The following is a 46,322-nucleotide window of genomic DNA, read 5'->3' on the forward strand; positions in this document are numbered from 1 at the left end:
TGTCTATACGTCAATTGTATACATGGCGATCGTGGTCTGGATATTCAGCCGGGCCAAAAGCCAGAAAAAGAGCTCACACTCTTTTTCTGGCTTTTTTATCTTTTATGATGAATTATTCAAGAAAGGAAGGATTTCATATGGCCGTATTTTTTACACTGCTGTGCGGCGTTTCCTGTTACGGGCTGCTGCTCTGGGACCGCCTAAATACAAGTGATCAAAAGAAAAACGAATAATTAATATCCCTGATCCTGCCTGCTATAATACGTTAAAGGAGGAGAGGCACTCGTGCTGCTGAGCATATATGATTACAAAATAGAAAAAACCCTCAAAAAGCTTAATCACCTGGCAGGGGCGCCTGTAGATAAACGCTTAAAAAGTAATCTGCCGTTCACTCTTTATATTACTTCTGCCCAAAAAGAATGGTTGGAACCATATATGACTTTTCTGCATAATGAAAAGTTGGTTTACGTCTCTCTAATGAGAGAAGACCATCCACTAGAGGGTCGTTCACAAGACGAACTGGTCCCTGTACGGCTTGTTCCGCTTCCGGGCCTATGGGCCTCCAATGAACAAAAGAAAGCTTAAGCTAAATTATACCCGCCGTTGCCGTTAATGAAGCCAGCAGAAGAGCTCCTCTGCTGGCTTCTCATTAATCGCTGTGCAGATAGTGGTAGAGAGCCGCATCAACTTCTTCCTTCAAATGAAGTCTCATCCGTACAACCGGAATTAATTTTCCGTTTTTGTCCTGCATGCTCGTGTTTTCTACCGTGTGCTTTAGCGGCTCTGCTTCGCCCAAGTAATAAAACTCCCGGCCTTCGTCATCATCTTTTTTTACAAAGATATAAATCCGGCTCTGCTCTCCGTCTGCATGGATGATTTCCTGTACTTCCTTCGAGGCAGTGGTCCGGTTGCTCCGCGTATACCACTGCAGCTCTCTGCGGTTAATAAACTCGTCTTCGTAATTAATGTTTGCTTCCACATCTTCCGGTTTATGATAAGTAATAAAAATAGGAGTCGTGCCGTATTTTGTTTTATAGCCGTATATCGTCGAACTTTCGTCATTTTCCCAATTCAATAGCCGGCACACGTCCTTGCGGGAATATTTCTGGTACAGCGTGAACGGCGGCTTTTCGTATTGTTCGTTTTTCAGCTCCGCACAGACAAGCACGTCCTCCACAAGTGTCCTAAACCAGAAGGAACCGGCGAGTGCTTTCTGCATCGCACGAGTCCACGTAAAGCCTCCACTTCCCTCTTTGATCAAAGGAATTCTGCCATACTTTTTTTGATACGGAGCAGTAAAAAAATCTGTCGTTAACATCCTCTTCACTGATACGGCTGCTGCATCTATGTTTTCTTCTCCTGATGCACGTATAATACGTGCCATCTCTTTTGCAGCAATGGCATCGTTCTCAAGCAGGTGCCACAGCACCCCCGCCTCATGCCGGCGTTTTCCATTAATAAATTCGGCAGAAATGAGGTACAATAGCTGATCCTCAAGTAGAGACAGCTGAGGAGCCTGTTCCTTTAATTTGCAAAGGAACCGATAATAATTTCCGTATTTAGAGGTGATCATTTCGGGATCTACGGCATTCTGCTGTAAAAAATCCTTTAAAAGCGGTCTCCGTCCGATACGCTGCTTTACATTCATATAAGATTCCTTCAGTTTTCGCATTTCCTGCAGATTCGTCTGATCGATAGCAGCAAACACCTTCTTCTTAGCCACCTCTTCAAAATTAATGGAGGAAACGCCCTGAACAAAGCTATTGGTCTGCATCCGCCGGCGGGTATGGTCTTTATTGAGCGAGCGGTCGCCGGAAAGCGCCACTGGAATCAGGTAGTTATTTTTATAATTACCAATAAAATCAATGACGGTCACAAAATCCTTGGACGGATCTTTACGCAGGCCCCGGCCGAGCTGCTGGGTAAAAATAATGCTCGATTGCGTCTGCCGGAGCATGACGACCTGATTCACCCCCGGTATATCAATGCCTTCATTGAATATATCCACTGTAATAATGTATTCAATCACGCCATTTTCAAGACGGTTCACCTGCCTCCACCGCTCGTCCTGCGAATCGGCTCCCGTCAGCACCACGGTATTTCTTCCTTTTTGATTCATTAGAGTCGACAGCTCCTCTGCCTCCCGGTTACGGCTGCAAAAAATCAGCCCGCGCACTGTCTCCCCGGAATGACCATAATAATGGATTTTTTCGAGCAGGTGCTCTACCCGTTCCTCCGATATAAGCCGGCTCAAATCTGTCGTCTGATCAATTACTTCTCCATCTTTCTCATAATCGGTTACCCCGAAATAATGAAAAGGGCATAGCATTTCTTCTTCAAGTGCTTCCTGCAGCCGTATTTCATACGCCACCTGATAGTCAAACAGAGCGAAAATATTCACATCGTCGCTTCGTTCCGGGGTCGCTGTCATACCAAGTAAAAACGATGGCTGAAAATAATCGATCACTTTTTGATATGACGGGGCCCCTGCTTTATGTACTTCATCAATTAAAATATAATCAAATGCTTCAGGGGCGAAGCGCTGCAAATGAATGTCTTTTGCGATCGTTTGTATGGTCGCAAATACATAGCGGGCCCTGGTATCCTGGCCGGACCCGGTGTACAGGCCGAAATTTTCCGTGTGGCCGCCAAGAATCCGGGCAAAGTCATCCTTTGCTTTCCGGAGAATCTGCTCCCGGTGTACAATAAAAAGCATCTTTCGGGGCTGATACTTTCTTACATCAAACGCGGCCAAATACGTTTTTCCTGTGCCTGTTGCCGAGATGATTAGTCCCTTTCGCTGCCCGGCCGTTCTCAAAGCGTCCAGTTCCTTTAAAGCCGCTTCCTGCATTTTATTGGGCTTGATTTCCAGTGCTTCCTTCATTGCATTCCGGTCAATCCATCCGGGTGAAAGCTCGGCGATCTTTTCATGTGCCTGCGGACGATACAGCTGCTGATATTTTTCTATCCATTCCTTCGTTAACGGTATTGCCTGAGACCAGGTATCTTCAAACTGCTGCCCGAAGTGATGAATCACTTCTCCGTTTTCATGATAATGAAGCTTAATGTTCCATTCGTAGTTTACCTTCAGCGCATGCACCGTCAGGTTCGAGCTCCCAACCATCAGTGAATAGTGGTCTTTATGTTTAAACACGTACCCTTTGGAATGGAAGCCTTCAATTTCCGCCAGCCGTACTTCCACATTTGTAATTTTCAGCAGTTCCTGAAATACCTTCGGTTGATTAAACTGTAGGAAGGTGGATGTAAGTATTCTCCCATACACGCCGCGTTTTTTTAGTTCGAGCAGATGCGTTTTCAGCGTAGCCAACCCGCTTTCTGTAATAAAAGCTACCGAAAAGAAAAATGACTCGCACCGGTACAATTCATGAAGCAGGGTGGTGAGCACCTCTTCATGCTTCTTTTTGTCATTTATCAACAGCTTAGGCGCATAAGGGCTGCGATCGTAGCTTTTCTGGTCAATAAAGCCTCGGTATAACGATTCCTGTAGTTGACGCACTGTATCCATTATCAAGCTCCTGCCTATGTTTGTAATAAAAAACTATTGGGTGATCTTATAAATGGCGGGAATATCCGCCGGGGCCCAGTCCAACTCTTGCAAATCATCTTTTTGTACCCATTTGATCCGGCGATGTTCTGTCAATGTTGGCTCTTCTCCTGTAAGCCTGCAGTAAAACGTCGTAAGATGCACAATGCCAAAATCATATTCATATGTCGTTTCTTCGATCCTGTCTTCAATGGTGATTCCGCATTTCATTTCTTCTCTGATTTCTCTTTGCAGCGCCTTCTCCGGCGTTTCTCCTGCTTCTATTTTCCCGCCCGGAAATTCCCATTTTAATGGAAGAGTTTTCGTCTGGCCCCGCTGGGCGCAAAGAATCCAATCTTTGTCGTAAATGACTGCTCCGACTACATGAATATCTTTTTTCATTCCAATGCCGCCTCTCTAAAGAAGGATGAATGCTGAGTTCTTTTTACCAGCTTACTACACTTTCCATTTTTCAGGCAAAGTCCTCCCCAATAAAAAACCTTCGGCCCGGGGGCCGAAGGAAAGGCTTAATCATTATACTCTTTTTCAAATACTTTTGTGCTTCGCACGGTATCAATCGGCCGCACAGAAGCTTCAATCTGTTCACGCTGCGGCTCAAGCATGGGCGGAAGCGCAAGATTTTCTCCAAGCGTTTCATACGGCTCGTCTCCCATAAATCCCGGGCCGTCCGTCGCAAATTCAAACAAAATCTGCGGCGCCACCTGGGAATACAGCGATTCAAAATAGTGGCGGTTCACATAGCCCGAGGTGCGGAAGCGAAAGTCCGCCATCCGCTGAATCCAGGCTTCGAGTTCCTCGCGGTCCCTTACCCGGAAAGCGGAGTGGTGAACGGTCCCGTATCCCTGTCTCGCCGGCGGAAGAACTGCATTGTATTCGGCAATCACCTGGGCGCCGTTGCCTCCTTCTCCGACCTCAAACAAATGAAACGATCCGTCATGCCCGATTTCTTCAAACATGAGCACGCGCTCCATCATTTCTTTAAAGTAGTCAATGTTATCAATACGGACATAAATGGGACCTAGCCCGGTAATCGCGTATTCATCCGGGACAGGACCGTTTTTCCACGGCTTGCCTGCCGGCACTCCTTCATTGTTTTCGTCGGAAACGAGTTCATACTGTTGATCATCAAAATCGACGAACGGGAGGCGTTTTTTACCGAACCGTTCATAAATGCCCTGATGCTTAACATCTTTCCGGGCAAACCTCTTTGCCCAGTAGTCCAGCGCTTCATCACTTGGCACCCGGAAAGACGTACGTGCGATTTCGTTTGTACCGTGTGTGCCTTTAGGAATGCCCGGAAAATCGAAAAATGTCATGTCTGTGCCGGCGTTTCCCTCATCATCGGCAAAAAACAAATGATACGTCTGAATATCGTCCTGATTGACGGTCTTTTTGATTAGTCTCATGCCCAGAACATACGTGAAAAACTCGTAGTTTTTTTCTGCGCTGCTCGTAATAGCTGTTACATGGTGCAGGCCTCGGATCCCTTCCACGCTGCGTTCCTCCTTTTTCCGTTAATTTTATTTATCTACGAAGATGACTGCATGGAAAAGGAGCGTTCTACGCCCCTTCCAGCTACTGCTGCTCCATGCCCTTTTTCACCCATGAAGCTACCGTAACTGTACGCTTCGCCTGGTGCTTTACAGCTTCTTCAACGTCTTCCTGCATGTTTCCTTCCTGATCAACTGTTACACTCGTGCCATAAGGGTTGCCTCCGGAAGCGAATGTGACTGGATCTGTGTAGCCGGGGGAAGCAATAATAGCTCCCCAGTGCATCATTGTCGTATACAGGTTCTTCACTGTAGCTTCCTGTCCCCCGTGCGGATTTTGAGCGGAAGACATGCCGCTTACTACTTTATTGATCAGCTGGCCGTTCATCCACAGGCCGCCGGTAGTATCAATGAACTGCTTCATCTGCGCCGGCAGGTTGCCAAAACGCGTCGGCATGCTGAAAATGAAAGCGTCTGCCCATTCCAGATCAGCCGGTGTCGCTTCTGGAATATGGGATGTATCTTCGAGATGCTGCTTCCAGACCGGGTTTGCATGTACTGCTTCGTCAGGAGCAAGCTCCGGCACACGGACGAGCTTCGCTTCTGCCCCGGCTGCTTCCGCACCTTCCACGGCCCATTGTCCCATTGTATAATTCGTGCCTGTTGCACTGTAATAAATGACTGCTACTTTTACGTTTTCCATTGCTTCATCTCTCCTTATATTTTGTTTCAAAAAATCAAATAACCCCAATTTCGTACACCACCATTTCTTTTAACACCAGTGTATTTTTGATGTAAGGCTGTGCGCCCCTTTCACGCACGAAAGACATTTACAGTACTGTATGCTTATACCATTCAGCCGCCTGGGCCACTTCTTCCCTGGTTAGCTGGTGGCCCCCGTCTTCCCAGTGGAGGGTGACAGCTGCGCCGGCTGCTTCAAGCATTTCCGCGAGCTCTTCTGTTTCTTCCGGACGGCAGATAGGGTCATTCTTTCCCGCTCCGATGAATACAGGCAGCCCTGTTAAATCCGGCAGCTGAATGCCCCGGCGCGGCACCATCGGGTGAAACAGCGCTGCTCCTTTTACCGGCTGTTCATAATGGAAAAGAAGATTTGCAGCAATATTGGCCCCGTTGGAATATCCAATTGCTATGACGTTTTCCCGGTCAAAGGAATGCTCAGCAGATGCAGTATCTATGAATTCATACAGGCCGCCGGTCTGTTTCATCAAATCTTCTTCATCGAACACACCTTCAGCCAGCCGTTTAAAGAATCTCGGCATGCCGTTTTCTGTAATATTTCCCCGCACTCCTAGTATTGAGGCGGAGTTATCGATCATACCCGCTACTGGCAGCAAATCATTCTCTGTGCCTCCTGTACCGTGGAGCAGCATGAATGTTGGTTTGTTTTGGTCGTTCCCCTGTTGAAAAATGTGTTTCACTGTAATCCTCCTTCAATGGCAGTAATATGATAAACATTAACTTTGTTTATTCACTTTCAATTATTTCGATACCATATATCTTTAATTCAAGATAATAATATAAAAAAATTTATTTTTCGAGAGAAAGGCCTAATTTTTTCAACATAGCTATAAATGTTTCTTTTTCTTTTTCATCAAGTATACTGAACATTTCCTGAATAGCCGCCTGATGCTGGGGAAAAATCTCGTCCATCAAGGCAGACCCTTCTTCTGTGATACACACATTAATAATCCTCCGGTCTTGCGGACAACGGCTTCGAAGGAGATACTTTTTCTTTTCGAGTTTGTCAATAACGTATGTCATGCTTCCGCTCGAGAGCAGAATTTTTTCCCCGATGCGCTGAATAGCCTGTTCTCCTTTGTGATACAAAAGCTCAAGTACAGCAAATTCGGTAGGATTCAATCCGTGCGCACGGATATCCTCCCGTATTTTTTCTTCCACTGCGTGATTAGCTCTTGATAATACGACTAACGATTTTAAAGCAAGGTCCTGGCCACTATTTGTATTACTCATCATCATCATACCCTTAATTAAAATATCTTTAATTAAAGGCAATATTACACTTAGCTTTTTAATATGTCAAGATCCAGTAAATTAATTTAAAAAACGACTATCTTTCCAAAGAGAAGAACATGTACAGTTACTTTAGTCATAACAGTTTTTTCTTTCTTTTCTTTTCCTTCATGAGTATCACTTTTTCTTTTCTTTTCCGCGGAGGCAGGATCCAACGGTAGCTTTCCTTCCATTCATTTCCCTCTTCTACAGCAAAATTCTTATGAAGGCTGAAATACAATAAATAAAGCAGACTCAATACGTGGATGCCTCTCATCCAGCCGGCAAGCAGTGGCTGCGGAGTAAAGGCCTCTAAAAGAATATCTGCAGCAGCAATGATGGCTAAAATTACTTTAAACGAAAATACCAGTGATAATATCATAGGCACTTGCTCCTTCCCGAAAAGCTATTATACCAAAAAAGCAGCTGCAATCCTCTTTTTTCCAAAAATATAACCGGCCGATGATTTCGGCCGGTTATTCGTTTTCGCCTTTTTCGAGTGTCCCGTCCAGGTGAAAAACAACTCCGCGCTGCTCTATCGTTGTCTGACCCATCTCAAATAGTACTGTTCCTGCCTGCGGGGTGAGACGGTCCTTCGTTTCGTAATTCACGTGCACGGCCCGCTCATCATTTTTTTCCACGAAATTGATCGTATACTGAATGTTATGGCCTTCGCTGCTTTTAGTAGTATGCGTGCCTTTTTCTGGTTTAAACGTAATTTCGGTCATTGAAGAACCTCCCTTTTCTTACGGTCTGGTTCTCTTTACCCGCCCAGCGTTCACGTTCAACCATCTAATATTTATTATTACGAAGCAATTTTCAATACCCGGCCGACACTAATCACACTCGTATTGGAAATATTATTATCCGCAGCAATTTTTTGAACCGTAGTGTCATATCTTCTAGCGATGCTATATAGCGTATCCCCCGCTTTCACGGTGTACGTAGTGGAGGAAGCAGGCGGAGCGGTCGTACCTTTACCTGGAATTTTCAGGACCTGGCCGACCCGGATCACGTTCGAGCTCGTCGGGATGCCGTTCGCTTTTTTCAGCTCGGTCACGCTTACGTTGTTACGGTTCGCGATGCTGTACAGCGTGTCCCCTGATTTCACGGTATACGTGCCGGATTCAGCCGGTGGCGGAGTAGTGGTCCCTTTACCTGGAATTTTCAGAACCTGGCCGACCCGGATCACATTCGAGCTCGTCGGGATGCCGTTCGCTTTTTTCAGCTCGGTTACGCTTACGTTGTTACGGTTCGCGATGCTGTACAGCGTATCCCCTGATTTCACGGTATATGAAGCCCCGTCCGACGGTGCACCCTGAAGCTGCAGTAATTCTGAGACTGTTACAAATTTATAGCCTTGTGCTTTCAGCTTCGTAATCATCTCCGGCAGCGCAGCTGGCGTACCAGGGGCGCCTGCTCCGGTATGCATCAATACGATGGATCCTGGTTCAATATTATTCACTACTTTATTCAGCACCTGGGTTTTCGAAAGGCCCCTCCAGTCAATTGTATCGATATTCCAGTGAAGAGTATGCGTATAGCCGGCATCTCCTACTGCTTTAAGCACGGTGGAATTGGTAGCGCCAAACGGAGCCCGAAAAATTGGCTTGGTTGATTTACCGGTAGTGCTTTTCACCAGGGCTTCGGTGTCTGCTAATTCTTTTTTCATTTTAGTAGTGGAAATGGTGGTGAAATCAGGATGGGAGTATGAATGATTGCCGAGCTGGTGTCCGGCAGCAGCGATATTCCGTATGGACTGCGGATGATCTTTCGTTCCGCCCCCCGTTAAGAAAAAGGTCGCTTTCACGTTATGAGTCGACAGTGTCTGAAGAATTCTCGAAATGTTTGCCCCGTCCGCGCCGTCATCAAAAGTCAGTGCTACTACCTTGCTAGAAGTGTTGCCTTTCACTACATACTTTGAACTGGCGGCATCCGCCTGCAACGGGAACGAAAAACAGGTAACAAGCAAAAACACTAGAAGGACAGCGGCTTTTAACCACTTCATACCCATCCTGCTCACCCCATTTATTTAGTTATGCCGGTCGCCCGGCATATGTACGAGTGAACAATCATTCATTATTTCCTTTATTATACTTCTAATTTAGTAATAAGTACCGTGCTTAAAGCACTATATTTTATACATATAAAGTACATTTTTTTAGAAATATCTCTTAAATTTAGAAATAAAAACAAAAAAAGCCTGATAAAACAGGCTTTTTTCTTAACAGTTACTATTTACAGAGTGGAATATCCTTCCGGATTATGTTTAATCCAACGCCAGGAATCTTCGCACATATCCTTGACTCCTTTATCAGCGGTCCAGCCCAGCTCGTCACGTGCCTTAGCTGGATCTGCATAACAAACAGCAATATCTCCCGGACGGCGGTTCTTTATTTCATACGGAACTTCTTTTCCGGAGGCTTTTTCGAATGCTTCTACTAATTCCAGTACGCTGTAGCCCTCTCCGGTGCCAAGATTAAATTCTCCGATTCCAGGCCCCTCCATTGATTTATGCAGAGCACTCAAATGGCCCTTTGCAAGATCTACCACGTGAATATAGTCGCGCACTCCCGTGCCGTCCTTTGTAGGGTAATCATCGCCGAACACGTTCAGCTGCGGAAGCTTTCCGACCGCTACCTGTGTTATATACGGCATCAAATTATTCGGGATGCCGCTTGGAGATTCCCCGATTCGGCCGCTCGGATGGGCACCGATCGGATTAAAGTACCGGAGGATGGAAATACTCCATTCGTGATCGGACACATAAAGATCCCGGAGAATATCTTCAATCATTAGTTTCGAATTTCCATACGGATTCGTTGCCTGCAACTCAAAGTCTTCTGTAATTGGATTTGTTTTTGGCGTACCATATACTGTAGCCGAGGACGAAAAAATCATTTTCTTTACATTAAATTTTTTCATTGTTTCAAGAAGAATAATACTTCCGGTAATATTGTTATGGTAGTATTTGAGCGGAACTTCCACTGATTCTCCAACCGCCTTTAATCCTGCGAGGTGAATAACCGCTTCGATGTCGAATCTTTCAAATATGCTCTCCATTTCTTTGCGGTCAAGCAGATCCACATCGAAGTATTCGAGGCTTTTTCCAGTAATTTCTTCCACCCGCCTCAGAGAGACGGAACGGCTGTTGGAAAAATTATCAATAACTATTACTTCATGGCCTTCTTCCAACAGCTCTACGCAAATATGGCTTCCTATATACCCCGCGCCTCCGGTTACTAGTATCATCACTGATCTCCCCCAAAATTTGGTTATTTATTATTTCCAAACTACATCATTTTCTTTTGAATAACAACACTCTTCTACGATAGAATCTTTGCTGTCCTGCTTTCTTTGCCCTACTCCCAGATGTTATATCCATGCGTAGAATGAAAATGGCAGAAGCCATGAGATTCTGCATACTTCCGGCTTTCTTTTTCTTCCCTTCCCGAGACGGTCAGCACTTCAATTTTATATTTTTTCCGCAGCTTTTTTAATTTGGCAATTTTCTGTTGCGCCCATTCATCCCCAGCAACTGCAGAATAATCAAATCCTTCCCACATAATGCCATCTACAAACGGGTACGTAGTCGTGCTGAGTGTATCGAAACCCCAATTTTGGATGACGGCCAGCTGCGAATGTTTTTCTTTAATACCCCGCATAAATGCAGCTATCGCCACCCGCTGTTCCCGCAGTGTTTTCGGGTGGTTTTCATGCTCGTCATCGATATTTCCCACCGTGTCTAAAAACACGCCATCACACCCTTTGGCGTGAATCTGTTTCGTTACTTCGTTCAAAAGCACCTCACGGTAGTGAGAGGCATTCATGTCCATTAAATAGGAATCCCACTGTTTGTAATATACGAGGGTCCCGCGGCGCCGGAAAAAATCTTTTTCGTCCAGCTGTACATATAAAGCTTCATTCCACCGGTCAGCTTCCATCGCATTAATATAGCCGTAAACTCTTGTGCCTGCCCGCTGAATGTAATTTACCTGCTGCCTTGTATAGTATACCGGCTCGATGATCACCACATCATAATTTTTCATCTTTTTGAGTATGGTTTTGTTTGGAGAATCATAAAAAATCTTGTAATTTTTTATTTCACCCATTGAAGGAGCGCCATGAGAAGCGGGTTTTAGCTTCATTAGAAAAGACTCATAAAAAAATAGAGAAAAATTTGTAACAAAAATCATTTTTTGTGAGATAATACCCATAATGCTCCCCCTTATAGATAGTAATCACGCGTTAAAGCACAGAGATAGGACTGGTCCTTTTTAAGTGCAGGGATTTATGAACCATGCCATTAAACCCTGAAGACCGCATTTTCAATTCTTTTGTAAGTATAAAGTTTTACTGATCTTACCCTGAAAGTGCGGCCCTGGCAATACGGTACATAAACCTAATATAACTTTTTGAAGAGGTGATGGGATGATTTACACGCAGAAAAATGTGTGGAGAAAAGTTGCGGAGCTGCTCGTTGTCGTTCTTGTACTGGGAGTCATCGATCAGGCATTTCAGTTGGGAATGCTTGATTGGACGCTTAATCCATTTTTGTTTGTTATATTGTTTTTTTCTCTGCGATACGGCATTAATATTGCCATTCTGAGCTTTTTTACGACCCTTGTGTATCATGTTATTGCCACCTTCACAGCAGGCGATGATTTATTTCTGCTGTTTTATGATACCGGTGACTATCTTTATTTATTGTTTTCCCTGCTTTTGGCTGTTATATGCGGCCTTTACAGCTCGTCCTACCGGGAGCGTTACGAAAGCCTTACGTACACCCAGGATGAATTAAAAGATGATAATAAAGAACTGACCAAAACCATTAGAGAACTCGAGGAGTCCCAGCGTGTCATGCAAGAGAAGGTACTGGATTCCGAGCATACTCTTGCCCAGATTTACCAGGTCGGCCTCAAGCTCGATCAGCCGACGCCGGAGCTTGTGCGAAACGAAGCCATTGCGATTATCTCCGATTTATTTAAAGCTGATGATATTGCGATTTATCACGTCGACTCGTCTAAAAGATCTCTCCGTCTGAGAGTCCGCCAGGGAAGCTCGCAGGTGCTCCCACAAACCATATTTCTAAGCGAAGAATCTTCTTTTTACCAACGTTTATTTACAGAAAAAGCAATCACGCTTCGCAACGTCAAAGATGAGCAAAACGCTCCGGTAATTGCCGGCCCTATTGTTTATAATAAAGAAATTCAGGAAGTGCTGATTATCGATCAGCTTGATTTCGCCCGCCTCACTACCCATGAAATTCAAATCATGTCCTTTGTGCTCGACTGGATTTCCAATCGTATTGAAAAAGCACGTGAGTGGCAGGCGAAGGATGAAGAGAAACAAATGCTTTCAGGTACAAACGTCTATTATAAAGAAGCCTTCGACGCCCATGTGGCTCAGCAGGACGTGCGCCAGGAAGAATACGGTGTGCCTTACAGCACGGTAGCCATTCAGTTTGACCGCTTTGAAGGAATGTCTGTCGCCGAAGCTGAGGTTATTTTACGGACTTATCTGCGCGAAATAGATATTATTGGCTTTGAGTCCAACCAAAGCGTTCTCTATTTCCTTCTCCCGGGCACCGATGCTGAAAACGCCCAAGTAGTAGAAAAGCGGATCAAGAAAGCCCTAAAGGAAAAAGGAGGTACTCATGCTGGGTAATCTCACACAGCCGACGATACTAGTGATCCTTTTTTACATCGTTCACGCCGTCGTTTTATTTGCAGCAGCAAAAGTTGCAAAAAAAAGACTTCAGTCCGAGCAGCACGGAGCTATCATTTGGATAGTGCTGATCAGCTGTTTTCTTCCACTGCTTGGGGAAGCGCTGGGCCTCCTCGCCTGGTGGGCTTCCAAGCGGGTGGATTCAAATAAAATCGTCTCTGACTATACAGACTACGTAAAGTTTCAGCCGATTAACCTGGAACACCTGCGACACGAAGCAAAAGACAACAAAAATCTCACTCCTCTGATGGAAGCATTCACAAATGATAATCAGCCGGATCGTAAAAGCTTAATGCTGAAGCTTATCAACTCCAACATCTCAGACAAAGGAAAGTATTTAAACCTCGGTCTTAACAATGATGATTCGGAAACTGTACACTATGCGGCGACGACGATGAATCTGCTTGTGGACCGCTACGAAAAAAGTCTTGATACAGCGAGGGCAGAGCATGAACACTTCTACAGTGAAGAGACTCTCAGTAGATTAATAGGTATTTACCGCGGCTACCTGGACAGCCGTTTACTGGATGACCATTCGCAGGAGCACCTCCGCTATGTATTTCTTCAATTTTTGGAACAGTCGGCCAAGGATTTCCCAGGCCATATGGAGGTTTTTAACCAGCTTGGATATATTTACCTGCAGCACGGCTCTGCGACCCAGGCGGTTAATACGTATATGTATATGCTCCAGGCATTTCCTCACAAAGCTGACGGCTATTTAAATTTAATTGAGTATTATTATAACCAAAAAGATTGGTCCGGGATTGAGCAGGTGCTCACCCTGATGCATGAAAATGTGGATGCAGATAAAATACCGGAAAACCGCCAGTATATTGTCAGGCAGATGGGGGGTGTCGTTTCGTGAGAAAACAGATGATGAAATCAACGGTCGGGCTCTTTGTGGTGATTTTAAGCGTCCTTCTTATTCTTCAATTCATCAGGCTCGAGCGTTTTCAGCTATGGCTCCCACATCTGGCCTCAAATACAGCGGAGGAAACAGAAACGATGAATGCAAGCAATGAGGAAACGGCGGGAGAAGAAATGAATGTCTACGTGCACAAAAACGACAGCGACCTCTCTGAAAATACATTAAATAACTTTGAGTACTCCCTCGATTATGCCAAAGTGCCTTATACCGAAATTTCTCAGGATGAAATTGCAGACCTTGAGCCCTCTCCTTATAATGTGCTTGTGCTTGCCGGCGAACACGCCGAGGAATGGCCTTTTGAAGAGATAGAATCATTTGTCGAAGAAGGGGGCCGTCTCTTTATCGGAGCCCGTTTTATCGATACACGCTACAACGAAATGCTCGGTATCGATGATGTGAATGATTTCAGCAACCGGCAGGGCCTGACGTTTGAGCAGGAACTTTTTCCAGGCTATACGGACCTTGGCAATGATTCAGCACTTTTTTCGCACAGCATCGCCAACATGACGCTGCGTGAAGGAGCCGAGCCTTATTTATCCACTGAAGGCGACCCGTTGATGTGGACCAATGAATACGGGGAGGGCAAAGCTCTTTTTTGGAATACGACTGCTATGGAAATGAAAAATGCACGCGGCATGCTTCTCCAATCACTTTCTATTCTTCCGCCTGCTTTTGCAAGCAGCCAGGCTGATATTAAAATGGCCCACATTGACGATTTCCCTGCGCCAGCACCGTCGGCGGAAGATGAACAAATTGCCAGTCAATACAACATGTCTGTGGAAGACTTTTATGCCGATGTCTGGTGGGAGGACATGAAACAAATCGGCATGGATCATGACCTTATGTACACCGGGTTAATAATTGGCACATACCAGGATACGATGGATCTCACAGCGGAAGAACTTATTGAAAGTGACCGATTCCCCCTGCTTTTCTTCGGCAGAAACGTCTACCGGCACGACGGGGAGATCGGCCTGCACGGTTACAATCACCAGCCGCTTGTAACCGAAGACGATCCTATGGATCCCGAACTTTTATACACCCCGTGGGAAGATAAAGAAAAAATGAAGGAGTCACTGACACGGGTAGAAGAAGTATTTCAGCATTACTATCCTGAAGAAGAGTTCAAAACGTATGTCCCTCCTTCCAACGTTTTAAACAGAACGGGAATTGAAGCAATCCATGAAGCTCTGCCAAGCATCAATACGATCGCTTCCCTCTATACCGGCGAAGGGGAAGGAAGCTTTATCCAGGAGTTTGAAGAAGACGAAAAATATCCGTCACTTTACCATTTCCCCCGTATTTCCAGTGGATATTGGGAAAGCGCGGATTCACAGTTTATTCAGGCAGACGCTATTGCCAACTTCGGCGTGTTTTCCCACTTTATTCACCCGGATGATGTGCTTGACCCGGACCGGGCCTATGGGGACGGCTGGGAGGATATGAAAGCTCAGTTTGAGGACATGGCGGTTTTTGTCGAAAACACTTATCCATACCTCGACAGCATGACCCAGGCGCAGGCGACTGAACGAATAAAAAGCTACCAGGCCTCAAACATTGAAGTCACGTACAATGAAGACAGAATTATGATTCAGGGGGAAAACCTGCTTGAGCCATCCACCATGATGCTTCGTGTTGATAAAGGTACTTCTATCGAAACGGGAAGCTTTGATTTCGGTTCAATCGAAGCCTATGGGGACACCGGCACACTGTACCGTCTCACTCTTGAAGAGCCGCAGGCTGAAATTCCATTAAAGGATGATGCTTCATGAAAATAGGCATGGTTGTAGAAGGCAGCTATCCGTACGTAAGCGGCGGGGTGGCCAGCTGGGTGCAGATGCTCGTAAAACAGATGCCCGAGCATGAATTCGTCATCATCGCCATTACCCCAGAGCCGATTTCCCCGGAGGACTATCGTTATGAACTGCCCGGCAATATTTCGCAGGTGCTTAATCTTCCGCTGAACATGCAGCAGCCGAGACGGCAGCGTAATTTCTCTCTGACTCCGGTGGACGAAGAAGCCATCACTGAGTGGATGATGTTTGAATCCGTCCGTTCGGATGCCCTTCTTGCTCTAGGCCAGAAGCTTGGAGGCACGGAAAACTTTTTCTCCAGCGGCCTGTTCTGGGAAATTGTGCAGCAGAGTTATGATAAAGAAAAACAGTCCGGCTCATTTATTGACTATTTCTGGATGTGGCGCGGCATGTTTGCGCCCGTTATCGAACTGCTGCAATTCTCATTTCCAGACCTTGATATTGTTCATTCGGCTTCAACAGGCTACGCCGGGATGGTGGCTGCTGCTATTAAACAGCAGCAGGGTATTCCGTATCTGCTGACCGAGCACGGGATCTATTCCAGGGAGCGGGAGGAAGAGATTCTGCAGGCTGACTGGATACCGGACTACTATAAGCAGCGCTGGATTACGTTTTTCCATCATCTTTCGCGTCAAGCGTACAAAGAAGCTGATGATGTAATCACACTTTTCGCCCGTAACGGGGAACTGCAGGAGGAGATCGGAGCCGATCCGGCTAAAATTGAAATCATTCCAAACGGAATCGACTACTCCCGTTTATCACTTGTCGAAAAGGATAAACACCATCGTTCGTACGTTCATATCGGGGCTATTGTACGCGTCGTTCCCATTAAAGACATTAAGACGATGATCCATGCCGGCAACATTTTAAAAAGCCGGTCCGTCCCCTTTAAACTCACTATTATGGGACCGCTTGATGAAGATCTCGAATATGCCGGCGAGTGCCGGCGTCTTGTCGATCAGCTTGGTCTGCAGGACCACGTTTTTCTTGTCGGAAAAGTTAATATTACTGATTACCTGCCTACCTTTGATGTGTGCTTGCTGACAAGTATTTCCGAAGGCCAGCCCCTCGCCGTTCTCGAAGGTATGGCAGCAGGGCTTCCATTTATTGCAACAAATGTCGGCTCCTGCTCGGAGCTGATTCACGGACGGGAAGGGGACCCATACGGGCCTGCCGGCTTTGTCGTTCCTCCGGTTAATCCGGATCAGGTCGCCCAGCGCTGCGAGTGGATCTACCAGCACCCGGAGGAAGCGGAAAAGTTTGGCCGCAACGGCCAAAACCGGGTCGAAGCATATTACCAGATTCACCAGTTTATTCAGGAATACACAGAACGTTATCATCAAAGGGGGGTCGAATATGGCCGGCATAGGGTTTAAACTTCAGCAGTTATTCCAGGAAGACTATTTTTCCTCCAGGATGAAAGCCTATGCTTTCGCCGGCCTGGTAACGGCCGGGCCCTGGATTGTTGTTATCGCCACGATTGCAATGATCCAATGGTTTTCCATGGTGTTTCTTCCTGTTACGCTGCAGGAAAGGGAGCTGTTCAACTTATCTATTTCCTATTCGTTTATATTTTCCCAGGTGCTTTTTGGTATCCAGCAGTTGGTAGTCACGCGGTATGTGGCAGATTTATTCTATGAAAAAAAAAAGACGAATAAAGTGTTTCCAACATTTCTTGGCATGACGAAAGTAACTCTTTTTCTGACGGTAACCGCCTGGCTTATCTTTATATGGATAAGCTCTCTCCCATTTCTGTATGAGCTTTTGCTCCTTGTGTTATTTGTAACCATTAACTTGATCTGGGTCCTGTTTTTATTCTTAAGTGCCGCAAAGTTTTACCAGGCCGTTGCCTACAGTTTTTTATCCGGCGCAGTGATTGCCGTCGGCATGGTATTTCTTCTCGGCCGCTCTGCGGAAGCTTTTATGTTTATTCCTCATGCTACGAGCTTTATGCTTTTGCTTGGCTTTACGAGCGGCATGATTGTCACATTGTTCGGGCTGCTGTTTTCGATGCTGATTACGTTTCCGCTTCATACATCGGACAGCCAGTTTCAATACATCGGCTATTTCGACAAATATCCGACCCTCTTCTGGACCGGATTTTTGTATAACGTCGGTATCTGGGTGTGTAACTGGATTATCTGGTTTGGCGAGGGAAGATCAATTCTACTTGATACGTTTGTCTATAATCGGGTATACGACACAGCGATTTTTTGGTCCTATCTGACGATTATTCCTACGCTGATTATCTTTGTGGTGTCGGTAGAGACTCGTTTCTACGAACGCTACCGTTCATTTTACGGCTATATCAATCAAGGCGGTACGCTTCAACAGATCAAATCGTCAAAAGAATCTATGCAATACGTCTTAAAGCAGGAGCTTGAGCGGCTCGTGCGCAGCCAGGGCCTGATTTCCATAGTGATCATCTTATCGATTGGCTACGCTGCCACTTTTGTCCCCGTCGAAAACGACATTATCTCAATCTTCCGTTTTACAACGGTCGGAGCGTTTTCAAACGCGATGGTTCTTGTCCTCACGCTTATCCTTCTTTACTTTGAAGACCGGCGCGGCGCGATGATTACTTCCATCCTGTTTTTCTCTTTAAACGCTGTACTCACCTTCCTGTTGCTTCCTTTCGGCTTTAACGGCTATGGACTCAGCTTTGCCCTCGGATCGAGCGGTGCCCTGCTGTTTGCTCTGCTCCGCCTTACGTACTTTATCGAAAAAGTCGATTACTTCGCTTTTTGCAACCCGAACAACCTTGAGCGCCCAAATCCGCCGACGCTGTTCACAAAACTCAGCCAGTGGATGAACAAACGAACTATTCTTTAAGAGCATACGAAAGAGCCGGACGGGGAGCAGCATCCGTCCGGCTCTTTTTATTCTATGACCTCACGTGCTGGAGAATCCTGGGACAGTTCAAAATTGTAATTAGAGGCATTTTTATATTCGGGGTTCACGTAGCGGGAATTAGTTCCACTGTCGACCAGGGACTGGAATTCATTGAGCGTAGATACTTGTTCATTTTCCCATACCCAAATACTTTCTTTTCCCTTTTCCCGATGATACACATTTTGCCGGAATTCATTGCCTGTGTTGTTTTCAAAGTAATTGGCGATAAACACACGTGAACTGCTTGCCGTTAAAATATTATTTTCAATGCGGTTGTTTTCCGTATCATTTTGAAGCAGCAGCTGCCCGCCGTCTAAATCTTTTGTATCATTACGATACATAATATTTTCTGCGATCGTGCTGTCTTTCGTACCACCGCGTTTTTCGTCATACCCGCCGATTGATATGCCGGTAAAATTATTCTCATAAACTGTATTCCCGGTAATCCGGATATCGTCCGCATGCTCCCCGTCCTGCTCTGAAGTAGCTTCAATACCCAGGTCATTCCGGTAAACTGTATTGTTTTTTATATCAATATCGCTGCCGCCATCCACATAGATGCCTCCCGCGCCGTAAACGTCTCCCTCTCCGTAAGCAGGGTTGCCGTATGAAGAGTTATCATAAACCGTATTATTTTCCACTGTGCCATTCCGGGTATAGTCAAGGGCCGGGTCGTCCCCCACATCTTCATATCCAATCATGTCAATCCCAATATTATCGTTATGGCGCACTGTATTTGAAGCAATCGTAAAATTTTCTACATTACCATTCAGTACTACTGCTTCACTTGAACCAAGGACCAGATCTTCCACCATATTATTACTGATTTCGATATCCGTTACTGCTTCACGGCCGTATACAGCAATCCCATGAGCATTCCCGCTGTCTGCGTTCGTTTCTATGCCGCGGACATGATTGTTATCAAGCGTGATGCCTTCAGCGCTGTCATGAACGAAAATACCTACAGGGGTCTCATTGTTAAGCTCTGTGGATAAATCCTGTATAGTAAATCCTCGAATCGTGATAAAATCCTGGTTTTCAACCTTAATCATTGCCGTAATGCCCGCAGACTCCTCCAGGGAGCTGCCACTTAAAATCACTTCTTCGTCTTCATATGCTTCAAATGTTATCGGCTTCGAGGAGCTTCCGCTTTCCGCTACTTCTAATGGTTCTTCGTACGTGCCGCCCCGGACATATACTGTCATCCCGGGTTCTGTCTGTTCAGAAGCTGCATCCAGCGTCCGCAGGGGGTCTGACCTGCTGCCATCGTTGCTGTCGTTTCCATCAGTCGATACATAAAGGCATGCATTACCTGTTGCCTGTGTGCATTCCGAAAATAGTAGTAACCCTGCTGTGAGGCCCCCCACTAAGAGAAGCGTCAGGGCAATCCAAAGTTTTTTCATCTTATCTGCTCACTTTTTGTTAAAAATACCCTAACTAGTCGTCCTCAGGGGTGGTGCTACTATTTATTATACGCCAAAACATGAGATAAGTCCTAGTGTCTGTTTGAAATTTTATTTTTTAGCTTTCTGTCCTATTCGTTCTTCGGCTGTACCGGTCGCTTTCGTTACTGGTTCTGTACCAATAGCTTTTCCGAGACCGAACGGCGGCATGTTTACATAAATTGATTCGTATGCCCCGCTGGGCACAAGGTAGGTCTCGTGATAAATTCCAACTGCGGTGTTTCCTCTCGTTCTTTTATTAAACGTACGCCACGCCTTTAAATGCTTTGGTGCCTTCGCATATGCAAGCAGTTCTTCTTTGGAATTCCAGTACTGAATCATCATTGTCGCCGGAAATTGAACATAGCTTTGCATTCCCATACACCCCAGCTCTTTGTGCATGGATAATTCTTTTATCATCGGGGGCATCGCAAGCAGCACTGGAAGCCATTTATGCAACGCCCTCCAGTTATTAATTCTCATTCCTATCACAAACACAGTAATATCCCGGTCTCCTGCTGTTGTATACCTGCCATCCCCAATTTTACTTTTCATCCCCATATCTCCTTTCGTCGTAGTTTCCCCAGGAACCACTGCCTCCCACGTTTTTTTCTTAATCATACTACCCTTCTCTCCCGCCAGCTTGCTTTTAATAAAAAAACTCTCCAACTTTTTTAGCTGAAGAGTTTTTGTTAAATTTCCACCGTTTAATTTATTTTCCCAGTATATACGGACTGGGGGCGGATAATCCGGTTGTCACTTCTTTGCTCCAAAATATGGGCGCTCCAGCCGACGCTCCGGGAAAGAGCAAAAGTTGGGGTAAACAGCTCTTTAGGAAAATCAACCGCTTTTAACACAGCCGCTGCATAGAATTCTACATTTGTGTACAGCTTCCTCTCTGGTTTATACTCCTTCAGCAGCTGCACCGCTTTTTGCTCTACGTAATGCGCAGTATCAAGCCAGTCATTATCATTTGCGGTGCTTTCACATATTTTCTTTAATGCCTCTGCTCTTGGATCAATCGTTTTATACACCCTGTGGCCGAACCCCATCACCTTTTCACCGGCTTCTATTCTTTTCCGCAGCCATGCTTCGGCGTTTTCTTTGCAGCCTACAGCTTCAAGCATATCCATAACTCCGCCCGGCGCCCCGCCGTGAAGCGGGCCTTTCAGGGCGCCCATCGCTCCGGCAGCAGCTGAAAAGAAGTCCGATTCAGTAGAAGCAATCACCCGTGAGGTGAAGGTGGAAGCGTTCATTCCGTGTTCCATTGTTAAAATTAAATATGCCTCGAGTGCCCGTGTCTCTGTTTCTGCTGGCTGTCGGCCACGGAGCATATACAAATAATTAGCAGCGTGGGAGAGGGCGGGGTCTGCCTGCACGATTTCTTTTTTCTGAATAAGCCGGTGCCGGCTGGCGATAATAACAGGCAGCAAAGCGATCAGCCTTGCTGCTTGGCTGCGCGGTGATTCCTGTAGCGTATCCTTTTCTGCCAAGGCGGATACAGCCGCTTCAAGCACATTCATCATCTCCACATCAGCAGGCATCTGTTGTACCATCTTTTGAATATGCCCGGGCACAGTGCGCCTTTCCTTTAGCAAATCGGTGAATGCCAGCAGCTGCTGCGTATTTGGCTTTTCTCCTTCGAGTAGTAAATAGGCAGCTTCTTCGAACGAGGATTCCATCGCTATATGTGCTGCCAGGTATCCACGGTAAATCAGCTTCCCATCTTCCCCGTCCACCATACTGACAGCCGTTTCTGCAGCAATTACGTTTTCCAGTCCTTTTCCGTTCAATTTCACTTCCTCCTTACTATTTGTTGTATTTAGTTTATCGCGGTTGTGCGATAATAAATATTAAATAAAATTGCTTTTATTGATAATGATTTATTATAAAGAGAGGGTATTATGAAATTGGAATGGCTGCAGACATTCGCTACTGCCGCTGCACATGAAAATTTCCGCCAGGCGGCCGGGATTCTTTTTATTTCCCAGCCGGCGGTCACTATCCATATTAAAAACCTTGAAAAACAGCTGGGATTCAGCTTATTCACTACCCAGGGACGCCGGGTTTCGTTGAGTGAGGAAGGGCGGAGATTTCTTCCACATGCGCAGGCTGTACTTAAAAACTATCATTCTGGCCTCAAGGATATGGAGCAGTGGCAACAGGGCAAAACACGCACCCTGACGATCGTCATTTCCCCACTGCTTGCAGTATCAGTACTTCCCCGCATCATACGCATATTCACCAAAGCCCACCCGCATATTGACGTAGTTATCGATGTCCAGGATTCCGTTTTTATCGAACGCCGCCTCGACGACGGCTCTGCTGATATTGGCCTTTCCCTGCTTCCCGCTTCTGGCAGTAATATACACCAGAAGCTTTTACATCAGGAACCGGTGCTTTTGGTCGCCCCTCATGATGGCGGCGACGCTGAAACGATGCCTCCGCTCGACGCCACTACTGTGCTTACGGAAAACGTTGTTTTTACCTACAATCATCCCGGATATTGGGATTCGCTTCTGCAGATGCTTCACCCACGCTTTCCCCGGCTGCAGACTATAACAGTTTCCCAGAGCCACGTGACAAAACGATTCATCGAGGAGGGCCTTGGGGTTTCTTTCCTTCCACGCTCCGCAGTAAGACGGGAGCTCGTGGAAGGAAGAGTCCTTCATGTAAACGTTCCGGAATTCGATCTTCCGCAGGCTTCTACTTACGTGCTGTATAAGTATACAGGCGAAGAGGTATTTCAGTTTCTTTCGTATATATAGACAAAATGCCGGTTTCTGCCGGCATCCTTTTGTTTCCTTTTATTTAAAGTTTTCTTTTAACCATTCAAGAAACAGCTCGTAATCTTCCTCTACCCGCTCCTTGTAAAACTTTGACCACGTAATCATTTCCTGAATGAAAATCTCTTCCTCGTGCCCGATAGCTTTTAAAATTTCATCCTCGCTGTGGTAGTCCAGCAGCCCCTGCTGAATATCAACATCCGCCCGGGCATGAACCTTTGCCGATATCTTCCCCATTGTTTGTACCGTCCGGTGCATCCGTTTTGGCTCTTCCAGGTGCTTGCTTTTTAAGTCTTTATCATACGGCGACCGTTCCCGGACGTAGTAGTCGCGGTGCTGCAGGGTAAAATAGCCTAAATACGGATCCGCCAGGTGGTGCATGGCCCGCTGGGTTTTGATTACCCGTTTTCCCTGGTGTTTGTTCGTTGTCCAGAATGTTTCTTCATAGGGAAAAAAGTAAGCAGGGATGGGCGCCCGCGCCTCTTTTGCTTCCAGAATAACGTGCTCCTCTTCGCCCTCAATTAGAATGTAAAAGCGCTTCAGTCCTGTAGAACCGATGCCTGCTCCGGTCTTTTTCACGATGTCTTTGATTTCGTAGTGCTCTTCGCTCCGGTAGCTTTCCTCCGCAAGACTTCCTAAATACTGGTCCCAGATTTTCATTATTTCCTGATACTCGTTATCGGTAACTGAATCAAGTTTAGATTTTTCCCGTTCAAACACACGGTCGCCGCTGTCGTTAACGATGGTCTGCTTGTCGAGCTCGTGCGTGACCTTTCGGTCTTCAAGTTTCTGCAGTGTTTTTTTATCGGCTGCCTGGTGTTCCGGGAAGTGAATTGCGTTTTTACCGGATTCTTTTTGCCTTTTTTAAATTTTTTCAGACGCTTATAGTACGCTTCTAAATATGTCCGGACGAAAGCGTCCCGCTCCTCATCGTCAAACCCCTGCTGCATAGCAAACAGCCGGATGCTGACCACCATACGGAGGACGTCATACAAATAGGAACCAAGATACCCCTCATCAAAGTCATCCACGTCAAAAACAATCTCTCCGTTTTCGTTTTGAAAGCTGCCGAAATTTTCCATATGCATGTCGCCCATGATCCAGGTCGGCTTGTCTGTTGGCGTATGATGCCGAAAAGGGATGTTGACTACATCGTAGTAGAATAAATACGCGCTCCCCCGAAAAAAGCTGTAGGGATCCTGTTTCATCTTAACGTATTTTGCCTTCCTCCGGGTTTTGTTCAGCTTCATTAACCGGTCGTCAAATTGATCGAGAATCGTTGCCAGCGTCTGCTTGCGCAGATACCTTTTCGTTGTATACACAAGTTCTTCATTGTTACTCATTAGTATCACCTTTTCCTATTGCCGGGGATAAATACTTCGCTTTCATCTCTTATACATTAACACAAAATTAAAACCATTATGTTTGGCTGCAGGTATCCTTGCGAATTTTCATTATCTGCCAAAATGAATTTTTTTCATTATTTTCTTCACATTTTCTTTTTCATAACAGGAATCGCTTAATTTTCATAGAACAGGACAAAGAGATTGAAAGTTATTAGGGGGGCTTACCTTGAAAAAACATATCGTATTAGCAGCTGCGGTCAGTACTGTGCTTGCTGGAGGCATCATGACGGGAGGGGAAGCAGCTTATGCTGCAGGAAACGGGCCCAATTACCAGGGGCACGAAACAGTAAACACTTCCATTTTGCATACGTATGAGGAAATGACAAATTTTCTAAAAAAACAGGAAGCCAAGCAACCTTCTATGGAGCTGGAGGTGTTTGGTGAAACTGTCAAAGGCCGGGACATGCATCTTGTAAAGTATATGTCTGACCCGGATAATCCTACTATTTTGTACATTGCCCAGCAGCACGGAGATGAAGCATTAACGACCGAAGGATCGCTTGATTTTATTAAGCAGCTTGGTACTGGCAAAACCAGGGGGCTGCTGAATGACGTTAATCTGCTTTTTATCCCTATGTATAATGCAGACGGCGCGATGGGAGACGTGAATTTCGAACTGGAGGATTATGCAGCTAGCGGCGACCGTCACTTAACGCGCACGAATGCGGACGGAGTCGATTTAAACCGGGACCACGAAGCTCTGTCGCAGCCGGAAACACAGGCCTTCCATGACAATGTGCTGAACACTTATGATATTGATTATATGATTGACCTGCACCATCAGGGCTCCCAGTGGGAAAAAGACGGGAAGTATGTATCCGGCGCTATCCTTTACCCGCATCCCGACCATACTGAAGATGAAACGCTGTATGGGTCTAAGCAGCTCGGGGGCATCGTTTATGAAGCTATTGAACCGAAGGGATGGGGGCATCTCGGGAAATATGCGGGAGGAGGCACGGCATATGACCAGGGCATCGGCGTTTATGGCATTGCGAATACGTATGATATTTCCACATTGTTGTTTGAAATGCGCGGCACTGCCGATAATGCAAATGATGATGAAGTATTAGGGCAGAAAAGCAATGGCTACCTTACAAAACAGACAGTAGAAACATTGAGCGCCACTTCCCGGGCAGTCGCAGACGGCACTATCGAAGGCCAGGATATTTCATTTTGGGAAGACCTTCCTGTACAGATAGAAAGAGAGGAATAAGGCAAAAACATCGGTGCCGCTGTCAATTTATGCTATGATAGCATTATTATCAACATGAATTCCCATAAAGAAGGTCTTTGTATGTATTCTGACTCTGTACGTGTGCAGCCGGCCTGGCTGCGCCTTTTTGTTACTGCCTCAGCTGCTTTTGCCGGCGGCTGTTTCTTTTCTGTCCTGAATATCCCCGTGCCATGGCTGCTCGGACCAATGGCGGTTGTATTACTTCTTTCGAAGCTGCCGCGAATACAGATGTACTGGCCGCAGCCCCTTCGGAATACCGGATTAATTATCGTCGGCTATACGATCGGCCTGTCGTTTACGATGGAGACGTTCCACCAAATTGGCACTCAGCTGCCGATGATGATTGGACTGACGATGCTGCTTCTTTTGTTTTCCTGGTTAATGGCCTTCGGGTTTGCTTCTCTTTCCGGAGTTTCCCTGCCAACGGCTTTGACCGGAAGCATTCCAGGCGGTCTTTCGCAGATGGTGACCCTTGCGGAAGAAGAAAAGCAAATCGATATTACAATTGTGACCTTCATGCAGGTGACCCGGATTATTTTAATTATGTTTCTCGTGCCTGTGCTTGCGGTGAGCCCCCTATTTACAAATGGGGATGCGGCAGCCAGCGGAGGCTCAGGCCAGACGGCCGCATCCTGGAGCAGTATTTTTCCCTCGGCTGTGCTGTTTCTCGGGCTCTGCTTTGCTTCTGCCTGGACCGGCCAGAAGCTTCGGCTTCCCACTTCTTATATGCTCGCTCCTATGCTGGTAATGATCGGTGTTACGCTTGCCGGCCTCCAGGCCCCCGCTCTCCCGGTTTCCATCATGAACGGCGCCCAGCTGTTAATTGGCACTTATTTTGGCCTGCTTCTCAAGCCCGAACAGCTGCAGAAAAAAGCAAGGATAGGGTTCTTGACCGTAGCCGGCGGTGTTATTCTGATCGCTGGGGCATTCAGCCTCAGCCTGATTCTTGAACACCTGCATCACGTTTCAACTGCTACTGCCCTGTTGAGCCTTGCCCCGGGCGGCATGGATCAGATGGGCATTATCGGCCGGGAAGTGAACGCCGATATCTCCATTGTTATCTGCTATCAGCTGTTTCGCATTCTGTTTATCTTTATTGCCGTTCCACCGATGCTGCGGTGGCTGTTTAAATGGATCAGAAAGCGTGAGTCTTTGAAAGCCTAAAAGTGTCCTTCCTGCTGTTTCATCCGTGGAGCTGCATGTTTGTAGACAAAAAATCGGAAAGCTTGAAAATTTCGTGAACGATTTAATCAGACAGCTTTCCCGATACTGACACACCCGACTTGCTGCGCTTTTAATCAGCTTTCAGCTTTAAACATAATGTTAACCGAACGGCGTCTGAGTATTAATAACAGCTGCCAAGCCATATAACCCGGATAGTTATCTTTCTGTTTTTACTGTAAATAAAAAACCGGGCAGGAAGCTGTGAAAGCTTCCTGCCCGGGTCATAATTAACTTATAAAAATCGCTCTTAGGAGGATTTCTCCCAGTAAGCTGCTTCATTCTCCGAAGGAGACGGCGGGAACTGGTCACCTTCGTTTAATTGAATCTCAGTATTATCGCTGCTTGCGTTACTGCCGTTTACAAGGCTTTTCACTTTATATTTGCCGCTCTCTGGGGCTTTTTCTCCAGTTTTGAATTCTTGATTTGCCATGGTAATCCTCCTTAAATTGATTTTGTTGATAAAGTCCAAGTGTATAAATTGCTTTTCGAGCAATGATTTGTTAATTTAGAGTCATTCCCGGCATGCTTGTAGGGAAGCTGATACTGGGAACATTGCGACTCCAATACTGCTTAGCGGCGGTTGTTGGAGTCGTTGTTGTTATTCGAGCCATTGCCGGAATTTTTTCCGCCTTTTTGGCCGATGTCCTGATAGAATTCATTATCGTGTTCTTCACTGGTAGTTTTGCCGCCTTTTTGACCGATCTCTTCATAAAATTCCTTGTCGTGTTCCTGGCTGGTCGTTTCCCCGCCTTTTTGGCCGGCTTCGGAACGGCTCATCGTATTTTCGCTCTGATTGGAGCCAGAGTTCTGATTATTGCTGCCGTTGCCGGAGGTTTCCCCGCCCTTTTGGCCGATCTCTTCATAGAATTCCTTGCCGTGTTCCTGGCTCGTTTTTTCCCCGCCTTTTTGGCCGGCTTCCTCGCGGGTCATTTTGTTGTTGTTTTCGTTATTGTTTGCCATGATGCTTCATCCTTTCTTTGTTAATAATTAATGAAAATTTTCCAAGTGCAGTTTTGTGGTTTTCTTTTATTGTTACTGAAAACTACCGCCTCCTTTTCAATTTTCAAAAGCCAGCATTTTACTGCATACAGTAATGAAAAACAGATGGTGTATCCGGGGATGCCTCTGATTTTAACCAAAAAAGCATACAAAAAATAAGCCGGAAAGGGGATAAGAACCCTTCACGGCTTATTAGTTGGCATTCATCCCCTAATTACAGCCTCACTGTATTCACTTATTTTCATTAGTATGCTGCTGACTGAAATTGAGCCTTCAGCTCGTTTTCTATAAACTAGGATTCCCAGACGAAATTATGCCTAAACGTGTTTCTTCATATTTATAATATACTTTTTTATTCAGCTGATGGCAGTCCTAATTTTCTTTCCGTTAAGACCTATATTAAAGCTATTCACGGGAGCTGTTTCTTTTTCTGGTTGTCCCGGTTTTCCGGCGGTGAAAAATAACGTTCATTTCCGCGCCGATCATAAGCACCAGGCCGGTCAGGAAAAACCACAATAGCAGTATAATGACACCACCAAGGCTTCCATACGTGGCTGAATAATTTCCGAAGTTGCTTACATAAAACGAAAAGCCGAGCGATACGATCTGCCACAAAATCGCAGCAGTTATAGAGCCCACCAGTATTTCCTTCCACTTTAACGTTTTATTTGGCGCGAACCGGTATAACAGTAAAAGCATGAGTGTCATAACGGTGACGGCGATGGCCCACCGGAGCACCTGGAATAGAATTTGTGTCTGCGCCGTCAGGCCGAGCATGGAACTAACCATGGATATGATGACATTACCAAATATCGGAAGCACCAATGCCACAACGATAGTGAGAATCATACAGATCGTAAGGGCGATAGCAATCAAGCGCACTTTAATAAACGAACGCGATTCTTCTACGTCATATGCTTCATTGGAGGACTTAATGAATGCATTTATGCCATTGGAGGCAGACCAGAGCGCACCGAGCAGACTGACTACAAATAAAATGCCCCGGGGTTCCTGCACCAATGTCGTAATGTTTTCTTCAAATAAAGAGGCAGTATCTGAAGGAGCGATCGTGCCGATAAAACTGACTACAGAATTGGGATTTAAATTTAAAAATGGCAAAATCGTTAAAGCAAAAATAAGCAGTGGAAATATAGAAAGAATATAATAATACGCCTGGGCTGCAGCGAGCAAAGGCACATTGTCTTCTTTGAATTCAGTCATCAGGTCCGAAATGTATGGTTTTATTTTCTTCACACATGTACGCCCTTTCTCCCAATTTTATAATTTCACAAAAAACATAAGCCTGAATGGAGGACAGTGTGTCCTTGTGCAGGCTTATGTGCTGTTATCATCAGCTGCCCTTTGTTGGCATTTCAAGTGCAAGGTCTGCTTTTTTCAAGTCATGATCAATCTGCTCTTTCATGTCATACGCGTGATACATTTCATTTTCGATCATGAACGAAGCAATTTTCTGGTGAAGATCAATGGCTTCGTTCAACTGTTTTTTGAGCACTTCGAGCACATCCGGGCTGGCTGTTTCTGTAATAGCAACAGCATATGTGCGTACAGCCGATTTGGAAGTGACTAACAGATCTGTAGCAATGACTTCATCATTGATTAAGTCTTTATTCGCAAGCTTATCTAAAATACTGCTCATTGTTTCCCCTCCCTTATTTCGATTTATTTAAAATATCTCTCAGCTCTTCTACTGCCTTCTGAGAAGTTTCGGCACTTTCTTCAAGCAGCTGCTTTAATTGTTTATCTGTTGCGAGTCCCTGCATCATTGAAGCTTTCGCCGTCGCGGCCGCTTTAACCTGAAGAAGCTCATGTACTTCAATTATTTCATGGGACGCATAATTGCCAGCCATACTTTTCTCTCCTTTCTCCCTAATTTAATAAGCAATAAAAAAAGCCAGAAAAAGAGAAAATCCTTTTCTGGCTTACAGGACAGCTGTAACTGTCTGTTGCTGCCGGTCCATTTATTTATCGCTCGTTAGTATTTACCTTTCCGGCCAGCAAATGAAACGTATTATTTTTTTGGCTGCACGACCAGTACAGCATAACCTTTGTCCCCAGTGAAATGCCAGGCGACAAATACTTCTGTTATTTTACCGTCAATAAACGTTTCCAGGCTGGCTTTGTGAATCATCCGCAGCTCCAGCGGCTTCTTTACTTCTTTTAATTCATTCGTATAGCCTGCTTCGATCAATTCTTTCTCAATTTCAACAAACACACCCGTCCTCTTAATGACGATCGTTCGCTCATTCAGCCAAAAGGACTCTGTCGTTGCCGGCACCTTCTGTCCCCACTCACTAAATTCAATAACTTTATCGTTGAAGCGCTTGTGGTTCAGGTGTGCCGGCCACTTGGCCTGGCATTCCGAGGTGTCTTCGGACATAATACCAAGGATAACGCCTCTTTTTTTATGGAGATCCCAATCAAAGTACATTTCCTGAATAGTAATCCCTGCAATCGCTTCTAATTGGGCACGTATTTCCGTCTGCAGCTGGTCGAATAAGAGATCTCTCGTTTCTTCTACACGCTTGTTCTCGTTTTGAGAAACCAGAATAGCCTCCATTGGTGCTAAAAAATCCCGTAAATGAATAACCAGGAAGGGATGTTCAAGCGTAACATATACAGACGTGGGTCCTTTTCCGAAATTTTCTCTGATTAACCTGCCAATGTAGCCTGCAATTTCTCCATGTTCATTTTTTGTCTCTTCCATCCTACTGGCCCCTTTTGAAAAACACATGGTTATACAGTTTGGCGTTCAACTGCCACCTGTTCTTCTGAATATGTGTCTTTTTCGTTCGGCTTTCTCCTCCCCTCAACCGCTGTTTCGATAAGAAACGCGAGATTATTTTTACTCTTCACAGGTTTAAAAAACACAAAAAAACCACAGAGAAAAAACATCCCTGCAGCTTATTCAACAGCGCTAATTGTCTGATGACTTCCGCTCCGTGTGGCAGCAGATCCATATTAGACCGCCTGTGCCCGATTCTAAAAAGCATACCAAAATAGGCAGGTACTGCCTGCTTTTTCCTCTACAGTCTTTTTGCCCTGCTGTCCATTATTTTCAGAATCAAATAACGCCAGACAGGAAAACAATATTACCGGGCGGTACATTACTGGCGCTTTTGTCCAGAATGTTAACCGCCATCAATAGGCAAAATTGTTTTTGTATGCTTTTTGTACGCAGACTTGTAACCACGCGTCCCTTTTATGATACTAGTTATATTCATTATTAACAACAAATATACATGCTTAATTTCATCATAGAGCTTCTTTTGTTTTTAGTTTACCTGCGGCTTCGAATGGTTATAGTACGAGTAGCATTTTTAGTTTCCCGGAAAATAAACAGATTTCAGCTGTCTTATGGCCGGAAAAGGAGCAATTCCTTTTTCGGCTTTTTTGCTTTCCATTTCATTATTGCCGGCAAAATAATTTTTCTTACGTAAAGGAGAATGGCATGCACCCTGTTTATCTTATTACTGGTATTTTTTTGCTTATATTAACGATCATAGATCTTATATGGACAATTTTCTGGGTGGAACGAGGTGCAGAGCCCGTTACACGACGACTGACTTCTGTATGCTGGCTGGCCTGGCGTAAAATTACCAGGGGCCGGTCCCGTTGGTTCAGCTTGTCTGGGCCACTCATATTGTCGGCTACCCTCTTTTCCTGGATTCTTTTTCTTTGGGCCAGCTGGACCCTTATTTTTGTTGGGGGCGAGGCCGCTCTGACAGATACTCAAAACCGAGGTTCAACTAACTGGGGTGATCAAATTTATTTCGTTGGCTATACGATGTTCACGCTCGGCATTGGCGATTTTGTCCCTTCTTCTCCGCTGTGGCAGGTGCTTACGATTCTTGTCAGCGCGAGCGGCATGCTATTTATCACGATGAGTGCCTCCTACGTTATCTCTGTGTTAAGTGCGCTTAGCCAAAAACGCTCTTTTGCTGACAGCATTACTGGTCTTGGACCGGACAGTACCTCTATTGTTTCTAAAGCCTGGAATGGACGCGACTTTACCAATTATGATCTGTTTCTTGCTACTTACGCCTCTCAATTAAGCACTATAGCAGCCCAGCATAACGCTTACCCTATCTTGCACTATTATCATAGTGCCGAAGAAGAAAAAGCGCTCACCAGGGCCGTGGCTTTATTTGATGACTCTTTAACCATTTTGGCGTTTGCCGTACCGGAACCGTCCCGGCCGAACAGAGTACTGCTCCACAACGCACGGTCAAGCGTCCGAAGCTATATTGAATCACACGATTTTTCCTATCTTCCTCAGGCGGAAAAGGCTCCTCCGGTTCCAAATTTAGCAACACTCCGGAAGGACAATGTTCCGGTACTCTCCAGCCGCCACACTAGTCTTCAATTTTCTAAACTCGCAGACCGGCGCAAACAACTGTACAGTATTCTCCGATCCGACGCCCGAAGGTGGCCTGAAAAATAAAAATTACCATCTAAAAAACGTGATCGCAGTGCTTTTCATGAAATAGCCTGGCAGTAAATACAAGAAAAACGTTTGAGCAGAGAACTAATTGGTTATTGTATCACTAGAACATTATATCGATTGGTGAAAATAACCAGAATCACGCTGTGTTATGAACCAGAGAAGGAGGGCACCTCTCTTTTCTGGTTCTTTTTTATTCTGAATGAAAGGAGGTGCAAATACCAAATGCAGCATGCTTTAGCTTTTGCCCTGAAATTGGTAGCCATGACTGCGGTGGTCTGGGTGGTGATGGATCCTATTTTTGGTGTATTTTCTGCTTCCACAGCCATTATCACTGGGGTGGTGTTATCGGTGCTTTCCTACGGCGGTGACCTGATGATCGTGCCTCAGACGAAAAATTCGATCGCTGTGACTATTGACTTTATTCTTGTCGCTTTTGTCGTTTGGATTGTTGGTGTATCTGTTGGAGGGGCCACAGGCACTTCCTTACTGGGAGCTTTGATCGTCGCATTGATTGCCGGTGCGTTTGAATATCCGTTTCATAAGTATTTGCTTCGAAAAGTTCTTCGACGTCCTTACCAGACAGCGACTCATTCTTAAATCCTGAAAGGAGAAATAGTATGACAGAACCGAAAAATGATGCTGAGCAGCACGCTGATTCTCTTTCAAACGAGGAAAAACAGGATATTTTAAACAGCTTTCAACGCTTTCAGGATTACCTTAAAAATAAAATTCACAAAGGCGAAAAAGTGGGCCTTAATGAAGAGCAGCTCGCAAAAGGTGCCGAACGTGTAGCAGACTATTTAAACAAACACCAGGAACCGGAGAACTCGGAAGAAAAACTGCTGCAGGAAATGTGGGATGTAGCAGATAAGGATGAACAAAGACATTTAGCCCGGATCCTGGTCCGACTGGCAAAAGAGGAAGGGAACGATTAAAACACTTACTCAAACGAGTAAAAGGAGCGAAATCGATTATGTTTTTTCACCGTAAAGAACTTCAGTTTCACGCGAAACCAGACCGTCCGGATCCCGTCTACGCCAAGAAACTGCAGGAGATCCTCGGCGGTCAGTTCGGGGAAATCTCTGTCGCGATGCAGTATATGTTTCAGGGATGGAATACCCGTGGGAACGATCAATATAAAGACATGTTGATGGACACCGGCACGGAAGAAATAGGCCACATCGAAATGATTGCCACCATGATCGCCCGGCTGCTTGACGACGCTCCGGTCGAAGAACAGGAAGCAGCCGCGAAAAACCCGGTCGTTGAGGCGGTCATGGGCGACATGAATCCGCAGCATGCTATCGTTTCAGGTCTTGGCGCTATGCCAAAAGACAGCAACGGAGTTCCCTGGAATGCCGGTTACATTATCGCCAGCGGCAACCTCCTCAGTGACTTTCGGGCTAACCTTAACGCAGAATCCCAGGGGCGCCTGCAGGTGGCCCGTCTGTATGAGATGACTGAGGATAGAGGCGTTCGTCAATTACTCTCTTTTGCTCTTGCAAGAGATACTATGCATCAAAATCAATGGGCTGCCGCCATCAAAGAGCTCGAGCAGAAAGAAGGCTTCACTGCGCCGTCCACCGTGCCGGAACAATGGGAAGCGACCGAGTTTTCCCATCAGTTGCTAAACTTCTCCGCCGGCGAACAAAGCGCCGATCTAAACTGGCTGAAAGATAAAGCACCGGACGGCCACTCCTTTGAATATGTATCCGAGCCAAAGGCCCATGGCGGCAAGCCTGAGTTGAAGCCAGCTCCTGACTATATGCACAACACTCTTCCACGCATGGATAAAGGTTAAGGTTATCAAAAACGAAAAAGTAGTATCTTTGTTTATTAAAATCAGATGAAAGGTGTGTTCCCCATGCAGGTAAAAGAAATTATGGATTCCAACGTAGACGTTTGCGAAAGCAGTCACAGTGTCCAGGAAGTTGCCGGCAAAATGAAGGAATTAGGGATAGGCTCCCTGCCGATTGTTTCCGATAACAAGCTTGTAGGTACCGTAACCGATCGTGACCTAGTGGTGCGCTATTTGGCAGATGGGAGCTCCAACGAAGAGATTAGCAGCTACATGACAACAGACCTTGTAGATCTTCACCCTGATACAGACGTACAGGACGCAGTGAAATTAATAGCAAAACACAGCGTCCGCCGCCTGCCCGTCCACGAAAACGGCGAGGTTGTCGGCATTCTCACAATAGGAAACCTCGCAGCCAATGAAAGCACAAAAGACGAAGCGCAGCGTGCCTTCTTAGATCTAATGGAAGCTTAATTCTGGCTCTACTATGAAAAAAGCCTGGAATTGTCCTTCCCGAAATGTATAAAAAACTCTTCCTGCCGGCATAGGAAGAGTTTTTCTATGGAGAAGCCACCATTTTATGTGCCTTCCACTTAATATACTACGCTTTTATTCTTTTAAAGTAAAAGAGAACGCATGGTACTATCAAATGTTCATTACTTTTATTCGGATAAAGAAAAATAGCCAGCAAAATTAAAAAGCCCAGGTACAACTATAATTTCAGGCCTAGTCGTTTAGCCTCAATAAATCCGAATTTTGTATATAAAAAGCTTATTTAACAGTATAATAGTAGTCAGTCCAGAAGAACCCCAGTTCTGGCAAAAAGGAGACTTTATGGAACAACAACAAACTGAAGCCCAATTGATTGCAGCTTATACCGGCAAAGCATTGAGGGATCATTTTGGAAAAGGCCCGGTAAACATTCATGTTTCCTATAAGCGACCTTTTTTAATAATGTACGTTAAAGATTTTTTAGGGCCAATGGAAAATATTCTATTACAGCAAAATGAAGAACAACGCGTAGCGAAATCAAGAGAATTCATTATGAATGACTTCTGCCCCCGGGTTCAGCCTGACATTGAAAATATGGTAAACGGTACAATCAAAGAATGGTATTTTGATTGGAATTTTGAAGCCCACACTGGCATGATCTGGGCTGTATTGGATGAAGAACCGTCAAAAAAGTTTCCGTGGCCGGGCCACCTTAGCCAAAGAGCCTTTGAAAGAAAAGTTGTGAACCTGAGCATTAAAGGACAGAAAGAACCTGATTATACAAAAGCCTATTGGATTGATGAACGCACAATATGATTTACCGTTTTGGCGTTTTTGTTGAAATTGAGAAAGAGCTTATTCACGCGGGCTTCGAGGAACAGCTTAAAATTGCCAAACGTCCAATGGAACGACGACTGTTTCAGGAAGAGCACATGGAACCGATTCTGCAGAGAAAAATTACGGACATTTTCACTGATTGGAATTTTCAGGAAGATAAAGGATATATGGTTTTATCTTTAGAACCCGAGAAGAAAAGATAGCCGCCGGCCCGTATGTTTTGCCCGGGTCGGTTTTTATATCCTGTTGAGAGTATACGTTTGAGAGAAATATAAATAAGGTATAGATTAAAATAGACAGATGCTTACAATTACACAGCCAAAGCGGCAGCAATGTTTTGAAAAAACGCGAAACATGAGCCGAAAAGAGAGAATATTCTCTCTTTTCGGCTTTTTTTTATTTAATAGGAGGAATATTATGGAGCCCAACCAATATTACACCGTTAATTCAGCTGCTGACGATAATTATGCAGAATGCCTGGGTGTGACGCTCATCTCTTTATTAAATAATACAAATCAGGCCCGGCGCCTTTCCATTCAAATTATTGATGGAGGAATTACAGCCGGCAATAAAGAAAATCTGCGCCAGGTCGCTGATTATTTTCACACCAACATTAACTTCGTTACTATCGACCGTTCCCAGTTTAACAATATATATTTAGCCGAACACGAAAATTCTTATCATATTTCCGAAACTGCTTATTATCGTCTGCTGCTTCCGCATGTCCTCGATTCTTCTATAGAGAAATTTCTATATATTGACTGCGATACTATCGTAAAAACAGATGTTACAGCGCTTTGGGAGCAGGAGCTTGATGATGCTGTTCTTGCCGCAGCAGAAAACTTCGGTGGTGTCGACCGCTTTGAAGCACTGGGGATTCCGTACAGCTCCGGCTATTTTAATTCTGGCATTTTAATGGTAAATGCCTGGCAATGGCGGAGAAACCGTATTACAGAAAAAGTGATTTCTTTTATTCAAAGGAATGAAGACAAAATGTATTATCACGACCAGGATGGCCTCAATGCTGTGCTGTACAGCTTGCGTAAGGAACTGCATCCCCGCTGGAATACGATGACCAGTATGTTCACTGACAAGCTTCCTCCAGACCGTTACGGCAAAAAAGTAATCGAAGCTATCAGCTCTCCTGCCATTGTTCACTTCACCGGCCCGGCCAAACCATGGCATAGGGCCTGTCCCCATCCGTACAAGCATGACTATAAGTACTACCTTATGTTTTTCCAGTCTGTGGTGAAATCCGCGCTCCCTAATTAACTGCTCCTGCTCCATTACAGGTGGGTTCTAATTTTCAAAGAAAGCAGGTGATACAGTGAAGGTTACTGTAACTATTGTAACAGTGTTAGTTATTATATTTACTATGTATATCATCCTGCGCATATTCAGTTAGTATTTGCCCAGTACTTCAACAGTGGCCGGCTTCATTTACTTCTACGTTTAAGCCTTTTTAAAATATGGTATATGTTATTAGTATTGCATTGCAATGATATTGGCAGCAATGCTTTGATCTGAAGCAAAGCATGAGCCGGAAAGGTACCCGCCACCTTTTCGGCTCCTTTTTATACAGGTGGAAAAGTTTAGAAAAAATGAAAGTTGTTTTTATTAAGCCGAGGAAAACTTACCAGCCAGGAAGGCTGTGAATTATATAACTAAAGTGGAGGTTCGTTATGAATGTATTGTTAACTTCGGCAGCACGCCGAATAGATTTCGTACAGTTTTTTCAGGACTCCATAAACGGGCTGAACATCGAAGGCTCAATCATCGCTACTGATCCTGATCCTGGCGCCCCGGGCCTTCAACAGGCTGACAGATCCTATATCACGCCACATCAGACCGATCAAAACTACCTTAATGCCGTCCTGTCCATATGTGAAAATGAAAAAATCAAAATGCTTATCCCATTGAATGACTGGGAAATTGCGAAATTCGCCGAAGCCCGGCATGAGTTTGAAAAGCTGGGTGTGAGAGTTTTCACTCCCGACGCTTCCACTGTGCAGGCTATGAGAGACAAGCACCAGTACCGGGAGCTGCTCGGCAGATTTGGCGTAGCTGCCCCAGTATCTTATTTGACGGTGGAAGAAGCAGCCCAGGGCGTTGAAGACCAGGAGGTCAACTGGCCGCTAATCGTGAAGCCTCGCAATGGTTCAGCTTCTGTAGGGATTAATATTGTCTCCTCTGTCGAAGATATGCGTTTTGCTTATAAGCAGGCGGTAGATGCGATTAAAGACAGCCCGATCGCTGATGACTCGGGCCGCAGCCCTGAAGACAATATCGTGATTCAACAGGTCGTAGACGGGGAAAAATACAGCGTGGATGTCGTCAATGACTTAGAAGGGAATTATTTAACTACCCTGGTGCTCAAACAGCTCGAAATGCGTGGAGGCGACGTCGATAAAGCTGTTTCTGTGAAGGATGAGGAACTGCTGGAGGTTGGCAGAAAGATCGGGGAAAATTTACAGCATGTCGGCTACATTAACACAGATGTGTTTTATGACGGCCACGACTACTACGTCATTGATATTAACCCAAGATTTGGCGGCGGGTACGCCCTTTCCCATGCCGCCGGTGCTAACATCCCGTCAGCTTATCTCGCACTGGCAGCAGGCAAAGACCTTTATCCGGAATGGTTGAATGATAAAGCAAATATTGAACTCGCAAGGTACGACCGGGTAGTAAAAATCGATAAGGATAAAGGAATTCCTGCGGCCCCAGACGAGAGATCCTCCACTGTGTAACTGGAACTGTCATTTTTTATGACGATGAAACACTTTTGCAAGGAGGCTCAGAATGGATGAAACGATTCCTCTGTTGAAAACATTAATCGGCTATAATACTGCGAGTCTTCCCAAAGTCAATGAAGCAATGGAGTTCTGCAGAGAATGGCTGGAAGGCCACGGCCTGACTGTCCAGAAATATGTAAACAACGGCCACTCGATGCTTGTATGCGAAGTAGGAAATGGAAGCCAGACCCTGGTTTTTAACGGCCACCTGGACGTTGTTAAGGGCAAAGAAGAACAGTTCGCTCCTTACGAAAAAGACGCAAAGCTGTACGGACGCGGTGCGGCAGACATGAAAGCCGGGCTCGCGGCTATGATGGCGGCAATGGTGCGCTTGAATAATGCCCCGCCTGACTGCAAGGTACAGCTTCAGATTGTCCCTGATGAGGAAACCGGCGGCCGCAATGGCACCGGCTATTTAGTTGACCATGACCATAAAGGGGACTTCGTCATCTGCGGCGAGCCTACCGGCCTTGGCATCGCCATTCAGTCCAAAGGCGTGCTTCAGCTTGATATTACTGTGTCCGGCTCCTCTACACACGGCAGCCGTCCGTGGGAAGGGGAGAATGCGATCGAAAAAGCATTTGCGCTGTATCAGCGTATTAAGCAGCTCCCTTTTTCCCAGGAGCGTTCAGAATTATATGCCCAACCTTCTATTAATCTTGCTAAAATTCAGGCCGGTACCGTTTACAACAAAGTTCCGGCTAAGTGTGATTTCTCGCTTGATATCCGCTATCTGCCCGATCAGCTGCCAGAGGATATTCTTCAGCAGATTAACAGCCTGTCCGATGACAAAGTGGCTGTCCACATATGCAACGATCCAGTTAACACGGAAGTGGATAACCCTTATGTAAAGACGTTATCAGAAGCGGTTACCCGCAATACCCAGCTTGAAAAGGTAAATATTTTCGGCCAGCACGGCTCTTCAGACGGCCAGTATTTTACGGTTTACGGTGTGCCTGCCGTAGAATTCGGCCCCGTTGGTTATAACTGGCATGGAGAGAACGAACTCGTTTACACCAGTTCGATTCCTGAATACGAAAATATTTTAGTGGATTTTGCAGGGAATTTCGCTAATGTGAAGCCACCAGTGGCTAATAACGATTAAAAACAGGACCGGCAGGCAGAAGCCGGTCCTGTTTTTAATTGTTTTGCGTATTATTTTGAAGTACGTACCGGAAGTGAGCTGCCGTTTCCTGAACCGCATCGGCAGCCTGTGGGTAGTAACCCAGTTTTTTTAAAAACGTATGAGCCATTCCCTTATATTCAATATACCGTACCGGACTTTCCTGCTCCTGCAGCTTTTTCGTAAACTCTTCTCCCTGAGGCCGGAGAAAATCAAATTCAGCTGTAACTATTGTTATAGGAGGATAATTGAAACTTTGCTCGCTCCGCAGCGGTGATACAAGCGGCTGATCGAGCTCTTCGAGATCCGTAACGTAAAGAGACTGGATGAAAGACAGCGACTCGCGCATCGTGACGAGTTCCTGGCGCACAAGCTCTCTATCCACGCCCGGGCTGTACTGCTCCATTTTCCGGCTTCCTCCAGATACATCGGACAAATCCAGTAAAGGACACAACAGGCTCATATAGCAAATATTCCATGACATTTCCCGGCTTAAGTGATAAACACCGAGCGCCAAATTTCCTCCGACGCTGTCGCCGACCAGTCCAATCCGATTTCTGTCTGCCCCAAATTCCCTGTGATTCTCATATACGTACTGAACGCTGTCAAAGCAGTCATTCAGCCCTTCTGCGTATTTGTGTTCCGGGGCCAGGCGGTATTCCACTGCCACCACTACAGCTTCCGTCTTTTCAGCCAGCAGTTTGCATACATTATCCATTACAAGCTCGTCCCGTTCAAAAAACCCCCGCCGTGAAAATAAATGAGCACTGGCTTGGTGCTTTCCGTCCGGTTGTATATTTTTAGCTCCAGATCCCGATTTTCCAGGGAAACGAGCATTGTTTCCGTACGGATACTAGAGCTTAAATCGTGATTGTCCTGTTCTTTACGATTTCTGATGACTTCGAGATCGTCATGCGTCATTGGGCGCCTCAATTCAGGGTCACGTTCCTGTTCTAAAAATCGTTTCACCCTCGGATCCAGGCCTTCTTTTTCCTCCAGAAATGGAATATTTTTTGTGACTAATTCCACCCTCCCCTCTTTTTTCAGGAAGGTGTTTTCCTGTAAACGCTCAACAAGTTCTTCGTGATTGTAGTCCATACGTGTAGAATCCCCCTAAGTGAGAATAAAACAAAATATATTATTACGCATTTATTTTCTAATTACTATTCCCAGAAATCGATTTATTTACGCCTGGCGATAAATATCTCCACTGCGCAACAAACTATAATAAGTCTTCCCCACGCAGGCTATGCCCGAAACACTGAATCAAAACGTTCATGCGGATAAGAAAAGAAGGACGCCCGGTTTCGGTGTCCCTCCTGTTCGAGATTCATTGATTTTCTCCGGCTCTCTCGTTTATTTTTTAGGCTTTCTCGACCTGATCAAGCACTTTGTCGCTTTCGGAATACTTCCATTATCAAAGTGAGTGCCTCCAAACAACGGCGCTTCATCGTAATCGTTAATGTATTCATCCAGATCGTGATAAGTACGGTGGCTCCAATGGGCAGCCTGCTGTTTTCCAATAATACTTTGATGATAAACTCCACCGCCAGTTTGCCTCTCTTTTGATATTATACTTGTTTTACGTAACCAGCGACAAATACCAGGAATAGGGCATCTCACATTCTTTATGTTACTCGAAAAAACATGTTTTAATCTTTCTACTTCCGGTAATAACGATATTATGTTAAGATCTTAGATGGTTGTTTCATTCAAAGACAAATAAACACGGCAGCAATGCTTAGATATAAAGCTAAAGCATAAGCCACAAAAGAGGATTTTCCTCCTTTGTGGCTTTTTTATGAGCCGTTCTGTCGTTTCTGTCCGGGGCCAGAGTTTCTTTCTTAAAAAGCTCTGTGGTCATGTTTTTTCCTGTTTTTGTTTTAAAAACAACAGCATATAGTTACCAAATATTTAATAATGGCAGCAATGTTGGGATAATAAAGCCTTTAACATAAGCCAGAAAAAGATACTTTTCTTTTTCTGGCTTTTTTTATTGTCAAAAACCTCTTTAGAAAGGAAACATGATATGAGCCGTTATGAACGGATTTTAGTCGGCCTGGATGTTTTAGAAACTCCTTCGTATGACGCTTTTGAAGAAGCCTGTGCCATGGCCCTGGAGCACAGGGCTTCTTTAATACTGGCTTTCGTTTTCGATGAACACCGCTACGCAAACCTGAAACGTATAGATCCCAGAGCCGTTCGCTATTTAAAAGAAAAAGCTGACTATCACCTGGAAGCATACAAAGAGAAGGCAATGCGCAGAGGCGTCACCAACGTTCAAACAGTAGTTGATGCCGGCGTGCCTGAGAAACGCCTGGCCCGTCATCTGTGTCTCACGCACAACGTGGATTTAATTCTTGTCGGCGAAACCGGGGGCCCGTCTTTCGAACGTATTATTCGCGGAAGGAGATCCCGCACTGTGGCCAGTAAAGCCTCCTGTGAAGTGCGGGTCGTCCGAAACAGCCGGCTGGCTTCTTTAAATGCCTACCCCCGGGTGGAATAAAAAATTTCCATTATAAAGAAAGGAGAAACTTGTGCAGCGTTTAACGCCCAAATTCATCAGAAAAATACAGAGTATGTCCAAAAACCAGCGCTGGTATGAACTGCGGTCAAGCTTATGGCCGCTTCCAATGATCTATATCCTGCTCGCAGCAGCAGCGGCTTTTGCTGCCTATGGCGTCGAATTCGGCCTTCAGCCCGCACTTCCGTTTGGTTCCTTTTTCACTGCCGGTTACGCCCTGACTGAAATGATTTACAGCACCCTAGCCTACGGCGTATTAATGCTCCACGCATTTACGTTCAATATGATATTAATCGTATTAACCAGTTTTTCCGGTCAGTTTACGCCCCGGGTTTTGTTCAGCTTCATTGCGGATCGTCGCACGCTCCATGCGATCGGTATATTTAACGTATCTTATTTTTATATTCTTCTCGGCTTTTTTATGCTGACTCCTTCTGTTGGCGAATATGTCGTCTTCCCTTTACTTGGGGTAGTTGCAGCTACTGTGTCCGCCGTAAATTTTATTTTGTTTATCAACCACGCTGTAAAGTGGATGCAGGTAGCGAACCTGACCAAAAATCTAAATGAACGCTCGCAGAACATTATTACAGCTACAAACGAAGACGGCTTAAAAGAGCACCGGCCGGCAGCACAAAAAGAATACCGACTTCCTGAGAAAGCACCCATTTATTCCATCGCCAGCGCCACCGGAGGGTTTTTACAGATCGTTGATTTTAAACGGCTGATCGCTCAGGCAGAACTGGACGGGCTGATTGTGTATCTTGAGCGACGGGTCGGTGATTATATGCTCGAAGGGGACACGCTGTTTTCTTATCAGAGATATGATCAAACCGCAAATACACCTGTGAATGAACAGACATATCTCCAATTTTTGTTTATCGGCAATAAAAAAACCGAAATGCAGGATTTGAACTTCAGCGTACGGAAATTAACAGAAATTGCCTTAAAAGCTATTGGAAATAATGAACCCTCCACCGCTGAAGATGCCATTTATCAGCTGGCTGATTTACTCCGCTCCATTTCGGGGACTGCTGCTCACCGGCCGTACCTCGTGGATGCTCAGGACAACGTACGGGTGGTCATGAAAGAAAAAACCTTTGCCTATTATGTTTACGCTGCCTTCACACCAATCGCTGACGCCGCCAAAGAAGATATTAAACTTACCAACCGCGTGCTTGAAGCTCTTCATTTACTGGCCGGCTCCCTTAAAGGAGAAGCAGCAGATATATGCTGGCACTACGCCGAAAGCATCGCCCGGAATTATCAGGGAAAAATGACTTTTGATCATGACCAGAGCCATTTCCATGCCTACCTGAATTCTATAGCGGAGGTCTCGGGACAGCGTGATTCCTTGAACGCCCTGATAGAAGAACTTAAAAACAAGGAGCGGTTCAGGAAAAATACTACCGCCGCTTCCCCAGTTCTTTATCGTAATGAAAAGAACAGAGAAAAGGTTTCAAGCGATATTTAAAGGTGTTTTTCCAAGTATATTCTGGGTATAAAAATAAAAATTGGCTTTTCAAGTCAATAATTGCACTCTCTTTCACCGAAAATATTCAGGAAATTACAAGGGAAGTGGCTTATATTACTCCGGGGAGGTGAAGCTGTTGATTACTCATGGTGGCAAATCCGCCACCTCCTGCACGTTTAAAGACGTCAGGGCTGCGGGTCAGCAGGCCCATCGCAGCTGCAATTAATCAACTGCAGTAGTTTAATCAATTTTAGATAATGAACATGAGGTGAAAATATGGCCGAACATTCTGCGCCTGCACAAATAGAAGAACAACAAAAACAAATCGGAAGCTACCTCGGCAGAGTGCTTCGCGATCATTTTGGCAAAGGACCGGAATCCGTCTATGTCAGCGTTGATCCCTGCTGTGTTGTTATGCACATACGAAAATTTTTATCGCCTATTGAAAAAGTGATGCTCGACCAGCGGGACAAAAGCGCGGTAGAAGAATTACGGGAAACCATGATGTCGAAAATGCTGCCCGAAATTAAAAACTACATTGCCAGCCTTATCGATATTGAAGATTGGGAATTTTATTTTGACTGGAACATTGAAAACAAATCAGGGGTTATTACCGGTTTCCACCCGGACAAATTAAAAGAAGGCGAGTCTGAACAACGAACCCAGCATCAGGAGGATATCAAACAGGCGATTCAACGTGTAAGTGAAGAGGTGGGGAAAAGTCCGGACGAAATCACGGTACATCCTGTAAATGAGCGGACGATGCTTGCCGTACGAACAGGCGGTCTGATTTTAATTGAAAAAGAATTAATCAGAACCGGCCATCTGGATGTTTTAAAATCCACGAAACGCCTTCTCGAAAAGGAAGAACTTTATAAAGAAAAATTTAATTCCATATTTGGTACGGCGGTCCGCGATATTTTCGTAGACTGGGACTTTGACCGGGACCGGAGCCTTGTCGTTTTTGTTACAGACCCTATATAGCCTACAGACCGTATGGCAATCACCATTTGGTAAACTTGTAGCCCAGCTCAACAAAAATGTCGGCGAGCATTACTATGTATAGAGAAAAAGACGTCTTGTGCAGAAAAAAACTGCTATAACTAGAGGCAGCGGAAATCTTATTTTAAAATATCCATTATTTCCAACCAATAACGGCTCTGAAGCAAAGATGAGAATGCTTTCGCTTTAAGCCATTCCTAAAAGAACCCTTCTTTAGGAATGGCTTTTTTTGTACCTTCAGATCCTAAACAAGCTTAATGGAGTATTACAGCAAAAGAAAGGAGCTGCAAACATGATAACCACTTTAATCATAGCCGGCTATTGCGGTCCTTGTTTTACCCTCCTGGCTAACCCTTTGCCGCCTAAAAAATAACGGAATGATTTGCCCGGAATAGTTTGCTGAAAATCTCTTTAGGAACGCTTTGCATTGTTCATTCGCAGACAAAAAGGCTGAAGCAACAAAGCCTGGCCGCTTCAGCCTTTTTTGCGTTGATTCAGCACTCAATTTCTTTTATCCTGCCAACCGCCAACGTAAGTTCAAATTGAGATGGCCTGGCCGGTGGAAGACTTAGCCATTTTTGTAGTTATTGGATATTCTTTGTCCAGGAATCTTCATTGCCTGTGAAAGAATCGGCAAAATCATGGGAGGCCGCCTGTTTCAATTTCCTCTGCGTCATTACACGGTAAAATACATGGATAAAATTCACGTTGTCATGCCTCCTTTAGATTCATTGTTGAAGTCTGTATTCACTTTAATTGATATCTCCCCCGGCTGCCACAAGTTCGTAAAAAGACCTCACAAAATTTTTAAAAATTCCGCAAATAATTGTTTAGTTAAATTGCTGAAAAAACGTGTTTTTTCTGTCACATTCGAAAAATTGGTGCTTTTTAATATAAAAATCCGCCGTTTAGCAGTTCTTCCTGCCAACCAGCGGAGATGGTTTATATGATTATTCATTAAGGGTAAGCTTCAAAAGCTGATCGTCATTTTCCGACGGCGATCCTCTTCCGTCTGTATTGTTCGTAAGCACGTAGACACCCCCGTCCCCGGTTTTGACGTCCCGGAGCCTGCCTTCACCTTCAAACACAGCATTCATCTCTTCTGCTTCTTCGTCATAGGCATACAGGCTCTCTCCGCGTAGCCCCGCCACTAGAAGGGTGTCCTCGAGGAAGGCCGTGCCTGACGGTGCCCATGTAGTGCTTCCCGATTGGACAACCGGCGCGTCCAGGTCTTCTGCCGATTCACTGCCGGTAATTTCCGGCCAGCCGTAGTTATTTCCAGGTTCGATAACATTGATTTCATCCTGGGCATTCGGCCCGTGCTCTGAGCTGTAAAGCTTTCCGGTGCTGTTCCACGCGCGCCCCTGCGGATTCCGGTGCCCGTAGCTGTAGACATAAGAATTCTCAAACGGGTTGCCCTCCGGTACTTCTCCGTCGACCGTCATCCGCAGTATGCTGCCAGCCAGGCTGTCTTCGTCCTGTGCAAGCGATGGCTCGTCTGAATCTCCGGCGGTGGCATATAAATAACCAGCCGGCCCAATTTCCAGCCGGCCCCCGTTATGGATCCGGTCTCCCGGAATATCATCAAGCAGTACCTCCGTTTCACTCCATTGACTGCTTTCACGTTCCACAGCAACCACTCTGTTAGCGAGTGCCCCATCATTCTGGCGGTACGTGTAGTACGCATAGCCTTTCGAGGAGTAGGCAAAATCTTCGGCCAGTACAAAGCCAAGCAGGCCGCCCTCTCCTTCGTTTACTATTTCATCACTTGCGGCGAGCGGCAGCCGTTCTTTTTCTTCCCCAGTTACTTCGATTACGTCGCCTCCGCGGTTAGTCATATAGTACGTGTCTTCATGAATATTTAACGACCACGGCACGTCGAGGTTTTCCGCCAGCACTTCCACGTTCCAGTCTTCGGTGTCTGCTTCAGAAACTGAACCAGCAGCCTCCCCAGCTTCTTCCGTATTTTCTTCCGGCTCCCCGTCATCTTCCTCCGCGCTGCATCCGGCAAGAAATGCCGGTCCGAAGATCAACAGGCCGATTGTAATTTTTCTGAACGGATAATTTATCATTCCACTTCTCCTTTCATGAAAACAGTACAAGTCTCTAAGTGATCACTTTCTATTATTTTACCACTAATATAAAAAACCACCCGCTCTGCCTTCAAGGCAAAGTGGGTGGTTCAGTAATAGTTTTCAGGGGGAGCGCCTACGCTTCGACCGCGTTTTTCAGTTCTTCCACGTACTGCTGCGCCGTCTGCGCCGCGAGTGACCCGTC

Annotated in this window: 46 protein-coding genes and 1 pseudogene; 22 read left to right on the forward strand and 25 right to left on the reverse strand. The window is 45.5% G+C overall.

Features of this window, described 5'->3' with window-relative positions; all coding sequences use genetic code 11:
* The first annotated feature begins 285 nt into the window (after positions 1–285).
* The gene (locus ACTTK6_RS10250; protein ID WP_462833355.1) at positions 286–585 is read left to right on the forward strand and encodes a hypothetical protein; all 300 of its coding nucleotides are present in this window, start codon (positions 286–288) and stop codon (positions 583–585) included.
* A 64-nt stretch (positions 586–649) separates the two neighbouring features.
* Here the strand turns inward: ACTTK6_RS10250 and ACTTK6_RS10255 are convergent, their stop codons facing one another.
* The 11 genes from ACTTK6_RS10255 to ACTTK6_RS10305 all read right to left on the reverse strand — a co-directional run bounded on the left by ACTTK6_RS10255 (position 650) and on the right by ACTTK6_RS10305 (position 11,234).
* Positions 650–3,529 carry a DUF3427 domain-containing protein gene (locus tag ACTTK6_RS10255; protein WP_462833394.1) on the reverse strand — a complete coding sequence of 960 codons (2,880 nt, stop codon included), beginning with the start codon at positions 3,527–3,529 and terminating at the stop codon, positions 650–652.
* 30 nt (positions 3,530–3,559) lie between these two features.
* Positions 3,560–3,946 carry a (deoxy)nucleoside triphosphate pyrophosphohydrolase gene (locus ACTTK6_RS10260; protein WP_094908566.1) on the reverse strand — a complete coding sequence of 129 codons (387 nt, stop codon included), beginning with the start codon at positions 3,944–3,946 and terminating at the stop codon, positions 3,560–3,562.
* 125 nt (positions 3,947–4,071) lie between these two features.
* Positions 4,072–5,058, reverse strand: coding sequence for a ring-cleaving dioxygenase (locus ACTTK6_RS10265; RefSeq protein WP_462833356.1), 987 nt, complete (start codon positions 5,056–5,058; stop codon positions 4,072–4,074).
* An 82-nt stretch (positions 5,059–5,140) separates the two neighbouring features.
* A complete protein-coding gene (gene wrbA, locus ACTTK6_RS10270) occupies positions 5,141–5,758 on the reverse strand; it encodes an NAD(P)H:quinone oxidoreductase (protein ID WP_462833357.1) in 618 nt (205 codons plus the stop codon).
* 127 nt (positions 5,759–5,885) lie between these two features.
* Positions 5,886–6,494: an alpha/beta hydrolase gene (locus ACTTK6_RS10275; protein ID WP_462833358.1), complete on the reverse strand. Its 609-nt coding sequence runs from the start codon at positions 6,492–6,494 to the stop codon at positions 5,886–5,888.
* A gap of 109 nt (positions 6,495–6,603) precedes the next feature.
* Positions 6,604–7,050, reverse strand: a complete 447-nt coding sequence (locus tag ACTTK6_RS10280) for a MarR family winged helix-turn-helix transcriptional regulator (protein ID WP_079474358.1) — start codon at positions 7,048–7,050, stop codon at positions 6,604–6,606.
* Between the two features lie 133 nt (positions 7,051–7,183).
* Positions 7,184–7,468: a hypothetical protein gene (locus ACTTK6_RS10285; protein ID WP_462833359.1), complete on the reverse strand. Its 285-nt coding sequence runs from the start codon at positions 7,466–7,468 to the stop codon at positions 7,184–7,186.
* Positions 7,469–7,562: 94 nt separating this feature from the next.
* Entirely contained in the window at positions 7,563–7,814 is a 252-nt protein-coding gene (locus ACTTK6_RS10290; protein ID WP_079474178.1) for a hypothetical protein, read from the reverse strand.
* 77 nt (positions 7,815–7,891) lie between these two features.
* Positions 7,892–9,094: a LysM peptidoglycan-binding domain-containing protein gene (locus ACTTK6_RS10295; RefSeq protein WP_462833360.1), complete on the reverse strand. Its 1,203-nt coding sequence runs from the start codon at positions 9,092–9,094 to the stop codon at positions 7,892–7,894.
* A gap of 230 nt (positions 9,095–9,324) precedes the next feature.
* Complete coding sequence (gene galE / locus ACTTK6_RS10300; protein WP_462833361.1) at positions 9,325–10,341, reverse strand: UDP-glucose 4-epimerase GalE; 1,017 nt, start codon at positions 10,339–10,341, stop codon at positions 9,325–9,327.
* 107 nt (positions 10,342–10,448) lie between these two features.
* On the reverse strand, positions 10,449–11,234 hold the full coding sequence (locus ACTTK6_RS10305) for an endo alpha-1,4 polygalactosaminidase (protein ID WP_462833362.1): 786 nt from the start codon (positions 11,232–11,234) through the stop codon (positions 10,449–10,451).
* A 283-nt stretch (positions 11,235–11,517) separates the two neighbouring features.
* On the opposite strand from ACTTK6_RS10305, the gene ACTTK6_RS10310 reads away from it, so the two are divergent.
* From ACTTK6_RS10310 to pelG, 5 genes are read left to right on the forward strand one after another with little or no spacing between them, the layout of a single operon-like run.
* A complete protein-coding gene (locus ACTTK6_RS10310; RefSeq protein ID WP_462833363.1) occupies positions 11,518–12,753 on the forward strand; it encodes a hypothetical protein in 1,236 nt (411 codons plus the stop codon).
* Complete coding sequence (locus tag ACTTK6_RS10315) at positions 12,743–13,678, forward strand: tetratricopeptide repeat protein (RefSeq protein WP_462833364.1); 936 nt, start codon at positions 12,743–12,745, stop codon at positions 13,676–13,678. Before ACTTK6_RS10310 ends, ACTTK6_RS10315 begins: the two co-directional genes overlap by 11 nt.
* Positions 13,675–15,513, forward strand: coding sequence for a DUF2194 domain-containing protein (locus ACTTK6_RS10320; RefSeq protein WP_462833365.1), 1,839 nt, complete (start codon positions 13,675–13,677; stop codon positions 15,511–15,513). Before ACTTK6_RS10315 ends, ACTTK6_RS10320 begins: the two co-directional genes overlap by 4 nt.
* Positions 15,510–16,931 (forward strand): GT4 family glycosyltransferase PelF, encoded by a 1,422-nt coding sequence (gene pelF / locus ACTTK6_RS10325; RefSeq protein ID WP_462833366.1) that lies wholly within the window; start codon positions 15,510–15,512, stop codon positions 16,929–16,931. The genes ACTTK6_RS10320 and pelF overlap by 4 nt, the downstream gene beginning before the upstream one ends.
* Positions 16,912–18,387, forward strand: coding sequence for an exopolysaccharide Pel transporter PelG (gene pelG, locus ACTTK6_RS10330; protein WP_462833367.1), 1,476 nt, complete (start codon positions 16,912–16,914; stop codon positions 18,385–18,387). The genes pelF and pelG overlap by 20 nt, the downstream gene beginning before the upstream one ends.
* 47 nt (positions 18,388–18,434) lie before the next feature.
* Here pelG and ACTTK6_RS10335 read toward each other — a convergent pair whose 3' ends face one another.
* The 3 genes from ACTTK6_RS10335 to ACTTK6_RS10345 all read right to left on the reverse strand — a co-directional run bounded on the left by ACTTK6_RS10335 (position 18,435) and on the right by ACTTK6_RS10345 (position 21,688).
* Positions 18,435–19,850, reverse strand: coding sequence for a right-handed parallel beta-helix repeat-containing protein (locus tag ACTTK6_RS10335; RefSeq protein ID WP_462833368.1), 1,416 nt, complete (start codon positions 19,848–19,850; stop codon positions 18,435–18,437).
* Positions 19,851–19,961: 111 nt separating this feature from the next.
* Positions 19,962–20,444 (reverse strand): DUF4188 domain-containing protein, encoded by a 483-nt coding sequence (locus ACTTK6_RS10340; protein WP_462833395.1) that lies wholly within the window; start codon positions 20,442–20,444, stop codon positions 19,962–19,964.
* A gap of 152 nt (positions 20,445–20,596) precedes the next feature.
* Positions 20,597–21,688 carry a citrate synthase gene (locus ACTTK6_RS10345; protein WP_462833369.1) on the reverse strand — a complete coding sequence of 364 codons (1,092 nt, stop codon included), beginning with the start codon at positions 21,686–21,688 and terminating at the stop codon, positions 20,597–20,599.
* Between the two features lie 105 nt (positions 21,689–21,793).
* Here ACTTK6_RS10345 and ACTTK6_RS10350 point away from each other — a divergent pair, with 105 nt between their 5' ends.
* Complete coding sequence (locus ACTTK6_RS10350; RefSeq protein ID WP_462833370.1) at positions 21,794–22,657, forward strand: LysR family transcriptional regulator; 864 nt, start codon at positions 21,794–21,796, stop codon at positions 22,655–22,657.
* Positions 22,658–22,696: 39 nt separating this feature from the next.
* On the opposite strand, the pseudogene ACTTK6_RS10355 reads toward ACTTK6_RS10350, so the two are convergent.
* A pseudogene (locus ACTTK6_RS10355) lies at positions 22,697–24,018 on the reverse strand (DUF2252 domain-containing protein).
* Between the two features lie 229 nt (positions 24,019–24,247).
* On the opposite strand from ACTTK6_RS10355, the gene ACTTK6_RS10360 reads away from it, so the two are divergent.
* Both ACTTK6_RS10360 and ACTTK6_RS10365 read left to right on the forward strand, forming a co-directional pair.
* Positions 24,248–25,294, forward strand: coding sequence for a M14 family zinc carboxypeptidase (locus ACTTK6_RS10360; RefSeq protein WP_462833371.1), 1,047 nt, complete (start codon positions 24,248–24,250; stop codon positions 25,292–25,294).
* A gap of 81 nt (positions 25,295–25,375) precedes the next feature.
* The gene (locus ACTTK6_RS10365) at positions 25,376–26,479 is read left to right on the forward strand and encodes an AbrB family transcriptional regulator (RefSeq protein WP_462833372.1); all 1,104 of its coding nucleotides are present in this window, start codon (positions 25,376–25,378) and stop codon (positions 26,477–26,479) included.
* 307 nt (positions 26,480–26,786) lie between these two features.
* On the opposite strand, the gene ACTTK6_RS10370 is transcribed toward ACTTK6_RS10365, so the two are convergent.
* The 6 genes from ACTTK6_RS10370 to ACTTK6_RS10395 form a co-directional block, all read right to left on the reverse strand.
* Positions 26,787–26,969 (reverse strand): YjzC family protein, encoded by a 183-nt coding sequence (locus ACTTK6_RS10370; protein ID WP_462833373.1) that lies wholly within the window; start codon positions 26,967–26,969, stop codon positions 26,787–26,789.
* 140 nt (positions 26,970–27,109) lie between these two features.
* Positions 27,110–27,499, reverse strand: a complete 390-nt coding sequence (locus ACTTK6_RS10375; protein WP_462833374.1) for a KGG domain-containing protein — start codon at positions 27,497–27,499, stop codon at positions 27,110–27,112.
* Between the two features lie 444 nt (positions 27,500–27,943).
* Entirely contained in the window at positions 27,944–28,792 is an 849-nt protein-coding gene (locus ACTTK6_RS10380) for a YihY/virulence factor BrkB family protein (protein WP_462833375.1), read from the reverse strand.
* 97 nt (positions 28,793–28,889) lie between these two features.
* Positions 28,890–29,195 carry a spore coat protein gene (locus ACTTK6_RS10385; RefSeq protein WP_022794356.1) on the reverse strand — a complete coding sequence of 102 codons (306 nt, stop codon included), beginning with the start codon at positions 29,193–29,195 and terminating at the stop codon, positions 28,890–28,892.
* A 13-nt stretch (positions 29,196–29,208) separates the two neighbouring features.
* Positions 29,209–29,406, reverse strand: coding sequence for a hypothetical protein (locus ACTTK6_RS10390; protein ID WP_462833376.1), 198 nt, complete (start codon positions 29,404–29,406; stop codon positions 29,209–29,211).
* A 161-nt stretch (positions 29,407–29,567) separates the two neighbouring features.
* Positions 29,568–30,263: a Na-translocating system protein MpsC family protein gene (locus ACTTK6_RS10395; RefSeq protein WP_462833377.1), complete on the reverse strand. Its 696-nt coding sequence runs from the start codon at positions 30,261–30,263 to the stop codon at positions 29,568–29,570.
* Between the two features lie 744 nt (positions 30,264–31,007).
* On the opposite strand from ACTTK6_RS10395, the gene ACTTK6_RS10400 reads away from it, so the two are divergent.
* From ACTTK6_RS10400 to ACTTK6_RS10445, 10 genes are all read left to right on the forward strand, one after another.
* Positions 31,008–32,000 (forward strand): potassium channel family protein, encoded by a 993-nt coding sequence (locus ACTTK6_RS10400; RefSeq protein ID WP_462833378.1) that lies wholly within the window; start codon positions 31,008–31,010, stop codon positions 31,998–32,000.
* Between the two features lie 225 nt (positions 32,001–32,225).
* Positions 32,226–32,600 (forward strand): DUF2512 family protein, encoded by a 375-nt coding sequence (locus ACTTK6_RS10405; RefSeq protein WP_462833379.1) that lies wholly within the window; start codon positions 32,226–32,228, stop codon positions 32,598–32,600.
* 20 nt (positions 32,601–32,620) lie between these two features.
* Entirely contained in the window at positions 32,621–32,938 is a 318-nt protein-coding gene (locus ACTTK6_RS10410; RefSeq protein ID WP_462833380.1) for a DUF3243 family protein, read from the forward strand.
* Between the two features lie 38 nt (positions 32,939–32,976).
* A complete protein-coding gene (locus ACTTK6_RS10415; RefSeq protein WP_462833381.1) occupies positions 32,977–33,804 on the forward strand; it encodes a manganese catalase in 828 nt (275 codons plus the stop codon).
* Between the two features lie 63 nt (positions 33,805–33,867).
* Complete coding sequence (locus ACTTK6_RS10420) at positions 33,868–34,275, forward strand: CBS domain-containing protein (RefSeq protein ID WP_462833382.1); 408 nt, start codon at positions 33,868–33,870, stop codon at positions 34,273–34,275.
* Positions 34,276–34,635: 360 nt separating this feature from the next.
* Positions 34,636–35,109 (forward strand): Na-translocating system protein MpsC family protein, encoded by a 474-nt coding sequence (locus ACTTK6_RS10425; RefSeq protein WP_462833383.1) that lies wholly within the window; start codon positions 34,636–34,638, stop codon positions 35,107–35,109.
* Positions 35,106–35,333 (forward strand): hypothetical protein, encoded by a 228-nt coding sequence (locus ACTTK6_RS10430; protein ID WP_462833384.1) that lies wholly within the window; start codon positions 35,106–35,108, stop codon positions 35,331–35,333. The genes ACTTK6_RS10425 and ACTTK6_RS10430 overlap by 4 nt, the downstream gene beginning before the upstream one ends.
* A gap of 214 nt (positions 35,334–35,547) precedes the next feature.
* Positions 35,548–36,402, forward strand: coding sequence for a glycosyltransferase family 8 protein (locus tag ACTTK6_RS10435; protein WP_462833385.1), 855 nt, complete (start codon positions 35,548–35,550; stop codon positions 36,400–36,402).
* A gap of 410 nt (positions 36,403–36,812) precedes the next feature.
* A complete protein-coding gene (locus ACTTK6_RS10440) occupies positions 36,813–37,880 on the forward strand; it encodes an ATP-grasp domain-containing protein (RefSeq protein ID WP_462833386.1) in 1,068 nt (355 codons plus the stop codon).
* Positions 37,881–37,932: 52 nt separating this feature from the next.
* Positions 37,933–39,030: a M20 family metallopeptidase gene (locus ACTTK6_RS10445; RefSeq protein WP_462833387.1), complete on the forward strand. Its 1,098-nt coding sequence runs from the start codon at positions 37,933–37,935 to the stop codon at positions 39,028–39,030.
* Between the two features lie 34 nt (positions 39,031–39,064).
* Here the strand turns inward: ACTTK6_RS10445 and ACTTK6_RS10450 are convergent, their stop codons facing one another.
* The gene (locus ACTTK6_RS10450; RefSeq protein ID WP_462833388.1) at positions 39,065–39,766 is read right to left on the reverse strand and encodes an alpha/beta hydrolase; all 702 of its coding nucleotides are present in this window, start codon (positions 39,764–39,766) and stop codon (positions 39,065–39,067) included.
* On the reverse strand, positions 39,766–40,146 hold the full coding sequence (locus tag ACTTK6_RS10455) for a hypothetical protein (protein ID WP_462833389.1): 381 nt from the start codon (positions 40,144–40,146) through the stop codon (positions 39,766–39,768). Before ACTTK6_RS10455 ends, ACTTK6_RS10450 begins: the two co-directional genes overlap by 1 nt.
* Positions 40,147–41,077: 931 nt before the next feature.
* Here ACTTK6_RS10455 and ACTTK6_RS10460 point away from each other — a divergent pair.
* From ACTTK6_RS10460 to ACTTK6_RS10470, 3 genes are all read left to right on the forward strand, one after another.
* Entirely contained in the window at positions 41,078–41,554 is a 477-nt protein-coding gene (locus ACTTK6_RS10460; RefSeq protein ID WP_079474160.1) for a universal stress protein, read from the forward strand.
* Between the two features lie 73 nt (positions 41,555–41,627).
* Complete coding sequence (locus ACTTK6_RS10465) at positions 41,628–43,043, forward strand: DUF2254 domain-containing protein (protein ID WP_462833390.1); 1,416 nt, start codon at positions 41,628–41,630, stop codon at positions 43,041–43,043.
* 276 nt (positions 43,044–43,319) lie between these two features.
* Positions 43,320–44,027 (forward strand): Na-translocating system protein MpsC family protein, encoded by a 708-nt coding sequence (locus ACTTK6_RS10470; protein WP_462833391.1) that lies wholly within the window; start codon positions 43,320–43,322, stop codon positions 44,025–44,027.
* A 602-nt stretch (positions 44,028–44,629) separates the two neighbouring features.
* Here the strand turns inward: ACTTK6_RS10470 and ACTTK6_RS10475 are convergent.
* A complete protein-coding gene (locus ACTTK6_RS10475) occupies positions 44,630–44,752 on the reverse strand; it encodes a hypothetical protein (protein ID WP_261764008.1) in 123 nt (40 codons plus the stop codon).
* Positions 44,753–44,995: 243 nt separating this feature from the next.
* Complete coding sequence (locus tag ACTTK6_RS10480; RefSeq protein WP_462833392.1) at positions 44,996–46,117, reverse strand: PQQ-dependent sugar dehydrogenase; 1,122 nt, start codon at positions 46,115–46,117, stop codon at positions 44,996–44,998.
* Positions 46,118–46,322: the final 205 nt, after the last annotated feature.

This window comes from Marinococcus salis (genome assembly GCF_054971365.1).

Bases quoted from the DNA above. Each gene is read 5' to 3' on its own strand.
- ACTTK6_RS10260 (WP_094908566.1), bottom strand. From the start codon at position 3,946: ATGAAAAAAGATATTCATGTAGTCGGAGCAGTCATTTACGACAAAGAT.
- wrbA (WP_462833357.1), bottom strand. From the start codon at position 5,758: ATGGAAAACGTAAAAGTAGCAGTCATTTATTACAGTGCAACAGGCACG.
- ACTTK6_RS10280 (WP_079474358.1), bottom strand. From the start codon at position 7,050: ATGATGAGTAATACAAATAGTGGCCAGGACCTTGCTTTAAAATCGTTA.
- ACTTK6_RS10285 (WP_462833359.1), bottom strand. From the start codon at position 7,468: ATGATATTATCACTGGTATTTTCGTTTAAAGTAATTTTAGCCATCATT.
- ACTTK6_RS10290 (WP_079474178.1), bottom strand. From the start codon at position 7,814: ATGACCGAAATTACGTTTAAACCAGAAAAAGGCACGCATACTACTAAA.
- ACTTK6_RS10295 (WP_462833360.1), bottom strand. From the start codon at position 9,094: ATGAAGTGGTTAAAAGCCGCTGTCCTTCTAGTGTTTTTGCTTGTTACC.
- ACTTK6_RS10305 (WP_462833362.1), bottom strand. From the start codon at position 11,234: ATGAAGCTAAAACCCGCTTCTCATGGCGCTCCTTCAATGGGTGAAATA.
- ACTTK6_RS10310 (WP_462833363.1), top strand. From the start codon at position 11,518: ATGATTTACACGCAGAAAAATGTGTGGAGAAAAGTTGCGGAGCTGCTC.
- ACTTK6_RS10315 (WP_462833364.1), top strand. From the start codon at position 12,743: ATGCTGGGTAATCTCACACAGCCGACGATACTAGTGATCCTTTTTTAC.
- pelF (WP_462833366.1), top strand. From the start codon at position 15,510: ATGAAAATAGGCATGGTTGTAGAAGGCAGCTATCCGTACGTAAGCGGC.
- pelG (WP_462833367.1), top strand. From the start codon at position 16,912: ATGGCCGGCATAGGGTTTAAACTTCAGCAGTTATTCCAGGAAGACTAT.
- ACTTK6_RS10335 (WP_462833368.1), bottom strand. From the start codon at position 19,850: ATGAAAAAACTTTGGATTGCCCTGACGCTTCTCTTAGTGGGGGGCCTC.
- ACTTK6_RS10340 (WP_462833395.1), bottom strand. From the start codon at position 20,444: ATGAAAAGTAAAATTGGGGATGGCAGGTATACAACAGCAGGAGACCGG.
- ACTTK6_RS10350 (WP_462833370.1), top strand. From the start codon at position 21,794: ATGAAATTGGAATGGCTGCAGACATTCGCTACTGCCGCTGCACATGAA.
- ACTTK6_RS10365 (WP_462833372.1), top strand. From the start codon at position 25,376: ATGTATTCTGACTCTGTACGTGTGCAGCCGGCCTGGCTGCGCCTTTTT.
- ACTTK6_RS10370 (WP_462833373.1), bottom strand. From the start codon at position 26,969: ATGGCAAATCAAGAATTCAAAACTGGAGAAAAAGCCCCAGAGAGCGGC.
- ACTTK6_RS10375 (WP_462833374.1), bottom strand. From the start codon at position 27,499: ATGGCAAACAATAACGAAAACAACAACAAAATGACCCGCGAGGAAGCC.
- ACTTK6_RS10385 (WP_022794356.1), bottom strand. From the start codon at position 29,195: ATGAGCAGTATTTTAGATAAGCTTGCGAATAAAGACTTAATCAATGAT.
- ACTTK6_RS10390 (WP_462833376.1), bottom strand. From the start codon at position 29,406: ATGGCTGGCAATTATGCGTCCCATGAAATAATTGAAGTACATGAGCTT.
- ACTTK6_RS10395 (WP_462833377.1), bottom strand. From the start codon at position 30,263: ATGGAAGAGACAAAAAATGAACATGGAGAAATTGCAGGCTACATTGGC.
- ACTTK6_RS10400 (WP_462833378.1), top strand. From the start codon at position 31,008: ATGCACCCTGTTTATCTTATTACTGGTATTTTTTTGCTTATATTAACG.
- ACTTK6_RS10405 (WP_462833379.1), top strand. From the start codon at position 32,226: ATGCAGCATGCTTTAGCTTTTGCCCTGAAATTGGTAGCCATGACTGCG.
- ACTTK6_RS10410 (WP_462833380.1), top strand. From the start codon at position 32,621: ATGACAGAACCGAAAAATGATGCTGAGCAGCACGCTGATTCTCTTTCA.
- ACTTK6_RS10415 (WP_462833381.1), top strand. From the start codon at position 32,977: ATGTTTTTTCACCGTAAAGAACTTCAGTTTCACGCGAAACCAGACCGT.
- ACTTK6_RS10420 (WP_462833382.1), top strand. From the start codon at position 33,868: ATGCAGGTAAAAGAAATTATGGATTCCAACGTAGACGTTTGCGAAAGC.
- ACTTK6_RS10425 (WP_462833383.1), top strand. From the start codon at position 34,636: ATGGAACAACAACAAACTGAAGCCCAATTGATTGCAGCTTATACCGGC.
- ACTTK6_RS10430 (WP_462833384.1), top strand. From the start codon at position 35,106: ATGATTTACCGTTTTGGCGTTTTTGTTGAAATTGAGAAAGAGCTTATT.
- ACTTK6_RS10435 (WP_462833385.1), top strand. From the start codon at position 35,548: ATGGAGCCCAACCAATATTACACCGTTAATTCAGCTGCTGACGATAAT.
- ACTTK6_RS10440 (WP_462833386.1), top strand. From the start codon at position 36,813: ATGAATGTATTGTTAACTTCGGCAGCACGCCGAATAGATTTCGTACAG.
- ACTTK6_RS10445 (WP_462833387.1), top strand. From the start codon at position 37,933: ATGGATGAAACGATTCCTCTGTTGAAAACATTAATCGGCTATAATACT.
- ACTTK6_RS10450 (WP_462833388.1), bottom strand. From the start codon at position 39,766: ATGGATAATGTATGCAAACTGCTGGCTGAAAAGACGGAAGCTGTAGTG.
- ACTTK6_RS10455 (WP_462833389.1), bottom strand. From the start codon at position 40,146: ATGGACTACAATCACGAAGAACTTGTTGAGCGTTTACAGGAAAACACC.
- ACTTK6_RS10460 (WP_079474160.1), top strand. From the start codon at position 41,078: ATGAGCCGTTATGAACGGATTTTAGTCGGCCTGGATGTTTTAGAAACT.
- ACTTK6_RS10465 (WP_462833390.1), top strand. From the start codon at position 41,628: ATGTCCAAAAACCAGCGCTGGTATGAACTGCGGTCAAGCTTATGGCCG.
- ACTTK6_RS10470 (WP_462833391.1), top strand. From the start codon at position 43,320: ATGGCCGAACATTCTGCGCCTGCACAAATAGAAGAACAACAAAAACAA.
- ACTTK6_RS10480 (WP_462833392.1), bottom strand. From the start codon at position 46,117: ATGATAAATTATCCGTTCAGAAAAATTACAATCGGCCTGTTGATCTTC.